Source organism: Acaryochloris marina MBIC11017 (assembly GCF_000018105.1).
Taxonomy (GTDB): domain Bacteria; phylum Cyanobacteriota; class Cyanobacteriia; order Thermosynechococcales; family Thermosynechococcaceae; genus Acaryochloris; species Acaryochloris marina.
In genome coordinates, this window is sequence record NC_009927.1 from 168,536 (window position 1) to 226,206 (window position 57,671).

General features: G+C 46.4%; 55 protein-coding genes and 2 pseudogenes (2 of these 57 running past the window's edge). 15 read left to right on the top strand and 42 right to left on the bottom strand.

The genetic code is table 11. From position 1 onward, the window contains the following. Nucleotides 1-1,886: the 5' portion of a two-partner secretion domain-containing protein gene (locus AM1_RS31310; protein ID WP_012167100.1), read on the bottom strand. The gene continues 616 nt to the left of window position 1, outside the view; 1,886 of the gene's 2,502 nt are visible here — the first part of the coding sequence; the start codon lies at nt 1,884-1,886; its stop codon lies beyond the left edge, outside the window. A 243-nt stretch (nt 1,887-2,129) separates the two neighbouring features. Between AM1_RS31310 and AM1_RS37960 the strand changes: the two genes are divergently transcribed. Next, nucleotides 2,130-2,624 carry a GNAT family N-acetyltransferase gene (locus AM1_RS37960; RefSeq protein WP_012167101.1) on the top strand — a complete coding sequence of 165 codons (495 nt, stop codon included), beginning with the start codon at nt 2,130-2,132 and terminating at the stop codon, nt 2,622-2,624. Nucleotides 2,625-2,958: 334 nt separating this feature from the next. Here AM1_RS37960 and AM1_RS31320 read toward each other — a convergent pair whose 3' ends face one another. The 3 genes from AM1_RS31320 to AM1_RS31330 form a co-directional block, all read right to left on the bottom strand. Further along, a complete protein-coding gene (locus tag AM1_RS31320) occupies nt 2,959-3,372 on the bottom strand; it encodes a hypothetical protein (RefSeq protein ID WP_012167103.1) in 414 nt (137 codons plus the stop codon). Further along, the gene (locus tag AM1_RS31325) at nt 3,369-3,662 is read right to left on the bottom strand and encodes a hypothetical protein (RefSeq protein WP_012167104.1); all 294 of its coding nucleotides are present in this window, start codon (nt 3,660-3,662) and stop codon (nt 3,369-3,371) included. The genes AM1_RS31320 and AM1_RS31325 overlap by 4 nt, the downstream gene beginning before the upstream one ends. Nucleotides 3,663-3,797: 135 nt before the next feature. Further along, the gene (locus AM1_RS31330; RefSeq protein WP_012167105.1) at nt 3,798-4,019 is read right to left on the bottom strand and encodes a hypothetical protein; all 222 of its coding nucleotides are present in this window, start codon (nt 4,017-4,019) and stop codon (nt 3,798-3,800) included. 190 nt (nt 4,020-4,209) lie between these two features. On the opposite strand from AM1_RS31330, the gene AM1_RS31335 reads away from it, so the two are divergent. The 4 genes from AM1_RS31335 (at nt 4,210) to AM1_RS31350 (ending at nt 5,530) form a co-directional block, all read left to right on the top strand. Then, nucleotides 4,210-4,422, top strand: coding sequence for a hypothetical protein (locus AM1_RS31335; RefSeq protein WP_012167106.1), 213 nt, complete (start codon nt 4,210-4,212; stop codon nt 4,420-4,422). 56 nt (nt 4,423-4,478) lie between these two features. After that, nucleotides 4,479-4,823 carry a DUF3768 domain-containing protein gene (locus tag AM1_RS31340; protein ID WP_012167107.1) on the top strand — a complete coding sequence of 115 codons (345 nt, stop codon included), beginning with the start codon at nt 4,479-4,481 and terminating at the stop codon, nt 4,821-4,823. Between the two features lie 15 nt (nt 4,824-4,838). Then, entirely contained in the window at nt 4,839-5,162 is a 324-nt protein-coding gene (locus AM1_RS31345) for a hypothetical protein (RefSeq protein WP_012167108.1), read from the top strand. Nucleotides 5,163-5,263: 101 nt separating this feature from the next. Further along, the gene (locus AM1_RS31350) at nt 5,264-5,530 is read left to right on the top strand and encodes a helix-turn-helix domain-containing protein (protein WP_012167109.1); all 267 of its coding nucleotides are present in this window, start codon (nt 5,264-5,266) and stop codon (nt 5,528-5,530) included. A 6-nt stretch (nt 5,531-5,536) separates the two neighbouring features. On the opposite strand, the gene AM1_RS31355 is transcribed toward AM1_RS31350, so the two are convergent. After that, a complete protein-coding gene (locus tag AM1_RS31355; RefSeq protein WP_012161398.1) occupies nt 5,537-6,337 on the bottom strand; it encodes an IS5 family transposase in 801 nt (266 codons plus the stop codon). A gap of 79 nt (nt 6,338-6,416) precedes the next feature. Between AM1_RS31355 and AM1_RS31360 the strand changes: the two are divergent. After that, nucleotides 6,417-7,379, top strand: a pseudogene (locus tag AM1_RS31360) (RNA-guided endonuclease InsQ/TnpB family protein); the annotation flags it as partial. A gap of 80 nt (nt 7,380-7,459) precedes the next feature. Here the strand turns inward: AM1_RS31360 and AM1_RS41575 are convergent. After that, a complete protein-coding gene (locus AM1_RS41575) occupies nt 7,460-7,699 on the bottom strand; it encodes a hypothetical protein (RefSeq protein WP_148216023.1) in 240 nt (79 codons plus the stop codon). 268 nt (nt 7,700-7,967) lie between these two features. On the opposite strand from AM1_RS41575, the gene AM1_RS31370 reads away from it, so the two are divergent. Further along, the gene (locus AM1_RS31370; protein WP_238549354.1) at nt 7,968-9,086 is read left to right on the top strand and encodes an RRXRR domain-containing protein; all 1,119 of its coding nucleotides are present in this window, start codon (nt 7,968-7,970) and stop codon (nt 9,084-9,086) included. Here the strand turns inward: AM1_RS31370 and AM1_RS40255 are convergent. Next, nucleotides 9,072-9,257 carry a hypothetical protein gene (locus AM1_RS40255; RefSeq protein ID WP_012167113.1) on the bottom strand — a complete coding sequence of 62 codons (186 nt, stop codon included), beginning with the start codon at nt 9,255-9,257 and terminating at the stop codon, nt 9,072-9,074. The genes AM1_RS31370 and AM1_RS40255 overlap by 15 nt on opposite strands. A gap of 70 nt (nt 9,258-9,327) precedes the next feature. On the opposite strand from AM1_RS40255, the gene AM1_RS31375 reads away from it, so the two are divergent. Beyond that, on the top strand, nt 9,328-9,939 hold the full coding sequence (locus AM1_RS31375) for an HAD family hydrolase (protein WP_012167114.1): 612 nt from the start codon (nt 9,328-9,330) through the stop codon (nt 9,937-9,939). Between the two features lie 215 nt (nt 9,940-10,154). On the opposite strand, the gene AM1_RS31380 is transcribed toward AM1_RS31375, so the two are convergent. Further along, the gene (locus tag AM1_RS31380) at nt 10,155-10,634 is read right to left on the bottom strand and encodes a hypothetical protein (protein WP_012167115.1); all 480 of its coding nucleotides are present in this window, start codon (nt 10,632-10,634) and stop codon (nt 10,155-10,157) included. 530 nt (nt 10,635-11,164) lie between these two features. Next, a complete protein-coding gene (locus AM1_RS31385) occupies nt 11,165-11,566 on the bottom strand; it encodes a hypothetical protein (RefSeq protein WP_148216024.1) in 402 nt (133 codons plus the stop codon). Nucleotides 11,567-12,052: 486 nt separating this feature from the next. Between AM1_RS31385 and AM1_RS31395 the strand changes: the two genes are divergently transcribed. Both AM1_RS31395 and AM1_RS31400 read left to right on the top strand, forming a co-directional pair. Next, entirely contained in the window at nt 12,053-12,364 is a 312-nt protein-coding gene (locus AM1_RS31395; protein WP_012167118.1) for a hypothetical protein, read from the top strand. Between the two features lie 67 nt (nt 12,365-12,431). Then, on the top strand, nt 12,432-12,734 hold the full coding sequence (locus AM1_RS31400; protein ID WP_012167119.1) for a hypothetical protein: 303 nt from the start codon (nt 12,432-12,434) through the stop codon (nt 12,732-12,734). A gap of 83 nt (nt 12,735-12,817) precedes the next feature. On the opposite strand, the gene AM1_RS31405 is transcribed toward AM1_RS31400, so the two are convergent. From AM1_RS31405 to AM1_RS31415, 3 genes are all read right to left on the bottom strand, one after another. After that, on the bottom strand, nt 12,818-13,186 hold the full coding sequence (locus AM1_RS31405) for a hypothetical protein (RefSeq protein ID WP_012167120.1): 369 nt from the start codon (nt 13,184-13,186) through the stop codon (nt 12,818-12,820). A 56-nt stretch (nt 13,187-13,242) separates the two neighbouring features. Continuing rightward, on the bottom strand, nt 13,243-13,407 hold the full coding sequence (locus tag AM1_RS42560) for a hypothetical protein (RefSeq protein WP_012167121.1): 165 nt from the start codon (nt 13,405-13,407) through the stop codon (nt 13,243-13,245). Nucleotides 13,408-14,073: 666 nt separating this feature from the next. After that, entirely contained in the window at nt 14,074-14,781 is a 708-nt protein-coding gene (locus AM1_RS31415) for a hypothetical protein (protein ID WP_012167124.1), read from the bottom strand. Between the two features lie 160 nt (nt 14,782-14,941). Between AM1_RS31415 and AM1_RS31420 the strand changes: the two genes are divergently transcribed. Then, entirely contained in the window at nt 14,942-16,186 is a 1,245-nt protein-coding gene (locus tag AM1_RS31420; protein ID WP_315897251.1) for an RNA-guided endonuclease InsQ/TnpB family protein, read from the top strand. Between the two features lie 67 nt (nt 16,187-16,253). On the opposite strand, the gene AM1_RS31425 is transcribed toward AM1_RS31420, so the two are convergent. The 5 genes from AM1_RS31425 to AM1_RS42565 all read right to left on the bottom strand — a co-directional run bounded on the left by AM1_RS31425 (nt 16,254) and on the right by AM1_RS42565 (nt 19,734). Beyond that, nucleotides 16,254-16,538, bottom strand: coding sequence for a hypothetical protein (locus AM1_RS31425; RefSeq protein ID WP_012167127.1), 285 nt, complete (start codon nt 16,536-16,538; stop codon nt 16,254-16,256). Between the two features lie 127 nt (nt 16,539-16,665). Beyond that, nucleotides 16,666-17,088, bottom strand: coding sequence for a hypothetical protein (locus tag AM1_RS31430; RefSeq protein ID WP_012167129.1), 423 nt, complete (start codon nt 17,086-17,088; stop codon nt 16,666-16,668). Next, nucleotides 17,078-18,085, bottom strand: a complete 1,008-nt coding sequence (locus tag AM1_RS31435; RefSeq protein WP_012167130.1) for a ParM/StbA family protein — start codon at nt 18,083-18,085, stop codon at nt 17,078-17,080. Before AM1_RS31435 ends, AM1_RS31430 begins: the two co-directional genes overlap by 11 nt. Nucleotides 18,086-18,686: 601 nt before the next feature. Further along, nucleotides 18,687-19,469 (bottom strand): formylglycine-generating enzyme family protein, encoded by a 783-nt coding sequence (locus AM1_RS31440; RefSeq protein WP_012167131.1) that lies wholly within the window; start codon nt 19,467-19,469, stop codon nt 18,687-18,689. 64 nt (nt 19,470-19,533) lie between these two features. Beyond that, nucleotides 19,534-19,734, bottom strand: coding sequence for a hypothetical protein (locus AM1_RS42565; RefSeq protein ID WP_187152976.1), 201 nt, complete (start codon nt 19,732-19,734; stop codon nt 19,534-19,536). Nucleotides 19,735-19,872: 138 nt separating this feature from the next. On the opposite strand from AM1_RS42565, the pseudogene AM1_RS43560 reads away from it, so the two are divergent. Beyond that, nucleotides 19,873-19,980 (top strand): annotated as a pseudogene (locus AM1_RS43560) (diversity-generating retroelement protein Avd); the annotation flags it as partial. A 42-nt stretch (nt 19,981-20,022) separates the two neighbouring features. Here AM1_RS43560 and AM1_RS31445 read toward each other — a convergent pair. The 4 genes from AM1_RS31445 to AM1_RS37970 are packed head-to-tail and all read right to left on the bottom strand — an operon-like array spanning nt 20,023 to nt 27,661. Continuing rightward, a complete protein-coding gene (locus tag AM1_RS31445; RefSeq protein ID WP_012167132.1) occupies nt 20,023-20,859 on the bottom strand; it encodes a formylglycine-generating enzyme family protein in 837 nt (278 codons plus the stop codon). Nucleotides 20,860-20,901: 42 nt separating this feature from the next. Then, the gene (locus AM1_RS43565; RefSeq protein WP_012167133.1) at nt 20,902-24,507 is read right to left on the bottom strand and encodes an SAV_2336 N-terminal domain-related protein; all 3,606 of its coding nucleotides are present in this window, start codon (nt 24,505-24,507) and stop codon (nt 20,902-20,904) included. 14 nt (nt 24,508-24,521) lie between these two features. Beyond that, nucleotides 24,522-25,703 (bottom strand): AAA family ATPase, encoded by a 1,182-nt coding sequence (locus AM1_RS31455; protein WP_012167134.1) that lies wholly within the window; start codon nt 25,701-25,703, stop codon nt 24,522-24,524. 26 nt (nt 25,704-25,729) lie between these two features. Then, complete coding sequence (locus AM1_RS37970) at nt 25,730-27,661, bottom strand: phosphorylase family protein (protein ID WP_187152977.1); 1,932 nt, start codon at nt 27,659-27,661, stop codon at nt 25,730-25,732. Between the two features lie 102 nt (nt 27,662-27,763). On the opposite strand from AM1_RS37970, the gene AM1_RS31465 reads away from it, so the two are divergent. Beyond that, complete coding sequence (locus AM1_RS31465; protein ID WP_012167136.1) at nt 27,764-28,318, top strand: hypothetical protein; 555 nt, start codon at nt 27,764-27,766, stop codon at nt 28,316-28,318. A gap of 55 nt (nt 28,319-28,373) precedes the next feature. Here AM1_RS31465 and AM1_RS31470 read toward each other — a convergent pair whose 3' ends face one another. Next, nucleotides 28,374-29,174, bottom strand: a complete 801-nt coding sequence (locus AM1_RS31470) for a formylglycine-generating enzyme family protein (RefSeq protein WP_012167137.1) — start codon at nt 29,172-29,174, stop codon at nt 28,374-28,376. Nucleotides 29,175-29,320: 146 nt separating this feature from the next. Between AM1_RS31470 and mobF the strand changes: the two genes are divergently transcribed. Next, on the top strand, nt 29,321-33,274 hold the full coding sequence (gene mobF, locus AM1_RS31475; protein ID WP_012167138.1) for a MobF family relaxase: 3,954 nt from the start codon (nt 29,321-29,323) through the stop codon (nt 33,272-33,274). Here mobF and AM1_RS31480 read toward each other — a convergent pair. The 17 genes from AM1_RS31480 to AM1_RS31565 all read right to left on the bottom strand — a co-directional run bounded on the left by AM1_RS31480 (nt 33,271) and on the right by AM1_RS31565 (nt 54,061). Next, complete coding sequence (locus tag AM1_RS31480) at nt 33,271-33,645, bottom strand: hypothetical protein (protein ID WP_012167139.1); 375 nt, start codon at nt 33,643-33,645, stop codon at nt 33,271-33,273. The two genes, mobF and AM1_RS31480, sit on opposite strands and share 4 nt — an antisense overlap. Nucleotides 33,646-33,731: 86 nt before the next feature. Beyond that, complete coding sequence (locus AM1_RS31485; RefSeq protein ID WP_012167140.1) at nt 33,732-35,267, bottom strand: hypothetical protein; 1,536 nt, start codon at nt 35,265-35,267, stop codon at nt 33,732-33,734. A gap of 51 nt (nt 35,268-35,318) precedes the next feature. Further along, nucleotides 35,319-35,762 (bottom strand): hypothetical protein, encoded by a 444-nt coding sequence (locus AM1_RS31490; protein ID WP_012167141.1) that lies wholly within the window; start codon nt 35,760-35,762, stop codon nt 35,319-35,321. A gap of 32 nt (nt 35,763-35,794) precedes the next feature. Next, nucleotides 35,795-37,648: a type IV secretory system conjugative DNA transfer family protein gene (locus AM1_RS31495; protein WP_012167142.1), complete on the bottom strand. Its 1,854-nt coding sequence runs from the start codon at nt 37,646-37,648 to the stop codon at nt 35,795-35,797. A 127-nt stretch (nt 37,649-37,775) separates the two neighbouring features. Then, on the bottom strand, nt 37,776-38,093 hold the full coding sequence (locus AM1_RS31500; protein WP_148216025.1) for a hypothetical protein: 318 nt from the start codon (nt 38,091-38,093) through the stop codon (nt 37,776-37,778). A 125-nt stretch (nt 38,094-38,218) separates the two neighbouring features. Beyond that, a complete protein-coding gene (locus AM1_RS43570; protein WP_049783879.1) occupies nt 38,219-41,320 on the bottom strand; it encodes a peptidoglycan DD-metalloendopeptidase family protein in 3,102 nt (1,033 codons plus the stop codon). A 60-nt stretch (nt 41,321-41,380) separates the two neighbouring features. Next, entirely contained in the window at nt 41,381-42,817 is a 1,437-nt protein-coding gene (locus AM1_RS31510) for a hypothetical protein (protein WP_012167145.1), read from the bottom strand. Continuing rightward, the gene (locus AM1_RS31515; RefSeq protein ID WP_148216026.1) at nt 42,814-43,542 is read right to left on the bottom strand and encodes a hypothetical protein; all 729 of its coding nucleotides are present in this window, start codon (nt 43,540-43,542) and stop codon (nt 42,814-42,816) included. Before AM1_RS31515 ends, AM1_RS31510 begins: the two co-directional genes overlap by 4 nt. A 5-nt stretch (nt 43,543-43,547) precedes the next feature. Continuing rightward, a complete protein-coding gene (locus AM1_RS31520; protein WP_012167147.1) occupies nt 43,548-44,240 on the bottom strand; it encodes a hypothetical protein in 693 nt (230 codons plus the stop codon). 81 nt (nt 44,241-44,321) lie between these two features. After that, entirely contained in the window at nt 44,322-44,813 is a 492-nt protein-coding gene (locus AM1_RS31525) for a hypothetical protein (RefSeq protein WP_041661234.1), read from the bottom strand. 4 nt (nt 44,814-44,817) lie between these two features. Further along, entirely contained in the window at nt 44,818-46,146 is a 1,329-nt protein-coding gene (locus AM1_RS31530; protein ID WP_012167149.1) for a hypothetical protein, read from the bottom strand. Then, nucleotides 46,143-47,405: a hypothetical protein gene (locus tag AM1_RS31535; protein ID WP_012167150.1), complete on the bottom strand. Its 1,263-nt coding sequence runs from the start codon at nt 47,403-47,405 to the stop codon at nt 46,143-46,145. The genes AM1_RS31530 and AM1_RS31535 overlap by 4 nt, the downstream gene beginning before the upstream one ends. A gap of 4 nt (nt 47,406-47,409) precedes the next feature. After that, nucleotides 47,410-50,541, bottom strand: coding sequence for a hypothetical protein (locus AM1_RS31540; RefSeq protein WP_012167151.1), 3,132 nt, complete (start codon nt 50,539-50,541; stop codon nt 47,410-47,412). Nucleotides 50,542-50,573: 32 nt separating this feature from the next. Further along, on the bottom strand, nt 50,574-51,089 hold the full coding sequence (locus AM1_RS31545; protein ID WP_012167152.1) for a hypothetical protein: 516 nt from the start codon (nt 51,087-51,089) through the stop codon (nt 50,574-50,576). Nucleotides 51,090-51,300: 211 nt separating this feature from the next. Beyond that, on the bottom strand, nt 51,301-52,194 hold the full coding sequence (locus tag AM1_RS31550) for a hypothetical protein (RefSeq protein ID WP_083776837.1): 894 nt from the start codon (nt 52,192-52,194) through the stop codon (nt 51,301-51,303). Next, nucleotides 52,097-53,623, bottom strand: coding sequence for a sigma-70 family RNA polymerase sigma factor (locus AM1_RS31555; RefSeq protein WP_012167154.1), 1,527 nt, complete (start codon nt 53,621-53,623; stop codon nt 52,097-52,099). Before AM1_RS31555 ends, AM1_RS31550 begins: the two co-directional genes overlap by 98 nt. 237 nt (nt 53,624-53,860) lie before the next feature. Continuing rightward, nucleotides 53,861-54,061, bottom strand: coding sequence for a hypothetical protein (locus AM1_RS31565; RefSeq protein ID WP_012167156.1), 201 nt, complete (start codon nt 54,059-54,061; stop codon nt 53,861-53,863). A gap of 128 nt (nt 54,062-54,189) precedes the next feature. On the opposite strand from AM1_RS31565, the gene AM1_RS31570 reads away from it, so the two are divergent. Further along, nucleotides 54,190-54,909, top strand: a complete 720-nt coding sequence (locus tag AM1_RS31570; protein WP_012167157.1) for a hypothetical protein — start codon at nt 54,190-54,192, stop codon at nt 54,907-54,909. A 28-nt stretch (nt 54,910-54,937) separates the two neighbouring features. On the opposite strand, the gene AM1_RS43575 is transcribed toward AM1_RS31570, so the two are convergent. The 3 genes from AM1_RS43575 to AM1_RS31585 all read right to left on the bottom strand — a co-directional run. Further along, nucleotides 54,938-55,177 (bottom strand): hypothetical protein, encoded by a 240-nt coding sequence (locus tag AM1_RS43575; protein ID WP_238549338.1) that lies wholly within the window; start codon nt 55,175-55,177, stop codon nt 54,938-54,940. Nucleotides 55,178-55,442: 265 nt separating this feature from the next. Further along, entirely contained in the window at nt 55,443-57,173 is a 1,731-nt protein-coding gene (locus AM1_RS31580) for a 5'-methylthioadenosine/S-adenosylhomocysteine nucleosidase family protein (RefSeq protein ID WP_012167159.1), read from the bottom strand. 352 nt (nt 57,174-57,525) lie between these two features. Beyond that, on the bottom strand, nt 57,526-57,671 hold the end of the coding sequence (locus tag AM1_RS31585) for a plasmid replication protein, CyRepA1 family (protein ID WP_012167160.1). 3,601 nt of this gene lie beyond the right edge of the window; 146 of the gene's 3,747 nt are visible here — the last part of the coding sequence; its start codon lies beyond the right edge, outside the window; the stop codon is at nt 57,526-57,528.

Consider the following 57,671-nt stretch of genomic DNA (forward strand, 5'->3'; position numbering starts at 1 on the left):
TCATTAATTCCTCTTCCTTCTGCAGTTATTAAGCTGTTGTTGCGCATCAGTAAATAATTTCTAATTTGCAAATCAATATCACCACCTTTTCCAGCACTGGATGTTGCCGAAATATTCCCTTGATTTTTTAGCAAAATTTGATCTGCGTTGATATGCAAAGTCCCTGCGTTGCCTATTTCATCGTTTCTAACTGTAATTTCTGCACCATCGCTTACTCTTAGAGCTTTGGTTTGGATCGAAACACTCCCCGCTTCTCCTGTGGGGATGGGAGAAACTTGAAACCCACTTTGCAATTCGGGGCTTAACTGAATTGTGGACGAACTAATCAAGCTGGGATCCTGGCTTCCTTGATCTACTCCACTAACTATAATTTCATCCACAGCAGTGATAATGACGTCTCCAGCGTTACCGCCAGCGAAAGTAGCAGCATCCACCCGAGCCCCATCTTTGATTAACAAGCGCTTTGTCTGAATGAATAAATCACCTGCGTTACCACTCGCTAAACTAGAAGAAGATAATGCATTGTTAGCACCAACAAGCACGATTCCATCTGAAGCCGAAACCTTTATATTGCCTCCTTGACCAGCGGCTAATGTGGCTGATGTAACTAATCCGCCATCCTTTACCCTGAGATGCTTTGTTGTGATAATTATGTCCCCTGCATTTCCTACCCCAAAGGTGCTTGTACTGATGAAGCTCAATAAATTTGGATCAAATGATGTTCCAATTACATCAATAAACTCAGTAGCATTAATGACTAGGGTTCCTCCTGAGCCAAAACCTAGGGTATTAGCAGAAATAAGTCCCCCTTCTTTTAGTATCAGATGGGGAGTAGACAGATAAATATCACTTCCGCTTCCTGTCTCTAGAGACGTAGTAATTAAACCACTACTAGTACCAGTGGTTAGATTCGTACCAATGAGCTTGATAGAATCAGCAGCCTTAATCACCAAACGTCTTCCAGTCTGATTTCCTAGATTGCCAATTCGTATAACAGAACCATCGGTTATGGAAACTTGACCACCCTGTACCTGAATAAAACCAGTAGGTCCTCCCTCCATACCAGTGCCATCAACTAAAGCAAGCTCAGAAAGGTGAATATCACCAAATCTTTGGACATTTTGGTAATCGAAGGTCCATCCCAATGGAGAAGGAGATATACCTACATAACCAGATTTCACTCCGCCTAATTGTATGCTCCCGCCGGGTGCTGTAAGTATACTGCCCCTCAAATCAAGATTTGTCCCTAGCAAAGCCAGTGTTTTGTTAGGTTTAACAGTCAAATCAAACTCTTGGCTACCTGTACGTCCTGAAAAAGTAACGAAAGGGTTCGTCGATGTCAATTGAAATCTTGGACCTTTCGCAATAATATCGGCAGATCTTGAGTTGAACTGCAATCCTAGTGGCACGCCGATAGTTAAATTAGGAAGATTTTGAGGATTTTCTGCACTAAACTCAATATCTTGATCAAAGATCAGGCTGCTGGCTGTAGTTCCTATGAAAGAGCCATTGAGGTCTAGCTTTGAATGCGGGCCAAAAAATATCCCCGATGGATTCATCAAGAACAAGTCAGCATCACCCAAAACTCCCAAAGTACCAAAGATATTGGAGCGATTGCCTCCAGTGACTCGAGTCAGAATAAGGTTGATATTACTGGGGTTATTGAAATAAACTTCCTGACCAGTTCCAACACTTAATTCTTTAAGGCTATGGAACAGTGTACTTCCCCTTGAAGCACCACCTTTGATTAAAATTCGGTTATTCTGTAGCTCAACGACTGAATTTTCTCTCAATAATGTCTGATCAGAAGTGACTTGAGCTAATCCTGATTTAAACAATAAACTCCAGATTGATAAAACACTAATCAACAGGACTGATTTGTTCATTCTCATCCACATCACAGTCAGTGATTTCTATGGTTGCTGTTTCAAAAAAAAATCGCGCAGATCCCTAGGAAAGTTGTCAGAGTAAAAATGTTATTTTGCTTGAATTCTTACAAAAATTAATCTTTTCCTGGTTAAATTTTTGTGGTTACGGAGACAATACTCCTATTACTAGGTCTAGGTAGGGTAGACACTGAATAATGGTTGTGAAGCAATACCAGAATCGAGATCGCAACCCCACCCACCATGATCACCTTCACCTGGACAACCGCAGATCATATCCTCCAACTTCGCCACCAAGTTTTGCGGCCAGGATTACCCATCGCTGAGGTCATTTTCCCAGAAGACCAAGACCAGGAAACCCGTCATTATGGAGCATTCAGCCAGCAGGGAGAAGTTATCTGCTGCGTCACCCTCATTCCCTCAACCTGGCATGGTGAACTTGCGTGGCGACTCAGGGCAATGGCGACAGCTCCAGGCTGGAGAAATCAGGGGATTGGCACAGGACTGATCCGATACTTGCTTGAGGATTTACAAGAGTCCAATCAAGCAAGGCCGATTTGGTCTAACGCTAGGGTCAGCTCTGCAAGGTTTTACCGGGAGCTAGGTTGGCGGGAAGTCTCCGAGCAGTTTGAGAATGGCAATGCGGGTCTATCGGTGACGATGCTAAAAGAAGAGAAGACGCTCGCCGCAGGGCATGTTCCGGGGGCTGGTGTTGTGTCGAAGATTAGCTTGAGATGATGCGGAAGTGGGCACCCCCGAAACGAGCAAGAGTGTAGCGTACCTCAGATCGGCAAGGTCGCCATCGCAAAGCCATGGCTTTTCTCTGCTCCCTGCCTTTACTTGGGGATGCTGCATTGTCGGAATTTTGCGGGATGGGTGCGGGTTTTGGGATTGGTATCAGGAGTGAGATCGCAAAGCAATCCGTGACCTTTCTTCCTGGGTCAATTAATCACTCATCTGCTAATTTTCAAAATCCATACAGACTTTATATTGTCTAGGCAATACAGAAACCACAGAGAATATGAAAATTTGGGTATGAGTTCCATCGGCTAATTTCACGTACCAGTCCCGATCAGAGGTTGCTCGGTTGAACTGCTCGAATACGAATCTCTCGGATCCAAACCTTCGTGAATTGTCCTAACCCTTTCCCCGGACTCATAAGCTGTTCAACTCCCTCACCGAGTTGGGTGATAATACCTTGCCGCCATCGGTCCCAATCAACTTGAGCAGGGAAATCTAGGTCTTCACAATATTCTGTCCAGCTCGATTGCTGGAACTCTGAAGCAAGCACAGAGGCTTCTATCTCTCTGACCTGGATTAGATGGATATCAATCAGCTCTTGGATAAATTGAGGATGCACGACCGGAGGCTCGTCACCATCGACCACCGGAAACTCATAAAAGAGCTGTAATTCCTCCACAGAATTCTTTTTGGCTAATCTTAGGAGTTCTAATTGTTGATGAGTCAAGGATGGAATCTGAGTCATGATTGACCGTTTTGCAACAGTTGCTCAATTCGATCCAAGCGTGTATTAACTCCTTCAAATTGAGAATTCATATCTTTGCGTAATAGCTCAATCTCAATCCTGTTATCAGCAATTTTGTCAATCAATCTGCTTTCGCTGGTAGGGACAATAGCGGCAACGCTGGTATTGATCAGGAAAAACAGACCACCGATCAGAAGACCAATCACAGCTAAAACAGGAAGCAAGTCTTTGGATAAGTCCACCAAAGAAGAGAAGCGGGTTGGGGTAGTGTCCTGGTTGTCTGAGGTCATCTCAATCCACTGAAATTACATATCAACGGAATTTTAAGTTGTCTAGTGTCTAAATTATAACATAAATCGAACGTATACATTCATTTATAATGATAATTACTTCGGCAAGAGCCACTGAAAAAGACGATGTTTAAGTTATTCCTTATCATTCTTGGGCCAATCAATAGAATCATCAGCAATTGCAGCGTTAACAATCGCTGATCGTAGCCATTGTGGCCTATTGTTCATCTGCCGAACGATTTTATCCAGACTGGCGGGTAAGCGAACACTCAAAGGCGTGTCTGCTAATAGCTCATTAGAGTCTGGAGCTGTTTTGCCAATGGTCAAGTTCTTCAAGCTATTTTTATTGACTGCCATGGATAGAGCTAACTAATCAACGACTTCAAGAATAGCACAGCAAATCGAATGTATACATATATAATAAAATCCTCTTGGTTGAATGTATACGTTCGATTAATGCTATAATACTTTCATGAAAACAAAGGCACCGCCCCCGACTACCAATCTGAAGCGATGCCCGAGTTAAAAACCACAAAGGAAGTTAACTATGTTCAATTTAACTGATGTTGAAACCCCCATCCTTCGCTTTGGTACTGAGTTTATCGATCCAAACCTATTGGTTGCAGTCGAAGTCTACGAGGACACCCTAGGCGACGGTGAAGCCAGTCAGCCCGCAACAGGGACTAAAGCCCACACTGGCTACATAGATGGCGTTTGCGTGGCCTACCGCTCAGACGGCACCCCGGTAAGCATTGAATAACGTCTTTGGGGCACCTCTGCCCCTACTCATTTCAGGAAAATTCAGAGGACTAAGACATGGAAATTATTCAATCCACACCTCAAACCACTATCGCTAAGCTAAACGACCGTTTTCGCCAAGGCGATCACTCCCTCGGTAAAATCTGCACGACCCAAGCCGTTAACAGTCTTCCCTCAGCCGATCAGCAAGAACTCTTTCGCCTACTCCGCACCTTCAATGACTTCACTCCAGGTAATGACCCTTATGGAGAGCATGACTTTGGAAGTATTGAATTTCAGGGTGAGACCTACTTTTTTAAGATCGACTACTACGACAAATCATTGAGATACGGCACTGAAGACCCCAGTGATCCAGCAAAGACGACCCGAGTTTTAACCCTGATGCATTCAAGGGAGTACTAGAGAATCCTGCAGCCTATGCCCTGTCTTAAATCAGGGCATTTCCAAACCAATATTGGTACAATGATATTAACTAGGGAAAAAGAAATGACAACGACATCCCCGGATAGATTAGATCGCATTGAATCTCTTCTCAGTACTCTTGGAGAGGACATGCAAACTGTGAAAGCTGATATCTCCACAGTCAAAGAAGATATTAGTGAACTAAAAGAGCAAACCACCAAAACTAACGAAAAGGTGGAAACTTATCAGAAAGCTAGTCAACAGGTTGTGAATCTTGCTTTTGGTCTTATTGTCACTGCTGCTCTTGCGATTATTCTCCCAGTGGTCACAAATCACTAGTCTTTCACCGAAAATTTTAGGGTCTGAAGCCCCGTACTTCAGGACGGTATTGTCTTTGTTTCTCAAAGGTACTAGCCGACACAAACTAGTACAATTGAACTATGAAGCTGCGTTATCGCTATCGAGTTTATCCAACACCAGTTCAAGCCAATCGACTGGCCCAGATGTTTGGTTGCACTCGCGTAGTCTGGAACGATGCTCTTACCTTTTGCCAACAACAGTATGCACAAGGAGGTAAATACCCTGGCTCTACAGCCCTAATGAAACAGTGTATTACCAAAGCCAAGCAAACCGAAGAACGAAGCTGGTTGTCGTCAGTATCTGTCGTTCCATTACAGCAATCTGTCAGAGACTTAGAGGCTGTTTGAGAAGTTTTAGTGCTCCTGCGCTAGCCTTCGAACCATGAGTCGAATCATCGCCACATAAACAAGCGCTTCAGCCGTCCTAGTCAGCACCTCATAATCTTTATTAAGACGTCGAGACCACAACAACCATCCAAACGTCCGCTCTACAATCCATCGTTTGGGAATAACCTGAAACCCCGCTAGATTATCTGAGCGTTTGACTACTTCCAAGACATATTGAAAACGGTCCATTACCCACTTCATCAAAGCTTGTCCTTGATAGCCTGCATCAGCCCATATCCGAACTAGACGGGACAAACTCGCACCTTGGCGTTGAGCTTTCCAAAACAGTATTTTGGCCCCTCGTTGGTCAGAGATATTTGCAGCGGTGACCATCACCATCAGAACCAGCCCCAAAGTATCAACGAGCACATGACGTTTACGACCTTTGACCATTTTCCCACCATCAAACCCAATCAAGTGACACCGAGGATTGCCGACTTTGACCGATTGAGCATCGCAGATAGCGGCACTGGGACTGGGATGACGGTCTTCACTCACCCGCACTTGCATGCGTAGATGTTCATTGATTTGACTCCAAGTCCCATCATCGCGCCACCTTCGAAAATAGCTATAGACCGTTGACCAACAGGGAAAATCATGAGGTAGTTGTCTCCACTGACAACCTGTAACCACGAGATAAAAAATGGCATTGAGAACACTGAGCATATCAGTGGTGCGAGGTCTACCTCCAGGTTTAGCAGCAGGAATCAAAGGCTCAAGTAATTCCCATTGCAGGGTGGTGAGGTCGCTATCATATGCTGTAGGCATTGCTCTCTAGGTCCTGTCCAGTGTTTGTGTATTGACAGATTAGTACCTTGAGAGCTTTACTCACTTCTCAAACAGCCTCTTAGACGTTGCTTTCCGCAACTTCTTCAGCTCTGTATCAGGTAAACGCAAAGGTCCAAAAGTGCGGATGCCCCGGTTTAAGAAACGGCATTCAACCCAGACAGCTCGGTTTACCCTAAGGGGGTTTTCAGTGGGCACGAAGCTGTATCTAGCTAAGATTGGCTCCATTAAAGTTCAGTGGTCTAGGGCATTACCCTCAGAGCCATCCTCAGTAACCATTATCAAAGACCCATCAGGCCGATACTTCGCTAGCTTTGTTGTCGAAAAAGAGCCAGAGTTATTGCTCTGGAATGATACATCCATCGGCATTGATTTAGGGATAACCACCTTTGCCACCCTCAGCACAGGCCAGAAAATAGAAGCTCCTAAGCCATTAAAGCGATATCTCAAAAAACTAGCCCGCTTACAAAAGACCTTGAGCCGCTGTGAAAAAGGGTCAAATCGCAGGCAGGCTGCAAAACTCAAGGTCGCACAACTCCATAATCGGATTAAAGATATTCGAACCGATTTTCTGCACAAACTCAGCACTCAGTTGATCATCGAGAACCAAGAGATCAATCTAGAAGACTTGAATGTGTCAGGGATGCTCAAGAATCGCAGATTGTCTAAAGCGATCAGTGATTTAGGATGGCGACAATTTAGAACCATGCTGGAAGCTAAAGCCATCATGTATGGTCGTGATGTCAACATCATCAGTTGCTGGGAACCCACCAGCCAAACCTGCTCATGCTGTGGGCATCGAGAAGGACGTAAACAGTTGGGGATTAGAGAGTGGCAATGTCTCAATTGTGGCGTTTTCCACGATAGGGATATTAATGCTGCATTGAATATCAAAGCCGCCGGGGGGCACTCGGAGGCGATAAACGGATGTCGGAGAGAGTGTAAGTCTGAAGTCAATTCAGCCGTTCTCAGTGATGCGTCAACTCGTCTAGTAGATAAGCAGTTAGAACTGTTTGCTAGCTAGGGAATCCTCGTGCCTTTAGGCCGAGGAGGATGTCAAAGCTCTATTTTAGAGAGACAGTAAGCAATCAAATCTTTACCCAATCACCCTATAACATCAGGGAACAATCCAGGATTCGAAATGATCAAGATGGCATTTTTAGGAATGGTGGCGATCAACTGATCACGGAGCTTACCCATGATTCGGCAACGGGAGCCTATGCAGGGATATTTAATGTTGGCCTTGAACTGAGATAAAGTCTCATCTGGTAAAAGGCCAGGGTTATCCTGCCTGACATTGAGAGAATGGTTCCCGGATGAAGTAAAGTGCATCTCGTCCGTCATGAACCCCTCCCTACCCTCCGGGGTTGAGGAAGGGGCTTGATTGGTCTCAGCCGATCACTAAGTCGTGACTAGACCATGAGCTGAATACAGGTACGTAGGTCCGGGCGTTTCCCAAACTCGGACACTCTGCAAGCCTTCTGAGAAAAGGCGTAGCGTAACGGCTAGAAATCCTGGATTCAGTGGTCTTAGGGACATACAACTCATTAGAGGATTATCTCCAACAATGATTTTAAGAGTGCCAGTCATATCACCAGAGGGTCAGCCTCTAATGCCCACCAAACCTAGCCGTGCCCGTCGCATGGTCAGAGATGGTAAAGCTGTCGGCAAATGGAATGATGCTGGAGTCTATTACATCCAGCTCACAGCAGATCCATCAGACACCCAGACGCAACCCATTCATTTAGGTTGTGATCCTGGCAAGTCCTATTCAGGTATCGCTGTTCAATCTGCTCATTTCACCCTATATACCGCTCACCTTGTTCTACCTTTCCAGCGGATTAAAGAACGCTTGGGAGCTGCCGTCATCAAGAACGGCAAAGTTATCAAAAATGTTCGGGGTAGGGCATTACAACGTCGAGTCAGGCGAGGACGGCGCATCAACCGCAAGGTGCCGTTTCACTTAAGAGCACATCGTCAGAAGCGATTTAACAATCGTCGCCAACCCAAGCTTCCTCCATCAATTAAAGCCTCAAGGCAGATGGAGCTTCGAGTGATCAAGGAACTGTCAAAGATTTTCCCCATCACTTCGATTGTCTATGAAGTCGTCAAGGCTGATGTAGACAGAACATCAGGTCGCAAAGGTGCTAAATCAGGGAAAGGCTTCTCCCCCGTTATGACTGCACAATATTGGGCGATGGAACAACTAGAAGCCATTGCTCCAGTCATAAAACGTCATGGCTGGCAAAAGGATGGCAACGGCACTAGCCAGATCCGTAAGCACTTGGGCCTAATCAAATGTAAAGACAAGAAAGCTCAGGCACCTGAGGCCCATGCTGTCGATGGCATTGCCTTGGCTGCAAGTCAGTTTACTCGATATCAAGCTAGTCAATCTGACTCCATGGATTGGGTTGGTTCTATAGATGTTACGCCTTGTCAATTCAGGGTGATTACCCGTCCTGCCTATTTCAGGAGAGCGCTGCACTTTGATAATCCCGGCAAAGGGGGGACTCATAAGCGAAAGGGCGGTACTGTTACCCCCTGGGTCTTTCGCTCTGGAGATTTAGTGGTGGGCGAAAAAGCGGGCAAGGTATTCCGTGGATGGGTTGGCGGCTATACAAAAAAAGCTAAATCCGTATCCCTCTATGACCATAACTGGCGACGAATCGGGAAGTTTGTTGTTTCTAAATGCACACTACTTCGGAGGTCAAATAAGTTATGCGTAGCCTAGAAGATTGCCAGCCTTCGTCTGGCCGCTATCCCCCTCCGTCTTGCTTCGCTGAAGACGGAGATCCACGCGGTTTTGTTGGGTCGATGCTGAACACAATTTACGCCAAAGCATCGGCAAGTAACTTTTGGCCTCACTCGGCCAGCGCTGGGTGAGGCCTATCGCCAGTTTCAAATCTGAATCGCTCGTGAATTTTCTGATACCGACACATTCTCTTTAATCTCAATAACAGAAGGTTTTTATCATGGCTAACAACCTGCTCATCATTGACCCGGCAGAACTTCAGCCAGTCAACCACCTCAGGCCTCGACAAGCCTTGCTAGCAGCTTTAAGGACAACGCACAAGGCAGGCTGGCACCTGGCAATGATTTCAGATCAATCCAAAATCGCAAAAGGAGAGCGCAGCTTAACCGAAGTTCTAGATTGCCATCAAGCCGCAATGAATCGATATGACCAATTAATTGGCGTAAGTATGTTCACGACAAACCAGGGCAGTGAAATGGTTGTAACACGGTGTCAAATCCCTGATATCGGCATATTCAATACTCAATCGACCTTAACTCAGAAGATTGCAAAGTCCTTTGATGCAACAATCACAGGCGATTGGTTTTTACCGCCAAACCCCGGCTTGCTAATGGCTTGCATGGCGTTACACAGTTCCACATTTGAGACGACTGTAATGGTCGGCACTGGCAGATTTGATGCCTTGGCTGTTCGCAACGGTCTGTTGTTAATGCATCCTGAAACCTTCGAACAGAAAGGGGTCACTGTGGGGCACTCCGCTCATTCAGTACAACAAACAACCCTGCAGATAAGGGACATGTTAGGGCAGAACTATTCTCTAACCGAAAACTAGTCATCGTAATAGCTCTATCGCCCTGGTTGTTACCCCAGAGTTTTAAGCCAGGGCTTCATTCAATTTTTTAAACCTCAGTAATCTTTTCACCAGCAATTTTGTTGAGGATATATATTGATAGGAATTGGGAGTGGGCTATTTATTCTAGCTGTAAAATCGCTTTCCTTGGGTATTTTCCTAAGAAAAAAGTCAATAGAAAACTAAATATTCTATTTCTATCCCTTTGGTTTTCCTAAGTCAGTTTGTTTAATTGGAGGCTTAGTAGCTGATGAAACAAAAAAATAACCTGTAACAGCGGTAACAATTGGCGTTAAGAATGTATAAAGCCTATTAGATGTTGAATCCACCATGGCATTTGCCTTTTCATTCAATTGAATTTCTTGTTGATGAACTAAACTGATTGTTCCATCTTCTTCTAGCTGAGGTTTGAGAGAAGATATTTCATTAGCAAACTTCCTAGAAGCCTCAAAATGTGACCATGCTAACATTCCTAGAAGACACCAAAGACTAAGAGCTAATATTCCTGATCCCCATAATTTCACATTCGATCTAAATTCTTCAGGTTTATAAAAGTTCTCCATCCAGTTTCTATAAAATTCCAAAGAATTTTCCAAAATATTTTGATCTTCTAAAGTTGAAGCATCGTCAGTATTTATAGAATTTTTTTTATGGCCGCTTAAATCTTCTTGACTCATGTATTCTTACCTGAATTGTAAATAATTAAATAAGTGTAATTACCTGAATTGACTTGGGTCACACTATCAGAAATCAACCAAGGCTGACAAGAATTAGTGTTTGATTATTTACAATTTGGACTTATCTCTAATCAACTACCTGGTAAGAGAAGAAAAAAACGCTCGCCACTGGGCAGGTTCCGGGGGCTTGTGTTGGATCGAGGATTAGTCTGAGATGATGCGAGAGTTGCCCCCGAAACGAACAAGAGTGTAGCGTACTTCAGATCGGCAAGGTCGCTCTCACAAAGCCATGGCTTTGCTCCACTCACTGCCTTTATTTGGGGATGCTGCATTAGACCTCTTGCATAATTCCACTACCGATATGGAAAAGGACTAAAAATCCAAGCCAGATCGCGGTATTTTTTGCGTAACTAGCACATCATGAAACGAATATTGCAAGAGGCCTATTATCGGAATCTTGCTGGATGGGTAAGAGCTTTTGGGATGCTATCAGGGATGCGATCGCCCTCATTAGTAAGTCTTTAACTCTTTCAGGATGCACTTAATAGATAACCTAAACCTAGCCCTAAACCAGCGGAGGCATACAGCAGAAAACCTCGGACAACATAATTTAGAGTCCCTTCCAAGTTTTGTGCAGCGAGGTTTAATGTCATCCAAAAACATAAAACCATAAACCATCCAATAAAGGGGTTAAAACCAATCGAACTAGCTGTATAAATCGCAAGCATCGTCAGAAAACTACCGAAACAAAATAAACCCACTCTTAACTTTTTCAACCAAACGACATCACTTAAAGTTGGTAGTGAAATACACCCAACCAATGCAGCAATTCCTGTTAACTCCACTATTCCAAACCATAAAGGTGCCAGGTGATAGCCTAATACCACGCCACCAATGGAGTTAACCAATAGCCATACAATGATGCTGCTCATAGTCGATAATTTGAGCATCAAGACTTAGTAAGCAGCCCTTCATTTTCAGCCCCGATCCTCGCCTGTTGTCTCAACCAAGCTGTAAGCTCTCCTTTGCCTGGATACTTGGTGGCAAGGGCTTCATATACTTCTTCTTCCAACCGAATACTCAGCGACTTAGCAAGCTTACCAGTCGTATTGTCTGCCCTTGGTAATGGTTCCAGGTGGTCAAAAGTAGGGTTAGGATTTCTTCCCATATCTGAATACACATAGTTACGAGACAAGCCTAGCATAAGCATCAGATATATGCTTGCATTCAAGCCTATATATCTATGGAAACTTAATGCTCAAAGTATACAGAAATAAGATATAAACAAGTGTAAACAATCTCTTTATATGCTTGAATGCAAGCATATAAGTGTTATAATGCTTACATGCAAACAAAGGCACCGCGCTTCCGACCAAAGACTCGCGATGCCCTAGTTAAAACCCAACAAAGGATTAACTATGACCACTTTACTCAAAACTCCCACCACCGTCACTGAACTTCTTCAGCTTGTTGATGCTCAAGTCACTGATCCACTCCATCCAGAAGTCATTGCCGTTGAACTGCAAATCGAGCAATACCCCGGTGTACGTGAGGGTGGCGACTTGTTTGAAGTCCTCGCTGCCGTCACCAGCAAGCCTGGTCTTCTCGGTGATCGTCTCCGGGCATGGGTTCAGTCTGAGTATGGCAATGATTACCGCTTAGCAGATTGGCGCACCATCCCCACCACTCGCCAGATCGAAGCTGAGAAGAACTTTGAAGACGAATTCTAAGCACATTCGGGGGGCAACACCGCCCCCCAAGGGATATTGCGCAATAATGATAATAAGGGAGAGACAAATGAATTCATCAGACACAACTCAAATGCCCCAATGGCTGGATGTCTTAGCAAAGCTTGCAACGATAGTCATCGCTATTGTCGCTCTGATTTCAGCTCTAGCTAGTGTCAATTTCTTCGTTGTTAGATCTGTTGTTGCAGAACAAATTACACCTCAATTCCAGCAAATAGATCAGCGATTTCAACAGGTCGATCAACGACTTCAGCAAATAGATCAGCGGTTCCAGCAGGTCGATCAACGATTTCAGCAGATGGATCAACGACTAGAGCGGATTGAAATCAAGCTAGACAAAATCACGAATTAAGTTTGATTTTCTCCAAGTACCTTAGTTTGAAGCCAAGGTACTTGGAGATTGTTTGTTTATCCCATCTCGTTAAGCTTAGTTACCTAGGTAACATAAATCCCCTGAAGAATCTGAGATTTCATAGCTTCAAAATCATTCAACGGTATTTCATAGGAAGGATTGCAGAGCCTTCTAAGCAGCATTTCAAGCATGGGATTATCGTTGTTGAACTCAACTTCAGCCAGTAGATTAGAGGCCGAGAAATTGTACATAACAACCCTAGTTTTTTCAGGCCACTCTTGAATCAGAAACCCCATATTTTTAGCTTGATTGCTAAACAATGATTCATTCAGGGCACCAACACTATTTTTGCTAGGAGTATCAGAGTAAGAAGCCAGCTCAAACCCTGAGAAATCACCGTTAATTATGGTGTTGGCAACATTGAGTGACCCGAAGAGTCGATCCAAGTTCATCGTTTTGATTCATCTTCAATAAATAGGTAATACAGATTCTCTACAGAAATTGAAATCTAGGAAGATTTCTGAGTTTTCAAATCATTGATGGTTTCTCGAATGCGATCGCGGCATTCCAACATCCCCGCCAGCGCTGTAAGTGCTTTTTCCTCCGCATTGCCCCCCTGAGCGGAATCCTCAGCAGGGCCTGAATCAACGGGGTTCGGTGGGTTATCTGTCATGGAAAAACTCTCATTTTCTCTACTTGAGAAGCAAAATCCAGGCAATAATCCCTAAGACCCAACCAATGGGGCCTGCGAGGAGCAATAAGGGGGTAATCAGGATCAGGAGAACGATCAGGCAACCTTTCATTAGTTTTTCTCCACAAAATAGTTTTCTTCCAATAATCGGGCGATGGTTTTAAGATCTTGTTCTGGTTAATCTAGGGTTACTCTCATGGTCAAGCCTCTGTAGATTAGGTAATACAGAATCCAGCAAGAATCTAAGTTATTCCATCTATCCTCAAAGCTGCTCGTCATCTGATGAACAAGCTTTCCTTGAGGCTTCCAAAGTCTGACCGCCGACCCAAAAACATAGCAAAACAGAGGACTAGACGGCGGTAACCATTCCTCGTTTTTACTTTTGGTTGATTTGTACCACTGGGGCAGGGGTGTCGCTAGGTTTATTAAGGGACACCCCGTAAAGAGTGGCCCATACACCGATAGCAAGGCCAAGCGCTATATGTGCAGCCCTAAACAGGTAACCTTCTTTTCGGATATCGCTATTAACTCGTTTAATCCTTTGGGCACGTTCGGCCTGGTCTTGCTCCTTTTCGATCATTTTCCAATGTGCATATCGTTGCTGAATGGCAGCATCATTATCAGCAAGCAAGCTCTCCAGTCGGGCTATCAGCTGGTGCTCGATAATAGCGGTATAGTCGTCGCCGCTCCAGAAATTTCGTTCGCCGGGGGCTTTTTTCCCTCCATACTCCGCTGCAATCTCAAGGTGAATTGTGCTTTAAATTCTGGATCACGTAGGCTTTTGGCAATTTCTTGGCGGTAGCAATATAAGAAAGCCTGCTCCAATCTTTCCTGTTCCTCTGCGGCCTTATCGGCAAAGCCTTGCATTCTAGAAAGGGTAATGGTTGCCGCTGTTTTCCCCCCTTCATTAATGAATGTCAGTTCTTCAGGGCTAAGGCCTGCTAGGGGGTTGTCCTCGCCATCGGCAGGCGGTAGATCATATGCCTCTGTGAGCTTCACCGGCTTATCTGCGGGGGGTAATACTGCCTCTTCCGCACTTGCACCGCCTTTAAATCGCTGGCAAATATCCGCGAAGGTCTCGCGGTACTCTCCGAGAGTCGCACCGGCTTGAGTGATTGCTGAGGCCAATCTATCGTACTCCTCCGGTCCTAAGCCTTGCTGATCGGCTACCTTTCTTAGATAACTTTCTACGTAGCTCCAGCCGTTCGCGTTATGGCCCTCGTTAATGGCAATCAGTATTTCTGACTGCTCATCATCAAACTGTGTAAGGCCTTCCCAGCCGCAAGCTTTTAGAATTTTGCCTAGGGTTTCTTCTGAGACTTCTAACAGTTGGAGGATATCGTCTAGATTGTGCATGGCTTGGTTTACCTTTTAGCTAATCGCGGGGAAGCCCCGCTTTGTACTGCAAGTGAAACGAAGCGGTCAACGTCGGGATGAGGAGCGGTGACCGCAGGGAACAATTCTAGGGACTACATAACACCTCCCTAGAAAAAGCTATAATAAGAACATGTTCACCATGACGTACCGCTACCGGATTTACCCTAGCCTTGAGCAAGAGACACGGATGTTGTCTTGGCTTGAGACTTGTCGCTCTGTGTACAACTATGCGTTGAGAGAGCGAAAAGATTGGATCGGTAGCCGTAAGTGCCAGATAGACAGATGTTCTCTGCAGTCTGAGTACATCATTCCTGCAGATGCTCCCTATCCTGGCTATTACCCTCAAAAGAAAAACCTGACTCAGGCTAAGAAAGTCTTGCCACACCTGAAGGATGTGCATTCTCAAGTATTGCAAGATGTTTTGGGCAGGGTTGATGCGTCTTTTGAGGCCATGAGGCAAAGAGGTCACGGTTTTCCACGCTTTAAGAAGTTTGGACAATACCGTTCCTTCCTGTTCCCTCAGTTCAAGACCAGCCCAGTTCAGGGTAATCAAATTAAGTTGCCCAAGATTGGTTGGGTTCCGATTACCTTGCACAGACCCATACCCGATGATTTTGATATCAAGACAGTACGGGTTGTCCGCAAGCATTCGGGCTGGTACGTCGTGCTGTGTATCCAAGCTGATGTCTCTATCCCTGAAGTCCCACCTCATGGGCATTCGATTGGGATTGATGTTGGTTTGGAATATTTTCTGTCTACAAGTGATGGCGAGCAAATTGCTAGACCTCGCTTTTTCAACAAGCTCCACCGCAAGCTGGAATTGCTGCAACGGTGCTTGAAGCGAAAGCAAAAAAGGTCGAACCAACGCGCCAAGCTGATTCAGAGAATAGGGCGAGTGCATGAACAAATTGCGGCATCTCGACTGGACTGGCAATTTAAGCTGGCCCATCACCTGTGTGACCAAGCCCAAACCATCTTTGCTGAAGATTTGGACTTCCGAATCATGGCAAAAGGGATGCTGGGCAAACATACTCTTGATGCAGGGCTTGGGCAATTCCTGAATGTTGTTCTGCCTTGGGTTTGCTTCAAGCGTGGAGTTTACTATGTCAAGGTTGACCCTAATGGCACGTCTCAAGAATGCCCTGACTGTGGAGCCAGGGTAAAGAAAGACTTGAGTGTTCGGATTCATGAGTGTCATGAGTGCGGGTCCGTAAAGCCGAGAGATGTTGCCAGTGGTCAAGTTATCAATGCCCGTGGTCTATCGGGTGTTCAAATTGCAAGTGGACGGGATCTATCGGGGTTTCAGGTGACTGATGCTAGACAAGACCGGACGAAGCTTGAATATTTCAAGAGCAATCTTGAGAAGCCCGCGTTGTATGCGTAGCATCAGCGTCGGGAGAAGTCACAGTGTGCTTACTTGTTGGATAGGGGAGTTTCAGCCGAGGCCAAAATCAATTAGAGTTTGCCTGGATCGGAAGCTTGCGAAACTCGGCGAGGGGCCTCTCTCGGCCAATCAAATATTTTTGCTGAGCTTCCATCGTTTCGTTATCTTCGACAGGGATTTGTTGAACTGCTGCCAGCACTCCAAAAAGGGCAGTGCAGCTAAAGGAGAGGGCGAACCCTACCCCAAGAGCAACACTAGGCTTGTAATTTTTGCCGCTTTTGATGGCCCGTCGAAGGAAGGCTATTGAGAGCGCGAAGGAGCAGCCCGATCCTGCAATCAAATAAATGAACATGTTTGAGTCCTTATCAATGCACCTACTTTTTTAATAGGTGGGTTTTGGCTTGGGTCAAAATCCTGTATCGACATTGCGATGCTCTCCGAGCGGCCTTAGGCTATCGCATCGCTGTATCTCGAAATAATTAACCGAATGGATCACCAGCAATAGGTGCTGATGGTAAATCGTCGTCATCGTTATCGCTGTCGGCTTCCCAGGTATCTAAATCTGGGGTTCCTTCGTCAAGCTGAGCTGTGAGACCTCCGGGAACTGGACCCGCCGCAAAGTTCCCGCTTTCATCACCACTTGCAAGGGTTAGTGCTTCGGCTTCAAGGGCAAGTTTAAAATGTTTGCCAACCGTAGAAAGCCGTTGAACCTCGTCGAAAGAGGCACCATCTAGTGCGCTCCCCACTGGACCCAATACCGCCCATGCAGCCTGAAAGAACACCTCGCTAAAGTCAGCTCCGTAGTATCTCCTCAAGGCATGATACTGACGAGTGTGAATAGAGTCATGAGGGTATCGCCTGCCGACTCTAATTAATTCTTGATCCGTTTGATTAGCTTTCATAGGTGCCCCCTTTGATTAGTAGATAGCTATCGGTAAACCGATTCTTGTAGCCGCTAAATTCAGGCGCACTCAGATCGGGGAAGGCCGCTGACATTTCCTCTAATTCAGTTTTTAGGTATCGCAGCTTCGGCCCGAACTTGGCCTTAAGCTCTGGACCCCAGACCGGATGGCTACCCCCAGTCACATAAATCTTGGTTGCAGTGGTGAGCGGGCGAAAGCGATCAAACCTCTCGGAAATCTTAGGCCAAACCTTAGCCTTAGCGCTTTTTAGGATCCGCCTTGCTGATTGCAATTCTTCCTTGTCCGAGAAGGCAAGCTTGAGACCGTTCTTGTTTCGCACTTCACGACAAATCAGCGTAGCCAAAATCAGCTCATCGGAAACATGGATGCCGCATTCGTTAATCAATGCAATCATGCCCATTCCCGTGAGAGTCAAACTCTGCTTGGTGATAACGCGACCCTCTCGAACATAAAGAATCGAGATGTCTTTGTGACCAAACATGATTGCAATGGCTTCGGCATCTTGAATCTGAGATGCAATCCCCGAACCTTCAGGCAGTACCCGGACCCGTCGAACTTTCACGTTTGGCTTAAGACCGTTGAACGTGGATCCATAAATACCTTTCTCTAAGTTCGCTTCCAAGGTCTTGAAATACCGTCCTTCTCCTTGAGGAAGCAGCACCGTTAGATCTACATAGCCCTCAGTAAAGTTCTCAGTCTCGATTGCTTTGCCCAGCATCCCTAATGCTCTTAAGCTTGCTTGTTCGGCTTTTTGTTGATGGATATTGGTCTCATAAATCCCATTCCCCGCACTAGCCCCCACGGTCCAGGCTCGATCCTTGTACTCAATCACGCAACTATCCGCTGTCAAGTCTCGGATCTTCTCTTCCTCAACCGCATTATCTTGAGCGATCCAATGCAAATTATTGTCGATGTAGTAGCATCCCTTCCCCAGGCTTGAACCCAAGTCAGTGCATATCGTCAAATCTCGATCCATGTATCGAAGCTCCTATGTTTGTTGTTCTTACCTATGTAATAGGGGGCTTCTTCAACACACCAAAATGCTATTTTTGTGCAATCTTATGTAGTGCATCTGTAGTTTTTATGTAGTACTTCAGTGCAATTTTATGTAGCATACTTGCCACCTAGCTGTAGTATTTCCCCAAAACCGCTCAAAAAGGGCAAAAATCGAAGTCAAAACCACCTTAAAACCTTTGTGTGTCTACGTTTCAGGCTCCAGAAACACCCGATTTCTCGAAAAAGTGATACCACGACACGCCACACTGAGCCACACCGATTGATTTTGTGCCACATCTAGCGACTTTGTACCACGGACCTGCTCACCAATCTCTATAACCCTTGCGTGGTCACGGTTTCAGAGGCCGAAAATCTTTCTGTGGAGAGAAGCCCCCCAATATACGCCTAATCGCCATTACATGGGCCTGGATCGGTTGGAGGCGAAAATTGCGTTTTTCAGGATTTTTTGTCACACGTTTGAAACTTTTGCACTACAGAAATGTAGTGTTTTTGAAATATTTATGCTACATACTTCAGCAGTAAATTTGAAAAATGTGGCAAGAGGGTAAAAGGGTAAAGGGCTACTGAAGAGGCCTGGGCGCAGAACAAACGACTCGAAAACCGAGATTGCTGCTGAGGCTCTTGGGGCTGTCGTTGTTGCGGTAAGCAGAGCGGCAAATCCTCGGATAGTGTTTCCAGGAGCCGCCGCGACGAATCCGACCAGCGCTTTCATTCTTAGACAACCAAGCACTCCCATCTGTGGGGGCACCTTTGTAACTGTCATGCCAATGGTCTTGGCACCATTCAAAAACATTTCCATACATATCACTCAGACCAAAAGCATTGGCTATGCCGAAGTGATCGACAGGGGTTGTTTCTTCGCCCACATAATTAGCGACATCATTAGTGATGGTTTCCCCAAAATAGTAAGGAGTGGTGGTGCCTGCTCGACAAGCATATTCCCACTCTGCTTCACTAGGTAATCGATATGGACGCTTCGTTAGGCTATCTAGTCGATTGCAGAATTCAACAGCCTCATACCAAGAAACTTGTTCAACGGGACGATTTTCGCCTTTAAAGTAAGAAGGTTCTGATTTTAAAGAACGCTCTACTGTTTCTAATTCAGCTACCACTTTCCACTGAGCTTGAGTGACGGGATAACGTGACATAAAAAACGCCGGAACCGTCACCTCATGTTGTGGATCTTCGCGGCCCAATCGATCAGGCTCATCTTCTGGAGAACCCATCATAAAGGTGCCGCCCGGTACGAGAACCATATGGAGAGGCAAAGCATTGGGAATCTCTAACAGGGGTTCAATATATCCACTGCCAGTACGAGGGGTGCGTCGAAGGGTAGGGGCCATAGCAGTTTTTTGTAGGAGGGCCAGCTAAGTTTTCGGTTTCCCTACCAAAGTAGCCAGCCCAGGTTTATTTTTGGACAGCCCAACGGACCATCACTGGAATAGGCTCTGGACTCTTCTGGGGCACACCCGACAGATTCCCATCTGCCAGTTCTGGCCTGCTATTGCTAGCGGTAGAAGAGTGCTGGGCGCAGAACAAACGACTCGAAAACCGATATTGTTGTTGCGGTTCTCGGGGTTGTTGTTGTTGCGGTAAGCAGAGCGGCAATTCCTCGGATTGTTGTTCCAGGAGCCGCTGCTTTGCGGCCTACCCCAGAAATTAGCATAACTGGACTGACCTTATTGATGGCAAGGATACTGAGTTTCTTTATGCTGAATGGCGTCCTTTCTTTGATCACATCTAACGATGAATACTGAATTGCCCATCATCCAGAAAACCTACGACCTGATTAAATGGTATGTCCCGATCATCAATCGATTGCCCGGAGTTCATCGGTTTCAACTGGGAGAAAAGAGCAGACCATTAAAATTCGTAAAAGGGTAAGAGGGTATAGGACTACGGAAGAGACCTGGGCGCAGAACACACTACACGAAAACCGATACTGTTGTCGCGGAACTTGGGGTTGTCGTAGTAGCGGTAAGCAGAGCGGCAATACCTCGGATTGAAGTCCCAGGAGCCGCCGCGACGAACTCGATATGCACTGTCATTCTCAGATATCCAAGCACTTCCATCTGTGGGGCCACCATCATAATCATGCCAATGGTCTTGGCACCATTCCCAGACATTCCCATGCAGATCACTCAGACCAAACGCATTGCCTCCACCAAAGTGATCTACGGGAGTCGTTTGTTGGCGGTATTCTCCTTTGGGGCCACCACCATAGGACCCTGACAAGCCGATAGATTCATCACCAATTCCATCGTAATTTGCTAGGTCAGTGGTAATCGTTTCTCCAAAGTGAAATGGGGTTGTGGTGTCCGCTCGACAGGCATATTCCCACTCTGCTTCCGTGGGTAAACGATATTGTCGATTTGTGAGGTTGGTGATGCGATCGCAAAACTCAACTGCGTCATACCAAGACACTTTCTCAACTGGGTTGAGGTCACCTTTGAAATTCGATGGTTCAGAATCTAGCTCCCGATTAACTTGTTCCATCGCTGCTACCACCCGCCATTGGGCTTGGGTGACGGGGTATTGAGCCATAAAAAACCGAGAAAGGGTTACCTCATGCTGCGGTCCTTCAAAGTCTGAGCGGTCAACTTCCTCATTCGGAGAACCCATCAGAAAAGTTCCAGCAGGTATCTGCATCATCCGCAAAGGCAGCACGCCCTCAGCAAGAATCTCGTCGTAGAACTGGAGTGGGGCTTTGGTTTTGGTTATCGTATAACTCACTGGAAAATTCTTAAGAAAGTAATAGGGTAAAAGGGTAAAGGGCTACGGAAGAGACCTGGGCGCGGAACAAACGACTCGAAAACCGATAAGGTTGTCGCGGCCACCGGGGCCGTCGTTGAGGCGGGAAGCAGAGCGGCAATTCCTCGGAGGGCCGAGCCAGGAGCCGCCGCGACGCATCCGACGAGTGCTTTCATTCTCAGACAACCAAGCACTCCCATCCGTGGGTGCATCATAGTAATTGACATGCCAATAGTCTTGGCACCATTCCCAAACATTTCCATGCATGTCACTGAGACCAAACGCATTGGCAAAACTAAAATAATCTATAGGTGTTGTTTCTCCTCTTCTTTCACCTTTTGGACCATCTACAAAAGCACTTCCGCTGTAGTTAGCGACATCAGTAGTGATCATGTCACCAAAGTGGAACGGGGTAGTGGTGCCCGCTCGACAGGCATATTCCCATTCGGCCTCCGTGGGTAATCGGTATTCACGGCCCGTGTATCTAGAAAGACGGTCACAAAACTCTATCGCGTCGAACCAGGATACTTTTTCTATTGGCCTATTATCCCCTTTGAATCTAGCTGGATCAGTCTCTAGTTCACGCTCAATCTGAGGTTGATTTGCAACGACTCGCCACTGAGCCTGGGTAATCGGGTAACGGCCTATAAAAAAGGACTCAACTGTAACTTGATGCTGAGGACCTTCACGAACAAGCCTCTCAGGTTCAGTGTTTGGTGAACCCATCATAAAGGTACCAGCAGGTATTGATACCATTTCTAAATCTATTTTATCTAGTAGCCGCTCTATATATCTATTTGCTGACTGTTGGTGTTGTTCCGTTTCCCATTTTTTCTGGCTCAAAATCAACTTAGCAACTGTAAAATCAAAGGATTCCACATTGATCGCATCAGATATAGATTCCTCTGGCTGCAACCTTAAAATCGTGAAATCTCCTGTTTGCAACGGTGGCGGAAAGATATCTTGTTGAGAAGGCGGTACAAGGAGTGGATCATCCCAAAGGAAGGCTAGATCCCTAGCCCAATGGAATAATGGATTATCCTCTGTTGCTGCAAGACGAACGGCGAACACCTTCATGGGAATCTGCTCCATTGTTCCGTTGAGGATGTTCTCATTAAGAAACTGTTGCCAATTATCAGTGATTTTTTCTTTACGACTCCACAATACAATTGGAGTACCATTTTCAAGTACTCCTCTAACTTCTGCACTTTGGAAACCAGAGCCAAGGGTCAAGCCTAATCGAGAGCCTTGACTTAACGAGATCAGATCTTCAGGTTGACCAAAGGGCCAATTATCAAATGCATCGTTGGAATTATCGTTCCAACGTTCTTGCAACTGTGCCCACTGTAATTGCAATTTTTGGGTATATTGAAGACTCTCAACGCGCTCTTTTAAGCGCAACACTACAAAATTACAGTCCCTGCCAATCCCTATAGGATCATCGGTATTTGATAGAGAGGGGATGCCCATCTGTTCTATCGGTAAATCTAGTAAACTCTGGGGAAGAAACAGATGGATAGTGAAAACAGTCTTTTCAGTTTGGGTACGGGCTTGCTCTAATAAGCTGGCTAAAACACTTGGAATATCTTGAAAGGTAATCCCCTCAGATAATCTAGAGTCGCTACTACCATTTCCGTATCGATTGATATCCAAGGTAGATAAATACTGAACACCTTCTCCTGTCTGGGCATTGTAATTCTTGGGATTTGGCACCAACCAAGCGTCGACAAAGTACTGATCGGCCTTGGGACTACGTTCATCAAACGAGATAAGTAAAGTAGTGAGGGGCACTTTCGGAAGAATTTCTATGTCATTGGCAAGTACCCCTTCATCAAACTCGAATGCTTCGAGTTCAGGGAAGTTGATATATTCTGAAACTTGGTAGGTTAGGGTCTCATGGGTGAAACCTTCCAACCAAGCCACTTCATTTTGACGATTTTCTAAGCCTGAATCGTCTTGCCTCTGTTGACTCTCTAATTGGCGCACGATTTCAGCAAAATCTGACCCAGCTGTACGTAAAATCTGAGCCGTCACTTTGGCAAAGGCTTTTAATCCATATTGGTCTACCTCATCTTTCAGATCAGGAGATAGTAAGAGAGCTTGGAAATCAGCCAGTGTACAATTCAATCGTTCTGCGACATGTTGAGATACTTTTTCGATCACCTCAAGCTTGTCTACATTGGGTAGAACATCCAGCAGGCGGTTGCGTACCGTCTCTGGAAAAAGATATTGTACGACTTCAGACTCTAACTCTGGTGGTTGTTCAGGTGCTTTGGTTAGTAGCCCTCCCAAAAACACCTCGGCCACAGGTAGGGGGGATGAACCAGGTAAGAACTCATCTGAAGCACGGATAAGTCGCATTACAGGCAGAGTTATAACAGGTGCTGCGGATAACAACGCAGCTAATCGCCGAGCTTCTGGCGTTGCCCTTAACCGAAAGTCTTCTAGCAAGCCATCAACAATTTCTTCTGACTCCAATTCGCTGGATGTTGGGGTTGCGGACCATCCTGTTGAAGGCAACATAAAGCCTGGAGCTGAGTAGCGTCGATCTCCCGCTAACATTCGGCTCCAAGCACCAAGATATTCACTATCACTCGTGATGATAGGAATACAGACTGGTGATGAGGATTGGGTTTCCTGGGTTTGGTCTGGTTCTTGATCACTCCGACGGCGACCACGATTCACAGTTGATCGCAAAGACATATAAATTGGGGTTAGTTTGGTGTTTTTTGCTCCCGGTGTTCGACTACGAACAGCCACATACTCTCCAATCCCTAATGCAGTTCGTTTCCACATCCAATCGGGTAACACTTGCCAGATCGCCGTGGGTGTTGAATCTCCCCAAAGGGACAATATTGGCTGCAACGAACCATCCCACCAGTAGTTGGCTGTGCAATCACTAAAGACTAAGATCAATCGCCGAGCATCGGGAGTTAAAAGTGCGTTAGGAGAGCGTAGTACTGGATCTGGGGCAGCACAGATGCCCACTTCCCCCTGCTTCACATTGAGTTGCCAAACTCGAAAATCACGAAAAGAGCCATAACAGCGTAGCAACCTCCTTATATCTTGGATTAACCTCTGCCAAAGATCCATCGCTGGGCTGCTATCAATGACCAAGGCCACTTCATACCACGGTTCTTGGTCCGGTTCTAGGATCGGGGACCAGATATCAGTTTCAGCAATGCGCTCAACTGTCTCAGCTTCATTCACTGAACTGCAAAACTGGGAATCAATTTGCTTCAAGATAGGCTTCAGTGCCCTGACTAGGGGTAAGGTTTCATCCAGAATGTCAGGGTCAGGAATAGAGATGGGTAAAGCTTTTTGGGGAAGTTTCCCCGAAGGCAACTCCGGTGCAACGCCAAAGTCCGGTTCGTCTACCTCGTCATTCTGGTTATCATTGTCGTCATCCTCTTCGTTTCCTGCATCCTCTTCGTTTCCATTTTCCAAGTCGAGATTGTCATCATCAACATCCTCAAGCTCCAGGTTGTCATCAGGATCTTTGTTCTCTTGATCGACATCACTAACATCAAATTTCTCTGGTTCGCGCAATGCCAGCCATAGGATTTCAGCTATTTCAGTAGGGTCTAGCTTATATTCAGTCAGAGCGGACACAAATTGCTCAGTACTCATTTACAGCCAGCCTCTCAGGTCAAACGCCTTAGCAAAATCTGTTTGAGCATTTCAAGTTCAGTTTCTTTATCCTCTTCACTCAAACCCGAACCCGATAGCTGAGACTGGCGAACCATGTAAATTAAATTGAGGAGCTGATCCGTTGCCAAAGAAGACTGTTTACGCTGAAGATCCTTGGCAAAGTTCTCAATCAATTGTGCAACTTTTGGTTCTAATTCTGACCAGGGCAGTTCTGTCTTAGGGCGGTCTTTCCGCTCAAAATGAGCACCTACTATATGGGTTAAAACGGCACTGTCAGAAGGATCTGGCATCGTGATTCGCAGACAGCGGCGCAAAAAGGCGGGGGGAAAGTCACGTTCTCCGTTACTAGTCATAATCACCAAGGGGAACTCATAACAAGTAACCTTGCCTTGCTCAATGTCAGCAGGGAGACCTTCATCCTCTGTACGGACTGGAACAGGCACATCCGTTTTGTAGCGGACGAGTTCAGGTATCTCAAAACTACCTTCTTCAAAGAGGTTGAGAAGATCATTCGGTAAATTCAGCTCGCTTTTATCAATTTCATCTATCAGCAATACTCGGGGTAAATGGGAAGGTAAAAAAGCGGTACCTACCGGGCCAAGTTGGATATAATCGCCAAGATTTCTACCTTGTTTTAATTCATCAATTTTGTTGTGATCTAATGGCTGATCGTCCGACTTTGCCAGCAGCAACTGGAGTTCAAGTTCCGATTTATCAAATTGGGTGTCCTGCAAACGGGCAATCGCATCATAGCGATACTGGGCATCAGAAAGCTTGGAACGAGTGGTAATGGGCCAGAGCAAAACTGGCCCCAGTTGTAATTCATAGGCGATCGCATAGGCTAAAGAGGTCTTACCTGAACCTGGATTTCCCGTGATAAGTAGTGGACGTCGCAATGCCAAGGCTGAGTTTATAGCTGAAATAATTTCAGATTGCCTACCTTCAGATTGACGGATACGAAAGCTTTCGCCACGTTCTTTTGAACGAGTATCAAGACGATTTGAGTCTCGCAATTGCTTCCAGCGAGTTTTACTAGCACCAGCCCACTTATCCTCAAAGATTGCTTGTGACATAAACTGCCGCCATGCGGGTCGCTCCTGAATAGGTTTCAGGGCGGCTTGGCGGGGTGTCCTATCTTCATTGGGTTGGGCTGTAAAAAATTTCCAGTCAGTCATAGTGGAATCACCAATCTTTTGGGCTTTTAAGTCGGTTGCGTCAACCGACCGGATTCATTGACAGCTAATGTAGGTAAGCACGGTATCCGGGTGCAATTATCAAATAAAAACCCCAGTTCTTGAATCTTTTTTCGGTGGGTCAAAATTGACTCTCCCAAGGCAGCAGATTCCGTAAAATTCTCGGGTTTCAACACTTTATCCACAGTCTTTTTGAATTCATCCCCATTTACAGGAGTTTCATAAGTCCACAACCAAAGTGGCACTTTCTCTTCAATCACTCCTGAAATTAAGCTTCTTAATTCATCTATATCTTCTGGCAATGTCTCCCAAAGTTTAAAGACCAGTTTCTCCGGTAATTCGTCTTCAAATATTTCATCCGTGAAACACTCTACGCAACAGGTATGTTGATCTAGAGGTTGTTGCATAGTTTTTAACTGCTGCATTCTAACCTTTAAATCTTTAATCCATAATTCAGACCAAAGTGGATCTAATAATCGATCTAATGAGCGAACAACAGTGTTGTATGGAAATCGCCAAAGTGGCTTACGACGTGTTTTTCCTAAACTCGTCCAAATTTTCCATTTGTGAACAGGCTGCCCAAAATGTTGCCAAGACAAGAAAATCTCAACCGCTCTCACTTCCCCCGCATTGGGAATTACTTCTGATAAGTGCTCCCATACTTGTTCAATCGAGCATTTAGGATAATCGGTTAATAAACTTGTTCTTGTTTGTTCTCCGCAAACATAGAGTTCCGCCAAAATTCGAACGGTATCTACCGTAGCACTTGCATCACCAGGTTCCGTATCTACAACAGGCTCTAATGTGACCAGAAGATATTTCTGACTCGGTTCTTGCTTTGGGTCAACTTCAAGCTCGGTGGGTGCGTTAGCGTCATACCATACCTGCCATTCAGGTTTTATTTCACATTCATTCTCATTGTTAGGAAAGTCTTGTAACTTTTTGATCAGATGACCGACCCAAGACACTGCCAACACCTGATCGTCCAACCGAATAAGGGCCTGCTTCAACGCGGCGAAGGTTTCAATCGAGCCTAGTAAATCGTCTTTACGATTGTCTAAAACCTCCCTCAGTGCAGCTTCAAGAAAATCTAGATCATAATCTCCCAAGCATATAAATAAATCGTCCCAAAACTTAGTCTCAACCTTATAAGAAGTTTTCCCTACTCCAGGAATTCTGGGTTTAGGGTCATAATTTGCCAACAGGTGAAAAGCTAAAGCACTGGCATGATGAGAAGCCTTTTGCTGACGCTTATCTTCAGATTTTTGCCCCTTGCCATCATTCTTATGATCAATCAAGTCTGAGATGCCCCGAATCACAATAGCGGATAGTGGTTTGTCACGGGCATTGACAGCCTCAAGGAATCCATATCCTTCCATCTCCACGGCCAAAGCATCACTATAATTTTTTCGCAGCAATTTATAAACGTTCGACTCTTTTGAAGCCACTACCTTTTCGCCAACAGCGATTGGCCCCACCCTAAGGCGAGGGGTTGTATTATAAGGCTGTTTAACTCTTGCCAACCAATTTGGTGCTTCACTTCGGGCTTCTGCCTTGGCTTCCTCTACCAGGCTGAAGCCACTCAAGCCAATGTGAGGTCGTGGTTTGAATTCTTCCTCAGCCTTACCGGATTCATAGCCATAGATTTTTGTAGACGCAACGACATCACCTATATCTACATCTTTTAGACCTCCCGCTACACCGACAAAGAAAACAACATCAGGATCAAAATATGTAATGGCCCGTTCTGTTTGTAGGGCAGATCTTGAGTCACCAGCTCCAGTCTGCACGATGCCTACTGTCCATATGCGACCATTCGCTTTAAATGTCCCCTTCTCATATCGATTTCCTTCAGGATGAATAATGCGCGTGGGATCGGCGACAAACTTTCTTACTTCTTTAAATTCAACGGGTAATGCTGTCAGAATGACGGCTTTCAAGGAATCCTGAACCATTCAAATTTGTGATTTTTTTAGGGTTTCTAGTCTAATGCTCAGTAGAAAATACAAGTATAGTGATTAGGTAATACCATATTTAGAATAATGGATCGAACTGAGAAAACATTACAAATATTTTTGGAAGAATATCGTGTCCTCAAAGCTGAACAAAATAGTCGAATCGGATTTCGAGACAATCTACTCTATGTCACATTAGGTCTTTTTGGTGGAATCCTTTCTTTTGCCCTAACAAACGATAACGGGACAAACGCATTACTTGTTGTTCCTTGGGTCTGTATAGTTATGGGCTGGACCTATGTAGTCAATGATGAAAAGATTTCAGCGATAGGTCGCTATATTAGACACAATCTTGAAAAAAGGATTTCTAATCTCATTGAAGGGTCTGCAGATTCCGAATCTTTGTTTGGTTGGGAAAAAGCTCATCGCAGCGATTCTAAACGAACAAGTCGCAAATACTTACAGCTATTAGTAGACGAAGTTGCTTTTGTTTTTTCAGGCTTAGCAGCAATAGTTCTATTCTGCTTATCCAGTACTAATTGCCCAACCCCAATCATCATTTTAATAGCCTTTGAATCTTTCTTCCTCATTAGTTTAGGAATCACAATTGCTATCTATGCTGATTTAGCAAAAGGACGCTGAACTAGCCAGATTTCCAGTCATTATAAAAATTGCAAGAGGGAAAAAGGGTAAAGGGCTACTGAAGAGGCCTGGGCGCTGAACAAACTACTCGAAAACCGATATGGCTGAGGCGGCTCTCGGGGGAGTTGTAGGAGCGGCAAGCAGAGCGGCAATCCCACGGATAGCTGTACCAGGAGCCGCCGCGAATAACGCTAGAGTCATCAATTCTATCCCCCTCCCAAAAGGGGCTACCATCTGATGGCACGTCAAGGTAATCAGAGCCGTAGTAGTCTTGGCACCATTCCCAGACATTGCCATGCATATCATATAACCCCCAACGATTAGGGGAATAACTTTCAACAGCACTTGTTTGGCCTATCATTTCATCTTCTAAGTAATTTGCCAGTTTGGGAGTGATTTTTTGCCCAAAATGATATGCAGTCTGAGTTTCAGCTCTACAGGCATATTCCCACTGGGTTTCACTAGGTAAGTGAAAATTTTTTCCAGTCTTTGATGACAGGCGCTTGCAAAATTCTACTGCTTCATACCAACTTACCGACTCTACAGGGAAGTCATCACTTTCGAATGCTGAAGGTGATAGATCTACAGTTCCATCTTGTTCTTCATACCCGGCTACTACCCGCCACTGTTCCTGAGTAACAGGTGTAGTTCCCATCAAAAATTGAGGTAATTGGATACATTTTTGGCGTTGTTTATCTTGGGTGTCACCTGATTCATTTTCATCATTACTAATCCACAATTCCCCTGCAGGAATAAGCATTAATGTCAGTGGCACATCATCACCGAGATCTATGGTGTAGCTCTCATTCGTACACTCATATTCAAAGAGGGTGAGGGAATCAACAGTATTAGCCACTGACCTAGAGAGAAGATGTTAGTGATTTTTAAGCAGATACATAATTTGATATTTGATCATTGTTGCACCATCTACTATATTTTTGGCCTTTCATAAGAATTTGCCTATCTATATAAATATAGGCCAACAATTTTTTGAGCTAGTCTATGCTAAACATTACCACCATCAACTCAAATATCAAGGATGGGGCCAAGTACTACACCAAAGAAGAGAGTTACTACAGCCAAAACAAAGAAATTCAGAGCATGACTCAAACAGAATGGTTTGGCAGCATGGCACCGGATGAGCATTACTCTGCCGAGCTTTTCACGGAGATGTTTTACGGCAACCTTCCCAACGGCGGGCGTATGCGAAATGAGGTCAAGGGAAAGGGCCAAGAACGCTTAGCTTACGACCTTACATTCTCTGTTCCTGGTAAATCTCTCAGCATGTCTATCCACGGACCTAACGGAGATAAGCGACTCTGGAATGCCCACGTTGAGACTATCAAGGAAGTGCTGGCCATCGTAGAAGAACGCTACGCCGCCGCTAGAATTCAGGCCAACAATGATCGCCAAGTTGTGAAGACAAGCAGCATCGCCGCTGCCCTCGTCCACCACCATGAAACCAGAGCTGGGGATCCGCATGTACATACCCATGTCGTTCTTTTCAACGGCACCCTATGCCCGGACGGTGAATATAGGGCTATGTATATCGAGCCTCTCATTAGAAGCGGTATTTTAGGCGATCTGTACGACCAGAAGATGGCCCTCAAAGTCCAAGAGCTGGGCTATGAAATCCGAGAGACAAAAACAGGCTTTGACCTTGCCGGGGCTACAGATGAGCAGATTAAAAAATTCAGTAAGCGCTCAACGGAAATCGAGGATTATTTAAAAGAGAAAGGTTGGAGCAACACCCCAAAAAATCGACAGAAGGCAACCTTTGAGACTCGAATCGGCAAGGATATTACGGAGTCATTAGAGCAGAAGCAGGAAAGATGGGGAGAAGAGATGGCCTCAGTCGGTTTCCATGGCCTAACTCCTTCCGATCAACCTATCAAGCCTGAAAGCCAAGAGACACCCAGAGAGCTTTTAGACGCTGCTATCGAACATCTAACAGAACATCAATCCTCGTTCAATGCCGAGGACATACAGCGGTTTGTGTTCTCTCACCTCCGAAGTTTTGATGAGAAGCCCTTGAACACCGAGATATCCAAGCACCCGGACTTGCTAACTGCCTGGGATGGCCGACTGACTACACAGACCGCTGTCGATAGAGACCAACGAATTCTAGATATCGTCCTGTTTAAGGATAGTAAGGTTGAACCGCTGAACCCAACCGCTGACTTTAGCGACACGATGTTAAACAGTGGTCAGGCCGAAGCCATGAAACGCTTACTCAGCTTTTCAGATCAGTACCAAATCCTAAAGGGACTAGCAGGCACGGGGAAGACAACTGCTCTCGGCCTTGCAAGAGAGCAGTTACCCCCGGATGTCGATATCAAAGTTTTTGCACCTACCCACAACGCCAAACATCAAATCAGTGAGGCCTTTGGACTTAAGGGGGCAACCATAGCCAGCTTTGTTGTCAGCCCACCCCCAGAAGGGGCTAACCAGCTTTGGATATTTGATGAAGCGGGCATGTTTGGCAGCGCAGACATGGAGAAGATACTTCAGAAAGCCGAACAGGTGGGGGCTAGGTGTTGGTTTGTCGGCGACACGGGTCAGAATGCCTCTATCTCTGCTGGTGCGCCTGTACGAATGCTGATGAATAGAGGGGTCACAGTTCACCGCCTTGACCAGATCATTAGACAGCAAAACAAAGAACAGCTTAGGGCCGTTGAGCTTATCGCCGATGGTCACGGGGTTGAGGCTCTCAGAGCCTTAGAAAAAAATGGAAATATCAGAGAAGTCGAGGACTCGGAAACCAAGCTCACAAGTGCCGTTGCCTATTACATGGAGAAGCCTAAACATCGCCGAGACAAAACTCTCGTTGTGGTGGGGACCAATGCTGAGCGGTTTGGTTTTACCAAACTCCTAAGAGCCGAGCTTATCAAGGAAGGCCAGCTTACCAAGAATACAGAATTCACCCAGCTCCAGCGAAGAAACCTATCTAAGGCCCAAAAGAAACGGGCCGAGAACTATAACAAGGGCGATTTACTGGTACTGCACAAGAAGCACCGACTCTATACCCAATTGCAGACCCATGTCCCTTATAAAGTCCTCGCCGTGGAGGGCAAAAAACTCAAGGTCCAATCACTGGGCGGTCGGAATTTCACCATCAATCCTGCAGAACATGAGTTAACCCAGGCTTATACGACAAGGCGCAATCAAATTGCTGTTGGTGATAAGCTCCGGTTCACTTCAACCAACATGAAAAAGGATATTCACAATAATGCTTTTTTGACCTGCACCGATATCAAAGATCAGATTGCAACGGTCAAAGACAAACACGGTCGAGTGCATCACTTAGACCTCACCAAGCCCCTACAGATAGATCATGACTGGGCCACTACCACTTATAGATCACAAGGTAGTACCAACTCAGAAACCCTCTATATTGCTAGCCTTAACCCTACCTCAGCTAGAGAATCCTTTTATGTTGGCATCTCCCGAAACAAGACTAAATACCTGACCGTATTTACGGAGGACCTGAGTAAGCTCCAAGAGTGGGTTGCACAGTCCAATGCTCAAGAGAACGCACTAGAGATACTATTTGACCCCCATGCGGGCTGGAGTCCAACCTATGACAAGGAAGAACGGCCCTTTGGCTTGGATGAGGACACATGGACCGAGATGAAAGGTAGCGGTATTCACCCCAACCTATTGACCTCGAACCATCTCCGAAGTGAAGCCCCCGATCCTTATGGATCTATCCGTGATAACCCACTAGTTGCAGCCCTCTTGGAGGCTGAGTTTACCAAGTCCAAATACGGCAAAGGCCAGGAAGTTACTGGCAAAATGAAACAATATCTACACGGTGCTTCGACAGTGGAAGGCCATACCGTCTATGACCATGAAAAAGAATATGGTCGGATTGCTCAAGGTGGGGGTTGGATTGGTTATGGTGGCGTTGATTTGCTTTCAGTCATTGAGGGCAATCCTCAACCATCCCAGTATTGCCAGGTCAAACCTAAAACCCCCCGCATCTTTGACGGCAAAGAGAATAAGTATGAAACGCCGAAAGGGGTAGATCAACAAGTCTTCTTACCTCATATTCCCCATGAGATTGAGGAACGGATTTATCAGCGTAACGGTATCAGTCCCACCGCAGAGGAGCGGACTAAAGGTATCTGGTCTGTCGCGGACAAATACAATCTGCCCCTTGTCATCACAGAAGGCCTGAAAAAGACATGGGCATCCCTCAGCCAAGGTCACCTAACCGTAGGCTTGCCCGGTGTGACTGCCTTGTACCGGGCTAAGAATGAACATGACGAGCGACTACCCCAGCGAGAGCTTACGGAATACGGCAAGGCCTTGGCTAAACCTGGCAGGCAAATCACGTTGGCCTTTGATCAAGACACGAAAGTATCGAGCATCCTAAATGTGCGCCGAGATTTGGTGAGAACAATCGAGCTAATGCAGACTAGGGGAGTTGTCTGCAAGATTGCCCAATGGAAGCCAGAGCTAGGTAAAGGCCTGGACGATCTAATTGTGAAAGCTGGCCCGAAAGCCTATAACCTTGCGATCGCAAATGCTGTTAGGCCTGATGCTGAAATTAAGCGTCACTATAGAACCCAGTACAACGCCATCACCAAGCGGGCTATAAAACGCTTCGGCGACATACCTAAAGAACGGCTGGACATGGAAGTTTACAGCTATTGCCTATCACCGGATAACGGCGCAACCATCAATGATGCCCATCGGTTCTTGTCCGCTTCGGATCACATGCGATCGGCTGAACCTGGGGACTATAAGCGCTATATGCTGGCTATCCACAAAACCCATGGGATCTATCAGGATATTTTGGCCTCTGGTAAGCCACCTAATGAATTGGTGACAAAGCTGGTCGAGCATTCGGTTTATGAACAGCTAGCCGAAGAACTCAAAGAGAAAGACCTACTCTATCCAGAGCAGACCCTTTCAGATAATCAATCTCAGGGTTATTCAGTTGGGTTCTAGGCCGGTTCTTGTTCCTTAGCTTTGGCCTTAGCCCGCACAAGGTTCCTCACCTTCAAGCCAACAAGACCCATGCCAACAATCACAAACGCAATCCCCACAACGGGAATCAAAGGAAAGGAAGGACCGGCGACAGCGACAGGCGCACTAACTGGGCTGGCTGGCTCTTCCACGGGTATATAAGCGGGGGAAGATTTATCTCTGGTCTCCCCTGGCACCGGTCCCTTGTTGATGGCTTCTAGGTCCACTTTTCGGTCAAATCTGAAAGCGACATCAAAGGAGGTAATTTCAACGCCGCATTCTCGGAAATCTGCAAAGGGAATCCTTAGTCGAGTGGAGTTTTTCGCGAAATCTTCCTTTGTCCATTCGCACATTGGTTTTGGCCTCGCTGGATGTTGGCTAGCGAAAAGGGGCGACACACCTTATCACCCCTTTTTTACCATTAGTCTACGTTTTCTTGCTAGAAACTTTGAGAGACTGTCTGATCTTGTTGCTGGCTGTGTTCTTGCCGTTGAGCTTGATCCTGCTGAATATCAGGCCTAGCCATCAGCAGCTCATCAGACGCCGATTGAATAAGGTCATGTGCTGTATCACGGGCCATATCTGGGCCATGTTTGCTCTCGATCGCTTTAATGTGTGGGTTGTTCTCCAGCAACATCGAGGTAATTTCAGCCTGTGAATGCCCGTTATTTATGGCATTCTTAGCGATATCAACCACCTCATCAATGCCCGTAGATTGTACGCCCTCAGAGGCCTTCTGATAAAACCCTTGTGTTGTAGTCTCTGGGATGGTTTCAGCCGGTGCCGTCATCTTAATTTGCAACAAGTCTTGAACTTTTTGCATTGGATCGAAAACTTGGCCGTCTATAATCGACAGCAACAGCCTATTGCCCTGTCTAATCTCAAGAGTGCCTTTGAAGTTAGCAGGATCCTCTAGTGCTGCCTTGAACGCCGCCATCTGTTCATTAGAGACGCTGGTATGGTTTAGGTCTGGCTGACCATCTGACAGTCTGAATACCTCCTGATTATTAAAGAAGAACCGCATTCCATCAGCATTCATACCCTTGCCGGCTATCTCTGAGGCCAGGGCCTGAAAATAGTCTTGGGCGATTTTGTCTGGTTCTTGCTTGGATTTTGTTAAGAACTCTGGGATGCCATCGTCTAGATATTCTGGGGTTTCCTGTAGATCTGCATCAGGTGCCTGTTTCTGGGGTTCATCCCTTAAGGTTTGCTCTGGTTTTTTCTCCTGTTTGGCCTGGGTCGTCTCCGGTTCGATCTGGGTTTCACTATTACTTAGTACCGTTGCCGGTGCATCTACCTTGTGACCGTTTTGGGTTTGAGGTTCCTGGGAGACGTTCTGCTGATTAGCTTGCTTAGGATCTTGATTATTACTCAACTTATTAAGCTCCTTTTGGACAAATTTTTCTGCATGAATCCCATACTCTCTAATGTTTTGATAGGAGCTGTGGATCCAATCTTGGACGTTTGAGAATATGGCCTGGGTTTGGTCAATCGTTCGACCGATGGCCGTAGAGATTGGTAGTTGGGTCACATATTTAGCCACCATTGGCCCAGCGTCCATCATTGCCTTACCTACAGCCGTAGGGGCGAGATAACCCGCTAATGGCCGGGTCAGCATGTCCGACTTGCCTAACAAGTCAGCACTTCGGAGTGTCGCCCAATCATCAAAAGCCCGTTGCCGTGCCCAGTAAGCAAAACCGGGCTGTATGTTTTGACGCATTTCTGCAAAGTGCTTTGTGAGCTGAGCCTCCCTAAGACCATGCAGATTGTTTTGGATAAAATCAGTCCCCTGGCCGATGGCACCGGCTACCGCTGGACCGGCTAAAGGTAAGTGAGTGGCAGCACCAGCAACCAAGGCAGGCATGGCTAAAGTCTGAATCAACGGCTTACCCACCTTTAACAGGGGGTACTCGTCAAAAATCTCTTGCTCTGTTCGCCTGAGTTCCTGGTATTTATCGTTTATAGGATTTGCCATTGCAGATCCTCATAGGTGTACACGTATTTGATAGGGGCCAAACCTCAAACATCAAAAACTCTGGCCTTGGGATTGAGCTGGGGCCTGCTGTTGTTTTTGCATTAAATCCAACGCCTGCTTAAACTCTGGGGTATTCTTCTGCTGTTCGACTAATAGATCCTGTTTAGCGTCGGCAATAACATCTTGTTTTAGGCCTTCCACGTTTTCCGGGTACTGTTGGGCCGTCATCTGCACAGCTTGATGTTGATCCATAAAGACGCTTAGGGTCTTGTCGTCAGTACCAACGGCTAAAGCATCTCTGACGTTGTTAAATAAATCATCCGGTGACGTGTACGAAATTTTCACCTGTTGCTGTCGTTGTTGGTACAGGAAATAGATCCCTTCCACCAGCAATCTAAGTGAATCTTCTACCGCCTTTTCGCTTACCTGGCCTGCCTTATGACCGTCCTGGCTTAGGCTGTGGTCGTCCACGTATCTTTGTGATAAGTTGTCCATATTTTTCTGCCTTCCTTTGCTACTTTCTTGCTTTATAGAGGCAGTACAGTAACGGGCTTATCGTCACCCTGTGCTTGGGCCTGTGCCTCTTTCTCGGCCTTCTCCTTGGCTTTCTTAGCGGCTAACTCCCTAGCTCTTACTACGTCGGGGTGTGGTAGCAGGGAATTGGCTACTCGCTCTCTTAAGGCGATCTCATCTTCAATGGTGACGGTGGTTACTTTCCCGGTTTCGGGATCTGTAAAAGAGGTTTGATTGCTTGCGTGTTCTTCCTGCAAAGCTGGTAACAGTTTTTCTTCCCAAGCCTTTACGCATTGTTTCTCCATTTTGGCCGTCTTGGAATTTGGATCGTAAGGAATCGGCTTATCTAGAAAGCTAATTGGGTGAGGGTATGAAGCGCTTGATATCACGCAACGTCCCGCTAATTTCTGCTCGTCCAGCTTTTCAGCGGGAACTAATGGAACCTCTTTAAGCTGATCACTTGATCCGGTAGTCCTATTATTCGAGCTGTGAGACGAGTTGGCCGTATTGATAACGATGGTCTTCTTACCTAAGCTCTCAGAAACGATTTTGTGATAATCGTGTTCACCCGTATTGAAATAGGCTTTGTTCTTCAGGTTCGCCTCAATTCCCTTCCATTGAGCTTTGCCGTAGGCCTCTTCCATAGCGCTGTTTTGCTGGTAGGCAAGCCAGAACGTACCGCCTTTCTTCCGAGCCAATTTAGCGAGTGCGCTTAAGTCAGGCAGAATGAAAAAGTTAGCCTCATCGCTAATCAGGGTAAGGTTTCTGTCTCTGTTTCTTTGAGGGTCAAGATTGTAGTTGAGCCATAAGTGCAAGGCTGTAGCAACTAGCGGGGAAGTAGCTTTAAGCTGAGTCCGATCGAGCCGACAATAGACGATCGACGGTCCCGAATGCTCAAGGGGAATTGTCGAGGGCAGGAAGGCCTTAGCTACTTCAGGATCAATGAACTTTGAGAACATATTAAACGCGCTCGACTGGATCGAGGCTGAGGGGCTGTCTCCTTTGCCCTTACCTTGGCTTGCAACCGCTCTTAAGCCAGCGCTGGACTGTTTAGCGTAGAACGAAAGCTCTTTGCCAAGCCGCCCTGTTTTAGCTGCGATGTCCAACCTTTCGGCTAAGTCCGGTAGCGTAATGATGGCCCAAACCATGAGCATGTCAGGGTATCTGGATCCTTTAGCCAACATCAGGGCCGTTTCCATCAGTGCATCACTCTGTGGCCCAAAATAGGCATGGCGTTTTTGCGTGTCCTCTTGGGTATTGACGTTGAGGCCTCTGCTAATCTCTTGGGCCTTCGCTTTGTCGTTTGGATGCCTCATCACTTCCAGGAAGTTAAACGATCCGCCAAACTGTACAAGCTTGCCAAGGGGTGATAGGGACTGAACGCCAGGGGCATAGGCGTAGATTCGACCTTTGTAACCGTTAGCGTGAGCGTATGCCGCTGTTGCTTTAATCAGCTCTCCTTCAACGTCAGTGACAAAAATTGAATGCTTTTGCTTGATTGCCGATCTGAGTGTTGGGATTATAAAATTCTTTGATTTACCCGTACCCGATAGACCAGGGAAAACGCCGCCTGGATTACTGAAAGCAAATGTGATGCCGGTTTCTGGGTTCAGCTCAAATGCTGTTTCTGTTAATTCTCCTTTGGCAATTTGCCGCCGTGCCTCTCGGTTCCCTGCTCTGATCTCATCCTTGGTTGAGAAACGAGCATTAGGCATTCCGTCAGGGATCTCAGTCTTAGGCTTGCCGTTCAGGATAAACACACAAACGACAAGGATCACGACTGCGATTATCGGACCAACGAAAGTCCCTAAGCCTTGCTGTTGTCCTGGCTGTGGTGGCCTTGGTGGTGGCTGGGTAGAAGATTGCACAAAATTACCCCATATAGATTGTCTCTACTAGGGGTATAGGGGCTTGTTGTGGTGGGCCAAAATTAGGGAGCTGAATTGCCTTGAGCTGTTGGCCTAGGGTTGCCTCGTCGCGACACTACTAGGCTTATCAATTGCCCTTTCGTCTTCTGTACTCTTCGGTAATCTCGCGCTCAAGGGCCTGATTTTGTTTGGCCCGTTCATTATTTCGAGCTGTTGCCGCTGGCACTAAAGCTTTGAAGACAGGGCCAGGTAAGACTTCCTCAGCATCTCGCCCGCCCCCCGTAGGGTTGTAGTAAGCAGCTTCACAGACAGATGAATTTTCCTTTATGACTACGGTTGTTTCCCGGCCTGCCTCATCTATCAGGTAAATAAGATGGTACGTTGCGCCGTTGTATTCGGTCTTTGCAACATGATCGCCGCCCGTGAATGCCCACGGGCTGAACACTATCCTTTCTTTAATTAGCTTCTGAGTGCAGCTATTAACGTCAGCTCTGGCCGACAAAGGGATGGACACAAACAGCAAGACAAGGGGTAAAAGCAGTTTGTATTTCATGGAGTCAAATATCCTTATCAATTAAAGTTAACTAAAAATTCAGGATTGATTGTGCTTCCTTTACGGGGTGTAACACCATTGACTGTCCTAATGATTTCAAAGTGCAAATGAGGGCCAGTGCTTCGGCCAGTGTTGCCACTGAGGGCGATTGGTGTGTTTTTAGTGACCTTTTGATTTACTCTAACTTGAGCCTCGCTCAGGTGAGCGTAGAGGGTGGAATAGCCGTTTTTGTGGTTGATAATGACATAATTTCCGTATCCACCCGCTTGGTATCCGATTTCCTCAACGATACCACCGTCAGAAGCATTTACAGGGGTGCCAACAGGTGTACCGAGATCGATGCCGCCATGCCAACCTAAGCTCCTGTGACCAAAGCGACTAGTGACCGGATAGCCAGGGTTAGGATTACCAAAGTCACCCGTAGCAATGCCGTTACCCTCTGGTTGAATAATCCCAGTAGGCACGCCCTGAGAACTGGCTAACGCGCCAATTTGACTGCAATAAGCCGCTCTATTCGCCACCGTTTGAACCGCCGCCGCTTCAATAGCTGCGATATCTGCGGCGGTGGTCTCAATCCCTAAGACCCCTAGGGTTGTTGCTGCAACACTGGCGTCCCTCGACTCCTGCAGATACCAGTTAGCCCCGACATTCCCGCGATATGGATCACCGGGTTTGCTGTTGTGTAGTAACTTTTGGCCTCTAAAATCCGTTGCACCGCCTAAAAATATCTGAGATGCTTTAATCTGATTTGGGTCATTGAGGGCAGCTTCAAGGGTCTCATACTCAGAAATCGCACTTTGGATGCTGCCAGTCTTGAGGGCAATCCGGGCGATCGCTTCTTCTTTGGTGTTTACAGGGCTAAACCCGAAATTAGGTTGATACTGTTTAGGCTGATAAACAACGTCTGTAATCGTATTGGGATGCTTCGGTGATACAACCCTATTCATGATCGCCACCGCGACATCAACTTGGTTTTGAGTCCCGGTACTTTCTAGAGCCGAAGTCAAAATTAGATTGTGGATATCCTTACTGCTGCCCCATGCGGACTGTCCCACCGTCTGAGCCTGTTTCCCTTGGGTTGATGCCTGGTTTGATGTCTGGCTAGGGACTTGAGCGCTAGCAACAGGGCCAAGGTCTGGTCGTCCGGGTATCCCGGATAAAGTAGGGGCTAAAGTCTCACCAGGTTTAGAGGCGCTTGAGAACCCATCATTGCTTAGCGTTTGACTAGCCGCAGGGGATGGGTGCGTTATACCCGTGTAATTGAATGTGATTGAATTTCCTTCCTCTTGGACCTGGAAGCCGTAAGTACCTGCCTCTTGCTTAACCCAGGATATGGTGGCTAATTCATTGTTTTGGTCAATCAACAACCTCCCTTGGGGGTCTCGGTCAATTTCAATACCTATCGCTGAGGATGCTTGTTTGAATTGATCGAAGGCCTCTTTCTCTCCTTTTGGCGGGCTACTACCGGCATTTGCAGTTTGAGGGCTGTCGCTGGTCAAAAAGGTTGGAACCTGACAGAAATCTACTGTTCTGCTCGTTGTATCAACACCGGGGAAGTAATCTTGAATTCGCCGCCGTGCCAGGACAGGGAACAAGCTACCGTTCTTTACTTTCCAGGGCGTCTTGAAACTAATAATGTGCGCGGTGCAGTGCTTGGTGAAGAACACAACGATACACTTCTGGAAATCAACCCAGACCCTAGATGTAGAGGGACCGTTGGCGTTTTCTTCTAGCTCTCCAAGACTAAATTTAACAGGTGCGCTTTTCACCGGCTTAATACCGGCTGATTCCCACTTACCAAAAATGCAGAGGATTCCTTTGCATCCTGGCACTTTTTGAGTTCGGCCCATCCATTCCTTACCAAGGATCGGCTCACCTCCAAGCAGGCCCCCAGGCACAGCGGGCCGCATTTCCCATCTAGGAAAACCTTTCTTAGGATCCTTGCTTTTGCTATCGGTGCTTTTGATACCAGGGATAACTTTAAACTTATTGTCTGGAGTGCCGCCGCTCAAAGGCCTTCCAAGAAACTCTTCTGGGCCTTGCTGACCACTATGCAAAATATCGAACTTAGCGAACACGTCACCCGCAATAAAGGCCGTAATTACATCACCCAGTAATGCCCCCACCGGGCTATCACCTAATCCAGGGACTGCAGAGAGAAACTTATCTTCAACTCCTGGTATATTCTCAATCGCTAAATCGGCAATCTGAGGCAACGACTGATCTAAGGGCTGATTAGCAATGCTAGCAATAGAGCCTACAGGGACTTTCTGAAGGTCTGGAAATCGCTGTAAGGCTTCATCCAGCGTCAGATCGTAAATCTCATTTACAGCGTAGTCCTGAGCCTGTTGACGGACTGCTGCAAAATCCCCCTCAATCACAGAAATGGTCAAGCTTCCAATGGGTAACCGCTGAATATGTTCGGGGAGATCGTCTTTGAGTTCCTTTAACAACAGCGCTTCGCCCTCTGTGATCGTGCCTCGCCAATCTCCATCCAAGATTTTCTCAAGGGGAACGTCTTTAAGGGACTTCTCTTTTCTTAGGCGATTGAGCAACGCTTTTTTAGCCGTAGACAAAGCGTTTTTTTGCAACTGCTTTTGTGCGCCTTGAGGGTCAAAAACTACACCTACCAAGGCTTGCACGACGGGAAGGCTGTCTTTAATCTTAATGTTGCCGTTGTTATAAATGGTCTTGAGCTGCTGAAGGTTCAACCCATTGACCAGCTGAACGTCTTTAAGCGGGACGCCACCGATATCAGCCCCAACATTCTGATTAAAATCTCGCAACGTGTACTTTGTGAACCCTGCAAATTGAGGGTTTACCTTTGGATCTAAATCTCTGAATTTAACGACATCCGTGATGGGTGCCCCTGTTTTCCATGCTCTGGACTCCCCCGGATTAGGTGAAATGATATTACCCGGTGCCGTTGCCCCTGGAATGCTATTAAATGTAGGGCTATACGCCTCAGCCGGGGGGTCATAAATTAGCCCTGGTATATTCCGAAGCTCATGAGCTGGGTAGTATCCTACAGTCTGCTGAGTCTGGGCTAAGACTGGGAAGGACTGAGATAGGGCTATCAATACAGAAGCCATCACCCCCGTTGCTCGTTTGGTTTTCACAAAAAAAGATCCCTGTATCGCTACAAGGATTAGATAGGGGCTTTTTTCAGAGGATCAAAATCAGGATTTTGCAACAATATCGACATTGCCCGAAAACTTCCAGTATTGGCCGGTCGGCCCTCGCTGCTGCCCTCTAGGCACCAAGTTAGAAATGTGACTGCCGCCCCGGACATTGCCTAACTGATCTGACGCTACTTCGCCGCCAACGGCCAACGCAGCTCCCAGGATTCGATTGCCAAAGCTAGTACCGCCTTGGGTCTTGTACTGGGCCAAAAGATAGGTGGTGTTCTTCTGCTCGATCATGTATTGACCTGGCCCAACTGGCTGATTGTTGAGCTTTGTCAGCTCTGCGGTGAACTGAGTTCCATTGAGAGATGTAATCTTGGCCTCTGCTGACTGCCCCTTGTGCGGCCCACTAGTGATCGTCAGTGGAATAATGACCCTCTGAGCCTCATCCTGTGATCTCCATTCCACATGTCTGACAACCTTAGCGGACATTTTAGAAACTGTAGGCGTATTGGATGAGGTAGGCGAATTAGAGCCGCTAAATTCCTGATCGTATTGATCCATCGTTTGGATCTCACCGGCCAAGAAGTTGACCTGATGACTTGGCTTAGCTTTGACTACTGAGGGCCTAGCGTAAGCAGTTTTAATGGGTCGCTTATAAGGCGTCAACTTAACGGGTTTAATGGGCTTGGGAGTGGTGGGCGTTGGTGTTGTCTGACCGAGTGTGATCGGCTTGGTTGGGGCTTGAGTCTTGATACTAATCCGATGTTTTGCACAAGCAGGGACATTGATACCGCCTTGCAAAAACTCGACACAGTTTTCTAACGTTGGCTTAGGCTCAGCTTTGAGCGCTGTCCTAGGCTTAGCCGGTGCAACAGCCGGTCTATATGCTCTCACTGGAGCTGGGGCTGTATAGCGAGGTCTGTTAAGGCGAACTGTGTTTCGAGGTGTCACCGTCCTTCTAGCGGGCACTCTCGCCGGTCCTCTGGGGGGTGTCTGGGGTGCTGTCGTTGTCGTCCCTGGTCTAGCCGCTGGATTTGTTGCTATTCCTGGCTGTTGAGCCGTTGGCTTACCCGTGGCATTGGGGTTTTGCTGACCTTCTAAAGGTATCGACTCAAATTGCGCCCCTTGGGTCAACGATGAATTATCCCCCAACTGCTGGGACTTCTCGCTCTCTAACTGGCTTATCTTTGCCTTTAAACCTGCAATTTGTTCAGTTTCACCAGCCACCACAATCTTAGGCTTACGATTGCCGGTAAATACCCGATGAACCCCAATAGCCGAAACGCCGACAAAAACTAGGATCACAGCTCCATAAAAGTAGGTACTCTTAAACCATTCATGGGTCTTTCGGCCTTCTGGAGCAATACCCGTCTCAATTGTCGAGATAGGCCTATCATCCTCTATCGGCTGGGCCAAGGTTTCGATAACGCTATCTTGCTCCTGGGTAGTGAAAATCTCTCTCCCTTCTTGTGCTTCAACTTGGCTCATCGAACTTCCTCTCTGTATTCAATAATTTTCAAACCGTCTGTTTGGAATTTGTTCAAGGCTTGGGTTAGGGTTGATTGCTCTAGACCCCACTCATGGCCTGTTCTAGGCTGTTGCTCTTGGATACGAAAAGTAAAACTGAGCTTTTCTTTGAATGCTGCCCCTTTGGCGTTTTTATCAGTAGCTACCGCCACCCGGACCCCCCTCACATCGACTTGCCATTGGGACTTTGAAAGCTTTTTGACCTGGGGATTACCGCTTAGCTCAACCGTTGACAGGTATTTACCCTTGAGGAACTTATCGAAGCTAAATCCTTGACGCTCATAGCTTCTGGCCCTCGTTAACAGCCAGTTTTGGCGTAAATCTGACTCCATATCGAAGTAGAGCGAGGCTAAATAGAAGTTTCGAGGATAGATCTCTTGGCCTTCCTGTACCATTTGCCCTGGTTGCCAGTCGTACCCCGACTTAATGAGATTTGCAGCAAATGAGGCAATGCGGGCTTGGGCTTCATTCGGATCAATCTGCTGAGCTTCGGCACCGTTACGCGCCCCTTGAGATTGACTAAAGGCTTGATAATCGCCGACATCCGGGTTAGAGACTCGTTGAAGAATTAGGAACTGTAAAAGCACCACCACGAAAAGAAACGCCCGCTTAGGTGTCACAAATTTCCTGGTAAACCCGAGGAAGGTTCTAGAACAGCCCTGAAAAAAAGTAGTTAAATGTTTCACCGTGATCACCCATGCATATCAACAAAATCAACTACTGCTAGACCATCAGACCAAAAGCGTTCCATGTAGGGGTTTAACGCCTGATCGGCTAAGGTCCAATAGCTTTGAGTGTTGGGGTTTATCGCCTTAACAGCAAACTTAAAATGCAGCTTTTCTTGCCCCAAAATCTTTTCCTTGCCATCCGTTGCAAACCGGATCGCCCGGACTTCGACAAACCAAAGACCATTCCCCTGATCCTCGACAACCGGATCACTTGTTAGCAGTGCGTATGAGTTCTGCAGTGTCTGGGTGCCGCCCTGCACTTTCCCGTACTTCGTAGCGAAGTCAATGCCCCATTTAAGCAATGTGGGCTGGTCAAAGAGATGGCCCACAGCGGCATAAGTGGCGGGAAACAGGATTTTTCTATCCTCTACATACTGTTTAGACGTATCCCAGCGGTATCCCAGCGTTACAAGGTCGGACACAAACCGGGCCACAACAGCATCCGATCGATAATAACCGGGCATTGCTTGAGCTTCGATTGTTTCACCATTTTTGAGCTGAACAAATCGGTAAGTTGCGCCCCCGACTGGCGTATTGCCCACCGTTGCCAGGGCGTTGACCTGCATTAGTAGAATCAGCACCATTGCTACGGCCCAAGCTCTGAGGTGCTTTCTCATCCCCCAGAGCTTCACCGACCATTTCTCTTTTCTTGCCATTTCTTTTTCCTTGACATTCTCTATAAAAAAGACCCCTACACCGTTGTTATAGGGGCCTTATTCAGATGTCCAAAATCCATATCATTCCAGCTCGTACAGCCCTCGCCCGTGGTGCCGATACCGCCAAAAGTTGCGCCGAGGCCAAACGGCACCAAGGGGTATCAGCAGAGTGGCAAGAAAGCCCACCGGCATCAAAAAGATAAAAACAATCTGGCTCCAAGCGAAGCATGAGGCCAAGCACTGATACAGTCCAAAAGCAAAAAGCGATTTGTTCAAGCCCTCGCCGAAGCTCACACGAAACCGGGGAAGTTTACAGTCACAGCATTTCAGGCCTAACCAGTACGCTATGAAGCTCCAAAAGAAGTTAAGACGGGGTGCAAAATCCACGCCTTGCGTAAAGTGCTGAAAATAGTTAAGGCCTGCTGGGGCACAAATCGCCGCATAAATTAGCGCTGTAGCTGCCAAGAGCGATAAGGGATTGGCTCGGTATTCGTCTCGGATTGAGGCCATGACCACCACTAGGCCAACAGCCATGATAATCATTTGAGCCTTTAGGACATCTGGAATGAACATCTCTTTACCTCGCCAACTGTCTTTTTGAATTTGCCTTATAGGCAATACTAAACGCTACTCCTGAGATTACCGACAGGGCAGCACCCGCAGCACCGATCGCAGTGCCTCTGTAGGTTCGGGCCATCTGAAAGCCGCTCACTCCTCCTGATGCTGCCGCAATCAATGGAGCCGTAATTCCCAGAGTAAACAGGAATAATTTTGGCCCAAACTCATGGAATTGCGGTTGAGAGGACAGCACCGCCACCATGCCGATAATAATCAGGTAAACCTGCTCTGTGATTATCAAAGACAGCATCGTTACAAACCAATCAAGCAAAACCTGACGCTTACCAGGGATAACGGACCAAGCAACCGTTATGGGAAAGAACATACCACCTAGTAAGAACAATATCTCGATTGAGCTGGTGTACAAGGTATTACCGAATTCTACGAGACCCATGTAGAGAAAGTCGCCGATACCTGATAGGGCCGAGGCTACTAGATCCCCGATAGCCGAAAAGTCATCTTGAATTAGCAAGGGATCGGGAATACCGCCGATCTGATCAAAACCTGGATTGCTACCAGGGCCTAGATCCGCAATCAGCCTACGTCTAATCTTCTTAGTGCCGTCACCGACCTGACGAGCCAATCCGTCTGCCTTTGCTTCGACAATTTCACAACTCTGTAGCTTAGCCCCACACTGTTGTTTTAGCTGCGCTTGATTACGCTTAATTGTCTCTTCAAGAGTAGTCAGACAATCCAGGAAATCATAGGTCTGGCCCTCCTCCAACTTAACGCCTTCTGCCCCCGTGGGTCTTACTGCCTGGGGAACGCGAACGGTAGGGAAAGGGAGGCCCTGACAGATTGCTAGTTGATCGCTGACCTCCTGCCCAAATTGCACATTGAAAAACTCGTTGGCGATCGCCTCAGTAAAAACTTGGTTCGCGTGAACAACAGACTTTGTATTGTTGCGCATATTGTTTCTAAAGGCCCAGGTCGTATTGGCAATGTCATAAGCCCTTACAAACTGGGACGCTAACAGGAAAACAGCCAGAATCACCCAAAAGAACTGCGGCGCAGCATCTAAGACCACCGCAACCGGGCCATCTTTCGCAGTCTTAAAACCCAATCGGTTAATCAGGACCACTGAAACCCCGATAATCCCAATCACAAAAAGCAGATTCACCGGAGCTTCCACTGTTTTTGAGACCAGATTGCTGCTGCCGAGAGTGTCACCACCGACAACATAGCGGCGGGCCGTTTCCCAAAACTTGATGTGATCGTCAGATAACTCTAGGCTCTTAGTGCCGTTCAGGTCAGCCAGATACAGAGCATTTAGGAAACTGTTGATCATTGCTGGCCCCCTGGAGTGGTGTTGGCCGCATTGGCTGTGTTAGTAGTGTTGACCGTTTCATTTACGGGAACAATCAAGCCGCCAATGCTTCGCCCTCTCCGCTTCCTAGCCCTTAGATCCTTTCTAACTTCGTAGTTGTGCGCCCTATGAACTCCACTGTTGATGTTTGCCAGTTGCCGACCATTGAGGGCCGTCATTAGTTGCATGGTGGTGGTTTTGTTAAGCTGTGCCCTTTGCATTCCCACAATTGAGGCCATGCCCCCAAGCTGCCTTAAAGAGCTATCGTTAAGCTCTGCCAAAGCTGCGACCTGCATAGAGCCGAGGTTGGCTTGGATGCCCGCTAATGTGTTTAAATCCTTGACGGCCTGCTGGGTAGACTTCCGTTTCTGTGCCCCTGTTGCGACTTCTGCGGAGGTTGCCGCTTGTTTTTGGCTAGCCGCTTGCAGTTCACGAACTTGGATAGCACTCAAGGCAGCATCACTGATCACAGCCTCCAAGGCCTCCGCTGAGGCGTCCGAGAACTCATCTTCCTGTTTAAGCTGTTCTTGCCCTTCTGGGCCTAAAACGATGTCAGGGCCAGTCTGGGCTGCCATAGAAGAGATTGCATCGTTATTGACGGTTTTTACGTACCACTGTTGGGGTGTAACAGGATTCCCGAGAGCTGCTTTCTTGAACTTTTGGGATCTAGTCGTTGCATTAGATAGCGTGGCTATTCGCTGGCTAGCTGTCGAAGTCGCCACCGAAGCCACCGCCGCATTGGGATCTATAACTCCATACAGCTCAAGGATCGATCGGACTCCCCCCACAAGACTGCCAGAGTTCCGATTGTTAAAGGCATCTAGAACACTTCGACCCAACTTGTAAGTCTTTAACCCTTTCTGAGCTTTACCGAGAATATCAAAAACCTTAACTGTAGTGGGATGCAACGCTCTATTGCCGCTGGGGCCTTGCAGTAGATCCTTCAGAAAGCTGGGCTTTGAGTCCTTGGACTGCTGATAGATGTCGTCTACTTGATAGAGGCCAGACGGGCTATAACTCCCAGTATCTGGGGGGCCAGAGTTTGAAGTATAGATATCAGTGCCCAAGTTGGTCGCTTGATTCAGCGGAGGATAGTTACTCTGCAAGGGTAAATTATTGGTCGAAAACGAGACGTTTCCACTAGGGTTAGTGACGGACTCAAAAACCGACTGAGCCAAGATTACCTCTGGAGCTGCAACGGTCAAAAATAGGGCTGTGAGAAAGGCTTCTTTGTGTTTCATGGTGCTATCGGCAAACTACGGTTTCTGGGCCTCTACCTTGTGAATAGGCGGCGTAGAGGGAATTACCAAAATTTTGATAACTCTTGATCAGTTCTTCGGGGGTATCGCCTTTGATGAATTGGCGCTTGGCTAAAAGCTCCTTGGGCTGGGTTGCACCGAGGGACAACAGCATCCGGGTTGTGTAATACAAAAGCTCCATGTGCAGATCCCCCCGCTTTAGATACCACTGAGAGGACATATCGGTAAGGTCTGGATCCTGGGTATATCGCTCCAGAATTTCCTGTTTCAGCCCAAAGGAGTGAACAAAATGCTCAATGCTATTTGTCTCCGAACGGCCCACCAGAACATTGTCAAAATTACTTAGAATGTCGTCACAGTACGGAGATTTCAGCAAAGATCCGACATCAGTAGCCAGTAAGATACCATTGCCGCCTTTCTTTCGCCCTTCTGGGAAGATACGCGAGAACTTAGAAGCAAAGGCCTGCATTGGTAAAAGCGTGGTTCCTTCGTCCAATCCAAAAACGCTATGGTCATAGGTGGACGTGATCCGCTTCATAAAGGCTAGAGCAGCCAAGGAATAGACTAGGCCTTCTTTTGAGCCGTTTTTGACATCCGTTAAGCCTAGAACAAGGTATCGAACACTGGGATCGAAGGAGGTTTGAGCATTGAGCCGTTTGCCCCAAGGCTGGCTTAACATTCCCGTCAACCGAGATCGGATCATTGCAACAGCTTGCTTCTCCTGTTCACTGGGTTCAAACGCCCCCAGACCTTCAACACCAGTTGTTTTAGCTAGATCCACATTTCCCGCTAGGTAGTCCCGAGACCAGGGGATATACTCTCGTAAGAAATCGCCTACAAGTGGGTCTTTTTCCTCTCCTGATGTCTTCCGTGCAAAGTCCCGATAGGCCAGGGACAGAACGGTTAACACGTCGTCAGCTAAAGGGTGGTGAGGGTCATCGCCGATCACTGCCGCTTGCAACGTTTCCACATGGGTTTCTACCAGGGCGTCTATCTCCCAGGAATTACGGCCCAAGCCATACCGGCCCAGCATATTGAAGTTTTGCTTTTTGATATCTTGATACGCACAATCCACTCCGCAAGCCTGCCAAAGATCGATAGCTGGGGTGTAAGTACTAGCCGCTACCTCTCCGGTAGACTGGTCAGCAATCGGGGGCGAGTCCATAAACACAAATGGGGTATTCGTCGCAATGCACTGAGATAGAATCTCAAGGCCCTGCATCGACTTACCGCCACCACTTTTTGCAGAAATAAAAGTGTGATTTTTTTTGCCGCAAAAATCGATAAAAACTTGGGCTGAAATATGTTTGCCGATATACCCCACACCTCTTTCATCTAAGGGTTGAGGCTGAGTTAGGGGCACAAGGGGTACTACTTGAGTCGCTTCATATTCGATTCGCCGATCTGGGTCAAAGCACATTGCATCCCAGGTATAGGGCTGACTGTCGATCCAGTACTGCTCGATAGAGTTTTGTACCAAAGTGCAATGGTCAACGCCTACCCGACCCATCACTGTCGTGGTCTTGAGCTTTAGTTGATCTCGCGTATCGGCATAGATCCAAATCAGGGTGCTGCTGGACATGGTTCGACCACCGGCCCGCAGAGTTTGAGCTGCGTCCATTAGTTCGTCTACATCACCCAGAGAATCTGTATCAACCGTTTGACGGCCTATTGCAGCATTTGATCGCTTGGTCCGGTTGGTCAGGCCCTTGGCTATCTCCTGCTTCTTTCTCAGGGGATTAACAGCCTCAATCTCTGTGATGATTTCAACATCAGACAGGCCTTCAAGCCACCTAAAAGTATTTTGGACATGGCCGATGGCGTGAGAGCCGTTAATGTCGGCGTATCCCTCCATCTGATCGACACGGACGCAAGCACTAAAAAGGCCTGCTGGGTTGCCTTCCTGGTTCTTTTTGCCCTTGAGAGGATACCAGATGTCGCTACGGGCAAAGATAGGAATAGGGGGCACGTCGCCACCGTCGCCGAATAACTCGCCCAAGATATGACGATCGTCCCCTAACTCGTTGCGCTCAAAGAATCCTTGATCGGTTACTCGGATGTACTGAGGGCAGGTATCCACCGGCTTATCATGGATCTTGGAATAGTCCCTTTGATAAAGCTCATGGACCGTTAAGGGGCGAGTTCTGATCTTGATGCCCTTATTCAGGGATTGCATGGGCAGTGTGCAGCCCGCTTCAAAGGCAAAATCAATTGCCTGCATTGCCATTTTTTGCTTGGGCTTATCGCCAAAATAACGAGCAACCTGGGGAGTCAGCTTTTGAGACCATCGATCTTTCCAGTCCTGGGGCACAAAATTCTCTTGCCCTAGGGGAGATTGAACCCGAGCATAGACATAAAGAGTAGGGGCTACGATCCTCCCCCGCTTCTCGCCATCGACAGCCCACCGCCCCCGAGCCTTGATAATCTCAACGGTCAAGGCATCCTGATCGGCCTGCTCTAACAGCCGTTTTTGTTGCAAAATTTGAGCCGATGCATCGGAGGGAACAGACCAGACAAACCGCAATTTGAGCTTGGGATAATTCCGAAAGGTCCGGTGAATATCCTTCATCACTTGCATACACTCTTGATGATCCATGCAAGGACTGAAACCAGCGACCTTAAAGCCAAAGACTAGATAAACGTTGGGTGATGATCCCCGATTTTGATAGTAAAAACCAGCACTGGAATGGTTCTTCTCGTAAGAGCCATAAAATCGCAGATGACTGAACCTCTGCTCGATACTATAAAACCGTCGATCGCCTCGCTCAATGTATGACTCATCCTTGAAAACAGGACGGGGAAGGCCGTCTGAGCCTTCCCCTTTTGTAGGGCCTTCACTGTAGAAGTCCCGAGTCTTGGTCATCCGTTCTTTCTCTAGGGCGAAGTCCTTACCGCCCCAGGTGATCAAGCTGACCAGCAGAATTATAAATAAGAGGCCCGCCACCTCTATTCCAAACAAAAAATTAACGATGATTGCAAGTACTAGGCAAACTAAGGCCGCAATCACCTGAGACATGGTGTAAGGCTGGAGCTGCAAGGACCCAATAGAAAGGTTTACCATCCCATTTCTAAGGGCCTCGTTATCAGCCGCCTTCTGTTCGTAGGTTGTAACACCCATTTTTCGACCCTCCCTGCGTAACTCCTCCTTCCTTAGATGACACCGGGGGCACGTCCAGCATTGCCGCTAGTACCACCAGTAAAGAACGCAACGAAGATCACAAGGTAGATACAAACTAGTCCGATTAACCAGCCCATGAAGGGAGCAAAGGCTTTTTTGAGGGGGGTCTCGTTCATGTGGTGATCACCAAGGCCCCATAGGATCATCCCCACCATGAGAATGATCCCGCCAATCACCACGATATTGATCACCTGACATACAGACTCAGCAGCACCACCCAGACCGGCGAAAGCTGTAGCAATAAAGCTATACAGGTCTGACATAAACCAAAAGTCTTGCCCGCACTGGGCACCCGTACCCCCCGCATTTTGGCCCGCTCCATTGGTTAATGGCCCGCCTGGGTTTTGAGCCAGAACGTTATGAGGTAGTAAGATCGCACCCCAAAAAAAGCTGAAAATCGTTAAGGCCTGGAAGCGCTGTAGGTTCGTTAGCCGGTAGGTTGCAATAGTGTTTAGACCGTTAAGTAGTTTGATGGCTAGAGTATTCATTATTCTTTCCTGTAGGTAATGGGGCTAATTAGTCTTGAAATCGTTTTGGAATGAGCCGAGAAAGGACCACCAAAGCACCGATTGACAGCGCAAAAGTGGTAATTGAAAAGAGGGTCATACTTATGGAACCGTCTAGACCCGAAAGTATTGCGGTGTAGTTGTTTGAGAGTGAAAGCATAATCTCTTTTTTGCAGTTTGCAGATTGAAAAAATTACCGACTTACGCCGCCATGGCCTAACAAGTCGTCATAGGTCTTCTGAGGTAAATGTGAATACTTCAATGCCTTTTCGACTGATGCCCCTCGTCTTAGGTATCGGGCCGCTGACTGAGCTTGCCAGTAGAGTTTGTGATTGCGGTTTATCTGTCGCAATCCTCTAGCCCGGTGCAATCCCCTAATCAGGTAATTGGCTAAGGCCTTGTTGTCCAACGTCGATCGGTCAATCAGGATCCGTCCCGTGGTTGAGACCTTGGCGACTCGCCGAACCAGCTTCGGAGATTGTCTAATCTGAACAGGCCTAGGGGCCTTAGCACTGGGATCTGATACCTTCACAGGAAAACTAGACCGGGGGCTGGAAGGCTTGGGGGGCTTAACCGAGAGAGTCACCGGCTTATTAATCGGTGCGTTTTCCTGGCCTGAATGAACGACTTCCAAGCGAGGGAACTGCTGAAACCCCTTATTGACCGGTGGGGCAGTTGCCACTAAAGGCTGGGCTGGCCCCGCTGTGTACATGGTCAGGATGTTATCAGGGGCCTCGCCGACCCGAGTAATCCGGTAACGCAGAGATTTAGTGCCCAATGGTCCCGAGACCTTCAACACCAAAGAGGCCGATTTTGCGGTACTGCCTTTCACCCATCGGAGGACTAGTTGATCTCTCTCTGCCTGAGAGGGAGCTAAGGCCCTGAACTCCGTATGGTCACTTGAACGGGCCTCTAGAACCGTGTAGCCGGTTTCACTGAGATCAAGAAAGTGATCCGTTTCCCCGGACACTTCTAGATTCTGTGCCTTATTAAAGGCCTCGCCGATCACCAAAGAGGCAGGGTTCGCTAGTCCGGGTAATGCGGTTAATGCCACTAGGCCTAAAGTCGATAATGTTGTTTTGAACATAGGTTGAGTACCTGTCTAATTTTTTGGATGGCTGGGAAGAACGGATCCGTCCTTCCTTTGTGGTTGGCCCTCTTACGCTGTCCCTTCGGAGGACATGAAAAAGCCCGGTGGCATAGTGTACGGCTCCCTTTAAGAAACCAAAGGCGAAGGGTAAAACCCCAGAAAAACCAGGCAGGGAAGAGAGGATCCGTTCTTCCTTGGTGGGGTCTGAAGTGGGCATATCTGCAGATCGGCCCTCGAAAACGGTCTCTAAATCCAGACCGAGACCTGGCCGATTTATGCCTGTTTCACTCTGCTTAAGCAGGGGGCAATCTACCAGAGCATCAACCATCGACTGAACCGGCGTAACAACGGCTTGAATGGCTCGACCAATCCGACCGCCCAGCCGTACAGCATCCACACGAGGCAATATTGGAAAGACCCGTCTAACAACTACTTCAGGGATTGCCAGGACTTCGGGGGTCTCTACGCTGGTATCGCCTGCTAAGAATTCGTGGACAGTACTTTTGGCTTTTTTGATGAACTGACGGACTCTCTCAGGTCCTACACCGTGTCTTTCACCAATCTCCTTAGCGCTGTACCCTTCAATCCGACTGGTCACTGCATCAACATGCTTGGACTCTAGACGCCCGCTCTCTTCTAAGGCTTGAAGAATATCAGCCTGTTCTGTGGATAGAGCATAGGCCCAAGGATCGCAGCTGTGATCAACTAATGCGCTCTCATATTGGATGGTGGAATCTTCATCAATCAAGCCACTGAGGCTTAGGGATTGGGTAAAGTTCTTTGCCATCAGGGCATTTAAGACCGTTTGCACCGTTAAATTGCTTTGTTCTGCAATCTCTTCGACGCTGGGTTCCCGACCCAAGGCATTAGTCAAAAATGCTGCCGCCTCATTAACAGCGGATACATTACGGGACACTTCCCGACTGATGCCCGCTTCACTGCAATACCTCTTTTGAATCTCAGTCCGCAGAACCCAACTGAAATAGGTAATAAAACGATGTCCTTTGGACTCGTCGTACTTCTTTGCTGCAATGTCTACCGCCGCCTCACCAGAACAGACTAAGGCTTGACGGTCTATGCTCCGGTCATAACGCTGGGATGCAGTGACGATAAACCCTTTATATTCCTTGATTAACTGGCGTAATGCCCGAGGATTGCCGACTCTAACTTTTTGGATTAGATCTAGTTCCTGATCGAAGGTTAATCGGCTATCTGATTTTGGTTCTTGCGTAAATCTGCCTATCATATCCATGAGCCTTGAATTGGTAGTAGGTTTGAGGCTTTCAGGCTTTGGCGGTGTCGAGATCGTCGAGGCCTGTTTTTGTTCGGTAGGTTCTTCCTTGATCTCCATTGAAGAAACATAGGCAGAATGGCCCTTAAGGTGCAAATTTGCCTTAATGGTGAGGGTTTCAGCGATCGACGACACCGTGATCTAGGAAGTCATCAAAGGTCTTTTGAGGCAGTCGGGACCAGCGCAACAATTTCTCAATGGATACGCCGCTTTTGAGGTGGCGGGATTGGCGAGGGCCGACGTGGATGTGATCGCCAACAGTCCCAGTGACATTAATGTGGTTTTGATCATTTTCTATGTGGCCGATGAGCTACATAGGAAGGGTAGGCAGAATGGCCCTTGAGGTGCAAATTTGCCTTAACGGTAGGGGTTTCAGCGATCGATGCCACCGTGATCTAGGAAGTCCTTCAATGTTGTTTTTGGCAGTCGGGACCAGTGCAACATTGTTTCATCCTCATATCTTGCCAGGGTTAATGCCTGAGTCTTCCGCTCAATCCGCTCCACCAAGCCCTGCTTAAGGGCCTGTTTTGCTGCTCTAATTTGACTTTGCTTAAAAGGAGTAAATTTATCCAAAGATTTGACAACCGTGAAGATAGTCCATTTCGATTTCAACTCTTTTATGAATTAAGAAAAAATAATCATTTCTAATAAAACAAACTGAGATTCAATAATAGGATCAATGAGACATAAAAATTTATGCAATGAATGGAATTATTACAGCACTAATAGGTGCTCTTATTGGTGGAGCAATAGGTTTTTATACATCACTTTACATGAAGTACTTAGAGAAAAAGGAATTTATTCTACGGAATTATATTAATCACTTAAAAATCGCTAATGAAGAATTATTTATCAGAATCAATGTATTGCTGAATCTGAGGCAAAGCAGAAAGCTAGAAATTATTGACATTTCTAGCTTCCAAGAATTAGAAGATAAAAATACTGAATGGTATAACGAAGAAGGTGCATTTTTTGGCACCACAGCCTACTTTTTATGTTGGTTATTTTTTTCTATAGATCTTATAAAAAGAGAGATACCACATTTCAAGCTAAGGAAAGTCAAATCAAATATAGTAATGAATTCTCTCTTTGATTTACAACATGTTTTTTTAAAAGATTTTGGAATATATTATGCCATTCAAATGAGCATAGGTCGTGAGATGGAAAACCCAGATGGACGGGTAATTAGCTACAGACAATTTGTCGAGAAGCTCCAAGACTATAATTCACGAATATGGTTCAAACGCATAGTTTGTTTCATCCTTGATTTCAAAAATGGAAACAGATTTAGGCAATTTCAAGAAATCTATAAATATTCCTATGAGTTAGCAAAAGTTCTTGACGCGATTACAGAATCTGAAGGAACACTTGATTCCAGGCTCTCAAAAGAATCATTGCCTTTATTTGGGACTAAATTTTAGGTTATTCGTATTGACATCTCTATTTCTATCACCCCCAGATCCGAGCCACACTCTCTCGTCCCAGATACACTCCCACCATCTCCTCAATCCGCTCAATAGTTTCCCCTGGCCGCAGACTCAATACCTGCAACACATCAAACGTGTCCTCCAGTTCCAGCGCGCACTCAAAGCAGAACTCAGGACTTGCAAACGGAATTCTGATGAATGGCTTCCCAGTCCCTTCCACGGTAATCCAGTATTGCCCTGAATTGCTTCGGGAAACGGTCAAGTACTCAAGCTGGCCCTCTAGCTTGATTGGCTGGATAAGATTCTGTTGACTGCGCTCAAGGCGTAGAATTTGGACTCAAAGGCTCTGGATACTCTGGGATGTCGGGCTCTGCTTGTAGTTTGCCGAGCTGAAAAAGCTCATTTCTGTTGACTGGAGCTGTTAAAATTGTTGCAATACTAACAGCTCCAGTCAACAGAAAACGATGGTTTATTTTGCCGTAGAAATATAAACCAAAATCTCCTAATTTTAATCCATACCAACATCTTCAGGAATCAGCTCTGATATCTTTTAAATCTATTTGAATTTTTTCAAGTAAGAGTTTTTGATCAATAAACTTATCTAGGCCATAAGGCAAAGTTGGTCCAAAATGTCCTAAATCTGGAATAGAATAACCTCGGAATGTAGACATAAGAATAACTTCACTATATGAAAAACTAAGTGAATCATCTACATAGGAAGGGCTTCTCGAAAATAGTTCTTTATATAAATCTCTCGTAAATATTTTTTTAACCCCTATTTCCTTAGAATCTAGTAACAGGTCTTCTAGCAGGCGAATAGCATTTTTTTCTACAAGGCAAATTTTGCGCTCTGTGAGTTCTTCTACAGAAATGCCCCAGCGTTCTGATATTTCGCTAGCTGAGTAGCAACTCCTGTAATTCCATTCACGTTTAGCTGAATAATATTCAGCATAGAGCGAGTAAAATAATGCGCTGGCATAAAGCTCAACACGTTTGAGAGAAGTAATTTCCTCTTCAACTTCTTGAAGTATGGGCGGTAACTCTTCAATATCAATAACAACTAAATTTTCCTTTTTCCCTAACAATAAAGAAAATTTAGACTTATTTTTAATCAAATAATCTACAAGATCTTCAGGAATTTCAACAGTAACTTTTACACTGCCTTCTTCTACATCTTCTATAGAAATCTTTTTGACATCCACTCCCAAAAAACCAGCAAGGGTATACTTGAGTTTCTCATCACATTGCAATTCTAAGAATTTTTCTAACTCTAGATCAAGAGTTATCCTAACTTTTTTTTTCATGGATTGATTTGATGCTAGATTCTCTATGTTTGCTGAGCTTGTTAATTGGAAGATGGAACCCAAGATCCCTGTCTTAATCAGGGAATAAGTAAATGCTGCCGCAGCATTACACGCATACTCTGTCCATTCAGAACTACGCTTATAACCTACAATATCACTCAAAGACCGTATAGCAAGGACAGGATATATTCGTTCTCCCCTCCAAGCTGCTCTATAAACTCCACCTAGCTCCATTTCTACGTTTGAAACAGAACGAGCACAATCTTGCCACTGCTGAATAATATCAATATTTTTCACGAGAAAGTTACTACTAGCTGTAGGAGCTACTCGATAGATTGGTTGACGTTTTGTCGATGTATCACAAAAATGATGTCTAATTGATTCATGAACTTTTTCTTTCCATTCAAGATCACCATAGTATGCATTATCGTTAATATCTTCCGGAACATTAACAACAGGCATCTCTTGAGAAATAGAGGTTACTGAATTCCATTCTCCAAGTTGATTCTTGTATGCTGATATAACTTCAAGAATCCTACTGACACTAGGGTGTATCGGCCCTCCACTAGTATTATTTTCTATAGATCTATCTGGATTTATTGCAGAAACAGAGAAGTCATAAAGGCGACTTGCCAGAATTATGTCACCCAAAGTGTATTCTATTGCTGGAACACCCCCCGCGATACCCACTAAAACTAGTAATTTTGGCTTTATATCTTCAATCAGATCATTTGTAATCTGTTGCGCTGCACCCTGACCTTGCTCTAGGCAGCGAGTAAGGACAATACTATATTCACATCCACCAGGAGTAGAGACCTGGCTAAAAATATATATATGTCTACCTCCAGCTACACCAGTCCAGGATTCAAATCGACAGAGAACTGCATCAAACTCTTCTTGCTTAATTGTAATAATGGCAAAATCAACATTGTTCTTAATAGATTCAATCTTCATAAATTACTGTAACCATCAAGCTTAAGGTTTGCCCAATTTTGATTTAATTTATCTCAGCCTAAAAAATCAAAATGGGATCATTGAAGCATTATTTCCTGATAGAGATCATACAGCTTATTGTGACTGACAAACTCTGATATTTCACTTCAAACCGCAGACAAAGCTATTTAAAAGACAAAAAATGGATTCGAACAAGTATCTGTAGATCTATCTTTTAGTTAACACCCAAAAACATAAATAGTACTGCCAAGGTACAAGCGATCTAGCCTCTAAACATATAAGCTAGAGGTCAATTCAAATAAGCACAGAATTAAAAATTGAACTTTAAATCAAGGTCAAATACATCGGATTTTCAACCCGTTTTCTCGGTAGAGTCCAAAGGGGAACCATCATCACCCCCCTCAAGCTGCCCGAGTTCCTGATCATTTCCCTGACCAAATCCATCAATTTCAGATCGCTTATCAATTTCTGTAATTAGATCGTCCTCTTTCTTACAGA

Excerpts from the sequence above, each read along its gene's own strand:
- AM1_RS31340 (WP_012167107.1), top strand. The coding sequence starts at position 4,479 with ATGGAAATTATTCAATCCACACCTCAAACCACTATCGCTAAGCTAAAC.
- AM1_RS31520 (WP_012167147.1), bottom strand. The coding sequence starts at position 44,240 with ATGGCAAGAAAAGAGAAATGGTCGGTGAAGCTCTGGGGGATGAGAAAG.
- AM1_RS31425 (WP_012167127.1), bottom strand. The coding sequence starts at position 16,538 with ATGTTCATTTATTTGATTGCAGGATCGGGCTGCTCCTTCGCGCTCTCA.
- AM1_RS31485 (WP_012167140.1), bottom strand. The coding sequence starts at position 35,267 with ATGGCAAATCCTATAAACGATAAATACCAGGAACTCAGGCGAACAGAG.
- AM1_RS31465 (WP_012167136.1), top strand. The coding sequence starts at position 27,764 with ATGGATCGAACTGAGAAAACATTACAAATATTTTTGGAAGAATATCGT.
- AM1_RS31435 (WP_012167130.1), bottom strand. The coding sequence starts at position 18,085 with ATGGATCGAGATTTGACGATATGCACTGACTTGGGTTCAAGCCTGGGG.
- AM1_RS31415 (WP_012167124.1), bottom strand. The coding sequence starts at position 14,781 with ATGCACAATCTAGACGATATCCTCCAACTGTTAGAAGTCTCAGAAGAA.
- mobF (WP_012167138.1), top strand. The coding sequence starts at position 29,321 with ATGCTAAACATTACCACCATCAACTCAAATATCAAGGATGGGGCCAAG.
- AM1_RS31405 (WP_012167120.1), bottom strand. The coding sequence starts at position 13,186 with ATGAACTTGGATCGACTCTTCGGGTCACTCAATGTTGCCAACACCATA.
- AM1_RS31350 (WP_012167109.1), top strand. The coding sequence starts at position 5,264 with ATGAAGCTGCGTTATCGCTATCGAGTTTATCCAACACCAGTTCAAGCC.
- AM1_RS31530 (WP_012167149.1), bottom strand. The coding sequence starts at position 46,146 with ATGATCAACAGTTTCCTAAATGCTCTGTATCTGGCTGACCTGAACGGC.
- AM1_RS31540 (WP_012167151.1), bottom strand. The coding sequence starts at position 50,541 with ATGGGTGTTACAACCTACGAACAGAAGGCGGCTGATAACGAGGCCCTT.
- AM1_RS31510 (WP_012167145.1), bottom strand. The coding sequence starts at position 42,817 with ATGAGCCAAGTTGAAGCACAAGAAGGGAGAGAGATTTTCACTACCCAG.
- AM1_RS31355 (WP_012161398.1), bottom strand. The coding sequence starts at position 6,337 with ATGCCTACAGCATATGATAGCGACCTCACCACCCTGCAATGGGAATTA.
- AM1_RS43565 (WP_012167133.1), bottom strand. The coding sequence starts at position 24,507 with ATGAGTACTGAGCAATTTGTGTCCGCTCTGACTGAATATAAGCTAGAC.
- AM1_RS31335 (WP_012167106.1), top strand. The coding sequence starts at position 4,210 with ATGTTCAATTTAACTGATGTTGAAACCCCCATCCTTCGCTTTGGTACT.
- AM1_RS31545 (WP_012167152.1), bottom strand. The coding sequence starts at position 51,089 with ATGAATACTCTAGCCATCAAACTACTTAACGGTCTAAACACTATTGCA.
- AM1_RS31420 (WP_315897251.1), top strand. The coding sequence starts at position 14,942 with ATGACGTACCGCTACCGGATTTACCCTAGCCTTGAGCAAGAGACACGG.
- AM1_RS31430 (WP_012167129.1), bottom strand. The coding sequence starts at position 17,088 with ATGAAAGCTAATCAAACGGATCAAGAATTAATTAGAGTCGGCAGGCGA.
- AM1_RS31550 (WP_083776837.1), bottom strand. The coding sequence starts at position 52,194 with ATGTTCAAAACAACATTATCGACTTTAGGCCTAGTGGCATTAACCGCA.
- AM1_RS31325 (WP_012167104.1), bottom strand. The coding sequence starts at position 3,662 with ATGACCTCAGACAACCAGGACACTACCCCAACCCGCTTCTCTTCTTTG.
- AM1_RS31400 (WP_012167119.1), top strand. The coding sequence starts at position 12,432 with ATGAATTCATCAGACACAACTCAAATGCCCCAATGGCTGGATGTCTTA.
- AM1_RS31490 (WP_012167141.1), bottom strand. The coding sequence starts at position 35,762 with ATGGACAACTTATCACAAAGATACGTGGACGACCACAGCCTAAGCCAG.
- AM1_RS31535 (WP_012167150.1), bottom strand. The coding sequence starts at position 47,405 with ATGAAACACAAAGAAGCCTTTCTCACAGCCCTATTTTTGACCGTTGCA.
- AM1_RS37960 (WP_012167101.1), top strand. The coding sequence starts at position 2,130 with ATGATCACCTTCACCTGGACAACCGCAGATCATATCCTCCAACTTCGC.
- AM1_RS31440 (WP_012167131.1), bottom strand. The coding sequence starts at position 19,469 with ATGGCCCCTACCCTTCGACGCACCCCTCGTACTGGCAGTGGATATATT.
- AM1_RS31570 (WP_012167157.1), top strand. The coding sequence starts at position 54,190 with ATGAATGGAATTATTACAGCACTAATAGGTGCTCTTATTGGTGGAGCA.
- AM1_RS31385 (WP_148216024.1), bottom strand. The coding sequence starts at position 11,566 with ATGAGCAGCATCATTGTATGGCTATTGGTTAACTCCATTGGTGGCGTG.
- AM1_RS31455 (WP_012167134.1), bottom strand. The coding sequence starts at position 25,703 with ATGACTGACTGGAAATTTTTTACAGCCCAACCCAATGAAGATAGGACA.
- AM1_RS31320 (WP_012167103.1), bottom strand. The coding sequence starts at position 3,372 with ATGACTCAGATTCCATCCTTGACTCATCAACAATTAGAACTCCTAAGA.
- AM1_RS31370 (WP_238549354.1), top strand. The coding sequence starts at position 7,968 with ATGCCCACCAAACCTAGCCGTGCCCGTCGCATGGTCAGAGATGGTAAA.
- AM1_RS31580 (WP_012167159.1), bottom strand. The coding sequence starts at position 57,173 with ATGAAGATTGAATCTATTAAGAACAATGTTGATTTTGCCATTATTACA.
- AM1_RS41575 (WP_148216023.1), bottom strand. The coding sequence starts at position 7,699 with ATGACGGACGAGATGCACTTTACTTCATCCGGGAACCATTCTCTCAAT.
- AM1_RS31375 (WP_012167114.1), top strand. The coding sequence starts at position 9,328 with ATGGCTAACAACCTGCTCATCATTGACCCGGCAGAACTTCAGCCAGTC.
- AM1_RS42560 (WP_012167121.1), bottom strand. The coding sequence starts at position 13,407 with ATGACAGATAACCCACCGAACCCCGTTGATTCAGGCCCTGCTGAGGAT.
- AM1_RS31380 (WP_012167115.1), bottom strand. The coding sequence starts at position 10,634 with ATGAGTCAAGAAGATTTAAGCGGCCATAAAAAAAATTCTATAAATACT.
- AM1_RS31345 (WP_012167108.1), top strand. The coding sequence starts at position 4,839 with ATGCCCTGTCTTAAATCAGGGCATTTCCAAACCAATATTGGTACAATG.
- AM1_RS31395 (WP_012167118.1), top strand. The coding sequence starts at position 12,053 with ATGACCACTTTACTCAAAACTCCCACCACCGTCACTGAACTTCTTCAG.
- AM1_RS31480 (WP_012167139.1), bottom strand. The coding sequence starts at position 33,645 with ATGTGCGAATGGACAAAGGAAGATTTCGCGAAAAACTCCACTCGACTA.
- AM1_RS31525 (WP_041661234.1), bottom strand. The coding sequence starts at position 44,813 with ATGTTCATTCCAGATGTCCTAAAGGCTCAAATGATTATCATGGCTGTT.
- AM1_RS31330 (WP_012167105.1), bottom strand. The coding sequence starts at position 4,019 with ATGGCAGTCAATAAAAATAGCTTGAAGAACTTGACCATTGGCAAAACA.